Origin of the sequence: Enterobacter sp. LU1, assembly GCF_008271405.2 — a bacterium.
In the GTDB taxonomy this organism is placed as follows: domain Bacteria; phylum Pseudomonadota; class Gammaproteobacteria; order Enterobacterales; family Enterobacteriaceae; genus Enterobacter; species Enterobacter hormaechei_C.
Genome location: NZ_CP043438.2, coordinates 56,081 through 112,817, shown reverse-complemented (window position 1 = coordinate 112,817; position 56,737 = coordinate 56,081). Strand labels below are relative to the sequence as shown.

Here is a 56,737-nt window from a genome sequence, read left to right as displayed (position 1 = left end):
CCGTCTGGCCGTTGCGCACCAGCGCGGTAAAGCGCTCGCCCAGACCGTAGACCGTTTCGCCCACGCCCAGATCCAGACGTTCGAACACGTAATTGCGGTCGGTATTGCTGTCCTGCACGTAGCCGTTGTTTTTCAGCTGGCTGCCGGTAATGCGCTGGCCGTTACGCAGGAAATCCAGCGCCCAGAACTCGCCTTTGGTGACGCGCACGCTGACGCTGCCGCTTTTCAGCTCGGCAAATTTGGCGTTGTTTTCAATCTCAACTTTTACATCCTTCAGAACGTTCAGCGGATAGTGCGGACCGTTATTCAGCGCACCCTGGAAGTGCTCAATGCGCACCCCGACAATCCCTTCCTGCGGGGCAAACAGGCGCACCGTGAACATCAACGTGTCGAGCTGCCAGGTGCGTTCGCGCACGTCACGCGGCGCCACATACACCACCAGGTCATTGCCCTGCTGCTCCACGTCGAACACCTGCACCGGATAGGTCACATTCAGGCCCGGTTGAATAAGCCAGTTTCCATCACTGATTTTCATGCTTACGTCCTCTTAGTTCTGCAATTCTTTGCTGACCGGCAGGTTTTCAAACTCCTGCTGATTGCGGCGCGCGCCCTGCGCCAGCTCGCGCAGAATTTTGGTCAGGAAAGGGGTTTTCAGCGTGTAGTAGCGCCTGGCGATAATGGCGCTCAGCACGTAGCAGACCGCCGGGGCCAGGGTAAACAGGCCGATAATGATGCTGATGGTCGCGCTGTTCTGGGTTTTGGCTGCCGCGTCGTAGCCGCCGCCTGCCAGCATCCAGCCGATCATCGCCCCGCCCAGCGCCAGGCCAAGCTTCAGCACGAACAGCGTGCCCGCAAAGCTGATGCCGGTCAGTCGTTTGCCGTTGGTCCATTCGCCGTAGTCGACGGTATCGGACATCATTACCCACTGAATCGGCGTCACCAGCTGGTGCAGCACGCCGATAACGAAGATGAAGCCGAACATCAGCACGGTGGCATGCATCGGCACGAAGAACATCGCCACGCTGACCACCGCCAGCGCGGCGTTGGTCCACCAGAAGATGCTGACCTTGCACTTCCAGTCGGTGAGCGGTTTTGCCAGCGCGGAGCCAATCAGGTTGCCGACGCAGTAGGTGGTGAGGAAGGCGACGAACACCTCCGGCGAGCCCATGATCCAGGTGCAGTAGTACATCATCGCGCCGCCGCGCACGCAGACGGCAAGGATGTTGAGGATGGTGAGCACGCCGACGATACGCCATTGGTCGTTTTGCCAGATGTCGCGCAGATCTTCACGCATAGAGGTGGTGCTCGGCGGCACCTGGATGCGCTCTTTGGTGGTGAAGAAGCAGAACGCCAGCATCAGGAACGCGACCACCGACAGCACGGCGATCCCGCCCTGAAAGCCGAATGCCTTATCGTCGCCGCCAATCAGGTTCACCAGCGGCATCATCAGCACCGTGGAGAGCATGCCGCCCGCCGTCGCCAGCACAAAGCGCCAGGACTGGAGGGAGATACGCTGCGTCGGGTCGTTGGTGATCACGCCGCCCAGCGCGCAGTACGGGATATTGACCACGGTATAGAGCAGGGTCAGCAGCGTGTATGTGATGGCGGCGTAAACCATTTTTCCGTTAAGGCTGAGGTCCGGCGTGGTGTAGGCCAGCACGCAGACGATGCCGAACGGAATGGCGCCGAACAAAATCCACGGACGGAACTTGCCCCAGCGGCTGCGGGTGCGGTCGGCAATCAGGCCCATGCACGGGTCGGAGATCGCATCCAGCGCGCGGGCCAGCAGGAACATGGTGCCGACAAACCCGGCGGGAATACCAAAAATATCGGTGTAGAAAAACATCATATAAAGCATGACGTTATCAAAAATGATATGGCTGGCGGCGTCTCCCATGCCGTAGCCAATCTTCTCTTTTACTGACAGTACTTCGCTCATATTTTTATCCTTCACGCTGTAGGGGGCGCTGAGACCGGTTACCGTTTTTTAAACCATTGTTTCAGGAGCGGGTATTGCGTTTTCTGGTTAAGAGATTACGTTTCTTGTTTTTTGTGATCGGGATAAAAGTTGATGAGCACGAAATGCTAACCTGAGGATTTTCTTAGGAATTAACTGAAACAGGGGTGTACAGGTCAAAAGAGAGGTGAAAAAAGTGGTGTGGGGTATGTGGTAAATGTCTGAAAGTAGCTATAATGCGCCCCGCCTCCATGTAGCAATCGAGGCGCGGAAGATCGTCATCTCCGGTGAGGTGGCTGGACTTCAAATCCAGTTGGGGACGCCAGCGTTCCCGGGCAGGTTCGACTCCTGTGATCTTCCGCCAAAAATGCTTTTATTTCATCATAATTCTACTTATCACCAACTCTCCACTAGGTTGGATATCAAACGGTTTTGATCTACTATATTCACTATAAATGCACGTTACATTATCGAAAAATAAACCTGCCAATGTGGATGAAATAATATGGGGTTTTGGCCCAAACTGAATAATTGTAATATTATATTCATTTTTTAAAGGTTGGATTATTTGGCATAAATGTTCAAACGTAATTGATAAACTTGCAATAGGTAGTTTTAAAAGATTACGACCTCCGGACAGTTGATGCTCAATAAAATCTTTATTTATTAACATAGCCTGTGTTTCATAATCTGGTAAAGACCCAGGGGAAGCAATTACGCCAAAAGTTAAATCTGGCTCAAGAAGATTGAAGAAACTTTGTGGCCCTATTTTATCAAATCCTAACATAAAGATAGCACATTTTTTCTTCTTAGTAATTGAAGAACCCTCACAACCAGGCAATATTTTTACATCACCTAATTCAAAATTTAAGAAGTCGTCATTTTTTGGATATTCAGCAGTAGCATAAACCAAATCAATAGTAAGCTTTTTAGAACAAACTTTTAAACAGTAATTTAATATCGCAGCATACCAATTCCTTGACATTGAACTGTAATCAACAATTATTCTAATTTCATTTTTTGTTATTTCCGATATTTTTTTATTTAGAATAGCATAAACTTGTTGAGTATGTGAGTGTTCAAGGTTTACAACAGTTGTTTTAGAGCCCCATTTTTTTTGCAATTTTTCATAGCTTTGTATCCGGCTTCTATTTTGTGAACTTTCATTAAAAGAAAGAATCACAACATCCGCAATTTTCTTTACATTAAGCAACTTTGAAATATAGGTGCAGCGAGGTTCATAACCCAATCCTAGAAATGCAACATCATATTGCGAATCCAGCATCTCGGCTCTCGATAAATCAAGTAATTTAATCTTCATCTTTGAACAACTCCATTTGATCTTCTTCACTCAACAGAGCGTTAGAATTAAAAATATTATGTAATTGGATGGGACGACCTACACGTGGGAACAGATTAAAGTTCGGAGTAAGGCAATTGGCTATTACAAATCGGCCTTCTTTTGATGGGAATAGGGACTTTGCATTTCTATCTTTTTTTACATAAGGATATAGTAACCCTAGATCTACTGCTGTTTTAATACACCCCCATTGTTCTTCCGATATAGAGTTATCTATCCTAAAAGACTGTGGTGTATCACTGCCAAGCTTCTCAACCAAACTTTTTTCTTTAAAATAACCCCCTATTTTATTAATAAACTCAAAAGCTTTAATCCCATCTTTTTCAAATTTAACAACCTCAAGCTCTCTATAGGAGTAACTTTTGATACGTTCGCTTTGGCTTGCATCAGGAATTCTCGTAGACTGATTCTTTAGATTTCCAAGCAAATGATTAAACAGTCTAAAGAGGCGCCTTGGATTACCGTCTGAACAGCGTGATATAATAGCAACTCCAGAATATAATGTTGAGGCAGAGTTGCCTGACTTATTATTATATTCTTCACGCAGGAGAAGCATCCCTCGCAACTTCCTAACTATAGCATCATCAAACTTACCGGGATCGCTAGCTAGTAAAGACTTAGCACGACTGATTGTGTCAGCATTGCAATGTTTTTCAATTAATTGAATGACATATTCGTTTTCGACGATATCAGGTGTTGACTGCGTTAGGATAGATTTTCCAACTAACTGTTCAAGCGTCAAAAAATTTTTATGATGGTATTTCAGCCGATTAACAAATAATTTTTCAGCGAAATCCTGAATGATTTTATCTGAAGCTTGCTGGTTAAGGTGAGATGTACCTAGTTTATCTATATATATATACTCAAGATCGTGTCCTATATTAATATTTGCGGCCACATTTGTATCTAGAGTATGATGTCTATAAGGCATAGTTGTTATTTTAAAGACCAAATCACTCGCTGATCGCATAAATGTGTTAAGCGTTTGATGATGATTTTTTGTTAGAAACTCAGCCTCATCAATGCATACAACCCAACGATTATTCTCTGGTAAAGATAATTTCCTTTTGATTATCCTAGATGCAAATTCAAAAGGTTTAAATAAAGTTGTGTGGAATACTTCGCCTATTCTGGTTTCCTCCACCGTCAAAGCGATTCCCATAGCCTCTTTATTAAATACTAAGTTTTTTCTAAACTCCACTTTCTCGAGTTCGTTTCTAATAAGATTCAAATTATTTAAAGAGTTATTTTCATCTGTAAACCAAGCTTCAGAAATAGCTAGACAAATATCTCGCTCTACAAATAATTGTTCTATCTCATCTTCAATATAAGAGTCGATACAACTCCTGATAGTGTCAAGAAGTTTAGCACATAATGAAAGGTTAAGGCTCCAAATAAAATACTCTTCTTTTTTTAATTCATAGTTATTTAATGAGTTAACCCATTCAACTCTTAATGGAACATAAGTAGCTATGAAATTTTTCTCATCGATAATAGCTTTCGCTTTTGGATAAAAAGAGGCTAGTTTACTTAAATTTTCATGTGCTAACATTTTAACTAGCGCAGTTTTTCCAGATCCTCTGGAACCAAGTATTACTTGATTCTGACTAGTAAAAAGTGCTTCGAATGATTCTGTCCAAATAAATTCATTTGCAAGCTGGTTGGTATTTAAGCCTCTTGCATTTGAATTTTCAAATAATGTACTTAGCTCACTGAAATTCATATTAATTCTCCGCCCATAATAAAACGAAGCTATCATTTTTACTTGGCATTACCTCATACTTTAATTCACTAGAAAGATCATCAACAGCATGAGACAATAACTGTTTATTACAATATCTTAGATTCGGTTCTATTTTTACTAAATCGTGCCACTTAGCGTAATTACTTTTTTCTCTGCAACTTTGTATTATATGGCGAAGTTTAATCTTCAGTTGATTCCTTGAAACCATATAACCGTAATACTCTTCATGGCTAATATGGTCTCTGTCGAAAAGAGAACGCGTCCATTTATGGTTTGTAAAATATGACCAAGAAATTACTTTCCCCCTCGAAAAATTATTCTCGGGACAAAAATCGTGATGTTCAATTAAATGAAAAAAGTTGGCAACTCCATTATGCCAGTCTTTTAACTGAGCAGCAAAACTACCAGCACTTAAAATATTTACAAAAAAACCCTCTGAATCCATTTGAAAGTTATATCGTGGTATATGTTTATGACCATGAACAATGAAGTCGAATTCGTTGTGGCTTGCAAAACGCATAAAATCTTCCGCATTTTTCATTTGACTTAGATCAGGATCTGGAAATGTAGTATCTGTATAATTTTTGGGATGGTGATGTGTTAGTAAAATCCTAAACTTACGTTTATCTTTCGTCCTTAACTCATCCAATTTTGATTGTAACGTTGATAAACATCTAAGGTCTACCTCCCCAAATTTTACTTCTTTATCACAGCTGTCTAGCGCAGAAGAGTTAACACCAACGACGATTAAATCCTCATGTTCCCAAATAGCCGAATATGGATCAGAATAATAGGATGAAAAGGTTGAATTATATAATAAAGAGGAAAAAAAATCATTACTCCGAATATTAGCGTATTTTGCTAAGATGATTTTACTTTTATCAGAATATCTTTCGCTTGCATCTTTTTCCTGTTGCCAATTTCCATCATGATTGCCAGGGACGAAGAAAATATTGTTATCACTTATGTTTAATATATTCTTTATCTCTTTAATCCTTTCAGCTGCAATTTCAAACTCATATGATTCTGCGCGATTTGTGATATCTCCAGCAATTAAAAGATGCGTTGCTGTGATTTTCTCAGCGGTTACTAAGTCTTTAAAGTCCTGTATGAAATTTTCAGTAATAGCTGATGTCCCACTTACTTCAGTACAAAAATCTTTTGCTCTCGCTGTAGTACCCACATGTAGATCACTAATTACCAGTATTTTCATAATTAAACCATCTTCATATATTATACTGTTCAAGTTATTATATATTTATACGTTCATCATTAACCTTTAGGTATTTTACCCCGCAATAATAATTCTTTTCTTGCTAGCTCCTTCAACCAACTTGCGAGGCTCACCCCTTCCTCAGCCGCCACAGCATCCAACTGTTCCTTCAATGCCGGATCAATACGCATCTTAAACTGCGGAGACTGCCCGCCGCCTTTTGGTTTTTTTTCGCGCGATATGATTGACATGAGGCCACCTATCCATCTACTCTGATACATATAGGAGGCCACCTAAACCTCCTGTATTTCAACGCCCCGATGTGCGGGAACACAACCGGAGCGTCTAACCTCACCAACTATCAAGGAGTTGATTATGGCTGATTCGCATTCTACCCCAGACACCGACCAATCCGGAACCGAGCGTTCGTTAATTGTGGGATACCGCCCGAATGTTTTCGACAAATCCACGCCGAAAATCATCCTTTCCGGCAAGTGGCTGCGCGCGGCAGGTTTTGATACAGGACAGCAGGTCACAGTAAAGGTCATGAAAGGATGCATCGTTCTGGTGGCGTATAACGAGCAGGAGCAGCGTTTGCAGGATGATTATAAACGGACGAAAGCAAAGCTTATTGAGATAGAGGACGCGCTTGCAGCGATCCAAATTCCACATGCTGGAAAGCGCCTCGCAAAATCAAATACAAACCACCTGGCTTAACGGCTGTTTCTGGCATACTACCTGCCAGGTGCATTAGATGTGGAGGCGACATGGCAGATAAAGACGTAATCCAATCCCCGACAGGCGAATTTGTTATGTTTGCCAGTGATGATGGAACGGTTCGCATCACATGTCGCTTTGAACATGAAACACTCTGGCTGTCGCAAGCAGCCATTGCGTCTCTTTATCAGGTCACTCCTCAAGCTATTACTCAGCATATTAAAGCTATTTACGAAGAAGGTGAGCTTGAACAAAAAGCAACTTGTAAGGCTTACTTACAAGTTCAGCAAGAAGGTCAGCGCAAGGTCAATCGCAACACACTTCACTATAGCCTGCCCGTCATTCTCGCCATCGGCTATCGTGTCCGGTCCACGCGAGGCACACAGTTCCGCCAGTGGGCCACCCAAACGCTCCAGGAATACCTGGTTAAAGGCTTCGTTATGGACGACGAGCGCCTGAAAAATCCGCCTGTAGGATCTTCCGCCGTCCCTGACTATTTCGATGAAATGCTGGAACGCATTCGCGATATACGTGCCAGCGAACGCCGGGTCTATCTTCGCGTGAGGGAGATTTTCGCATTAGCTGCTGACTATCAGCCGTCGCTCAAAGAAACCACGCAATTCTTTCAGACCATCCAGAATAAACTGCATTTTGCCTGCACTGGGCACACCGCTGCTGAGTTGATTCACCAACGTGCGGACGCCACTCAACCGCATATGGGGCTGACCAGCTATAAAGGCGAAGAAGTCCGTAAAAGCGATGTCACCACCGCAAAAAATTATCTGTCTCAGGATGAGGTGAGCGAGCTTAATCGCGTCGTTAATATGTGGCTCGATTTTGCCGAAGATCAGGCCAAACGCCGCAAGCAGGTATTTTTACGAGACTGGCAAACCAAGCTCGATCAGTTCCTGCAATTCAACGACCGGGACGTTTTAGAAGGCGCAGGAAAAATCAGCAAGAAAGCGGCTGATGAAAAGGCGTGCTCAGAATACATCGAATATGAAAAAAAGCAGCGCCTGCTGAAAGAGGCCGAAGGTGAGAAAGATATTGTCGGCTTATTAAAATGGGATAAGCGGGCTAAGCGCTAATCCCGGTATTTCTGCTCAGCTTCATATGCAACAGCGGAAACGGATTCCCCTGCCCATCCAGTTCTGAACGCCCGACCTGCTCAAACCCCATATGGCGATAAAACGCCACCCCCTGCGGATTCTGCTCGTTCACATCCACTTCATTTACGCCGAATTCTGCAATGGCATATTGCAGCAGCATTTTCCCGATACCCTTCCCCCGGCTCGCATCATCCACAAACAGCATTTCAATGCGATTTTTATCCACGCCCAAAAAGCCGTGAATAATACCCACGTCATCCCGGGCAATCACAACCCTGAGATTAGGCAAATATGCGTTGAGCAATAACGGACGCAGCGCCGCGATATCGCTTTCCTGCAAAAAGCGGTGCGTGGCGCGAACGGACGACTCCCAGACTGCGACGAGGCGTTCAAATTGTGAGGGGTGTGCGGCTTCTATTTTCATGATGATATTCCGGTTGAGTAAAGTTTCAGGGCAGCAATGTAATGATATTCAGCTCTGCGACGTGCGCCACACGCCAGGCGTACAACCATACTCCGTCTGAAAATGACGAATAAAGTGCGCGCAGTCGCTGAACCCCATCCGCTGCGCAATATCCGTCACGCTTTGCTGTGAGTTCTTCAGCAGCCAGCAAGCATAGCGCAGTCTGGCACTGCGGATAAATTCGCGGGCCGTTTTGCCGAATTCTGCGTGGAACAGACGGTTGAGCTGGCGTTCACTCAATGCCACTTCTCGCGCAAGCCCGGCGGTGGTGAGCGGCCGGGTCAGGAACTGTTCTATCAGCATGACGGCGCGGCGCAACCGCGAGTCAGGGATAAGCGCAAAATTCGCCGGACGCGGGGTGGCAATTTCATGCGGAACGAGCGACAAACGCTGACAGGTGGTGCTGGCGATATCATCCCCGGCATGGTCGCGGATAAGCTCAGTTGCCAGCGTCAGGGTGGAAATACCGCCCGGGCAGGTCAGCACATCGCCATCGTCGATGAAATCATACCCTTGCTCAGCATAAACCAGCGGGAAAGCCTGCCGAAATGCATCAAGGTGGAAAGGATGGATGGACGCTCGTCGTTCATTCAGCAATCCTTCCTGTGCGAGGACAAAACTGCCGGTGCCAATGCCAATGAGCGGAACCCCGGCATGGTGGGCATGTGCCAGATACGCTTTATCCCCCTGATACCCTAAGTCCAGATACTGCAATTCACCGCCGATAACAGCAAGGTAGTTAAAACTGTCCGGCGGCGCATGGGGAGAATCCGGTCTCATGATAATCCCCGCATTGCTGATAATCGGGATATCAGGAAATTCACTTATCAGGCTGATTTTAAATGCTAATTTATCCTGAGCTTTCGCTGCATAACGCAGCGCCTCCAGCAACCCGGAGACGGCCAGGAGTGAATAACGGGGCCATAATATCAACCCAATATGCAGACACTTTTCCGGTACTGATTTCCCCCCATCGGAGGAGTCAAATACACTTTTCATTTACTTGCCAAATTTAAAATTAATTACATTATCGCAACATGATCTGTCGCACTTTTTATTTCTAAGGTAATCCTGATATTTTAAATCAAGCATAAATGAGACGGGAGGAAAATATAATGTTTTTCTCGTTTATATCATTCTTTTTTTGAGCCACGACACACATATGTCGGTAATGTTCCTAAGGTAAAGATATAGTTACCATTATGTTGTTCATTGATCCGCATATAAATACTCTTGCCCGGATAGACAAAGAATTGCGGTTCATATTTTTCCAGCCAGCTGTCGTCGACATTATCGTCCGGGAACGTCATATTTTTTTCTGACGTCAGCAAATAGAGATGATCCTGTCTATCCACCCGAAAGGAAATTTTCCTGTCGATGGTTTTACCCGGATCGCTCTTTGCCCGGCCATTCATGCTCAGGGTGCCGAATTTCCCGTCGAAGGTGTAATTCAGCCAGACCGTCAGCGTCTCATCCGGATGGTGCTGGACCAGATTAGCCTGGCATGAAAAAGGCTGAACGTAAGTTCGGTGCCACAGGTAATAGCCCGTCAGCACGCCTGCCGTGACGAGGCCCGTCACGATGATATACAGCATCTGCCGAAAACGAGTCATGCTAGCTATCCTTCAGGAAATAATCAGATATACAGCGGTTCGGCTCTTTCATTGGCCGGTCGCAGCGAATAACCGACGCACGAGGAAGCAGAGCGTACCAGCTGATGTAAACCCAGGGATATTGCGCGCATTCAGCCTTGAATTGTTCCACATAGGTCAGCGCGGAAGCGCGTTCAGCGTGAGTCTGAATGTCGTTCGCAAGATAAACGCGACAGGCTCCGACGGATGCCGCAAAACGGTAATCCTCAACAAAACGGTTTTCTGTGGCGTTCATATATCCCGTCACGCCTGCCCCGGCCAGGACGATCAATAGACCCATGACAACAGCCAGCCAGCGCGTGGGCTTCCTGGCAACAGGCGTTGCTGGCTCGGAGGGTGCAGAGACCTCCTCGATCGCTGGCGCCTCCACACATTGTCCCTCTGCGGGTTGAGGCGCGACGGGTGAAGACTCTCTGACGGTTATTTGCGTGTCGCTTGCCAGCGTCAACCCAATCCGCGGAATGGTAACGATAGGGTCAGTTTCAAAGCCAATCTTTTTGAGCCCTTTGCGCAGGATGGAGATGTTCTGGTAATAGGTATTGGAGGAGACAAGCATGCCGCGGCTTTGCCAGACAATATCAAGGAACTCTTGCTGAGTGACAATCGACCCCGCTCTGTCGATTAATAACAACAGGCATCGGCCTGCTGGCGAATTTAACACAACCACACGGTCAGGATTGTTGATATCACGTAACGTGCTGGCCGCAGGATGAAATTCGACGATATTATTTATAATGTAATGCTTATGCATAGGGGCAGTATGAATTCTCCGGTTAACAGATGTTGAACCTGGGTCACCGCATGTATGGGATGACATTCACGTCGGGATTAATGTGACTGATTAACGTCATGCTGTATATCTTCGCCATTGGCGAAAAATCTTAATTTATATTTCATCCCTTAAGCTTCACTGAACCTGCATAAGAACTCAACCCTTGTAGAATGCGGCTTGCAGAGCCGCTTCATCCGCGATCATCCTCATTATGATGTTTTGTGAAGTGAATTTCCGCTCCACAGAAGTATCTGACTACCGGCAGCATCTCATTTATCAGGGCCTCATCTTTTGGCGCACTCCTCGCCTCTTGACATTGACAAATATCTACATAAAAAAACATTGTACGCCACGGACATGCGTGTCTGAAATATTCAGCACCCTTAAGCCTTAATTTTTCTCAACCTGACCAATATCAATAACTTACATGGTTTTTGTATGCTTTTAAGCCACCTTTCTATCAGTTTTTATCGATGATAACATTCGTAAATTGTTATTCCCCGTCAGCAACTTCACACCCGCACTGACACCAAAAGACAAACTCCTTACAAAACATTTATCAAAGCTAAATTTTCATTAAAAATAGCGGCTATCATAATTTACAGAAAGCGAAGCGGAATAAGACCAATCAGAGGGAAGCGTCGTAACCGGTCTCGATCTTAGTAATTAATACAATTTTAGATTAATTCAGATTACCTCTTTATTGGCCGACGTATAGTAGGCCTACAGTATGCAATACGTCATTGCTTCGAGAATACTGGCGATAACCTTATAAATAATTCGCCTGATTACTATTATAAATCGAGGAATAACATGACGAACAATAGCCAAATAACACAGCATATAACTGTTGCACTGATGGGCGGCGATCATTATGCAAGAAACGGCATTAAAACGTTATTAAGCAGCATCCGCGACGACCTTCACATCATTATCATCGAAGGAGGTTATCAGGAACTGGATAAGGCGCTGTCGTCGATTCGTATCGATATCTTATTTATATCCGGCGCAGAGAAATACCATACAGGGTATGACTCACTGAAATATTTAAAAAAAATCAAAGTCACGCAGCCTGAAGTGATTATCTGCCTGTACTCAACCTCTGCCCATTCCCTGTTATGGGTCCGGGAAGATATTGATGCCTATATCTCGCTACAGAACACGGTTTATCAGTGGCGGATAAAGCTAGCAAAAATGGTCGATAGCCATTATCGGCCCCAAAAGCAGCCAGCGGCGTTATCGCTGACGCCTGGAGAAAGGAGGGTATTAAAAGAACTCAGGAACGGACTGGATATACGTTACATCGCAGAACTGGAGAAACTTTCTTATCGCCGCGTGAGCGCCTTAAAAAGCTCAGCGATAAGGAAACTCGGGCTCAGGAATAAGACAGATTTGCTGGTCTTTTTAACCAGTTAGACCTGCCGCTTTCAGAGCAAATCTCGTAATAAAAAAATCAAGGAACTATGAAATGAAAGCACGCCTTACTTGCCATTCTCTGCTGGCATTAAGCATTGCCGCCCTGCTGCCAGCGGGCTCAGCACTGGCCGCCACCACCAGCGGCGGCACGGTTAACTTCAGCGGTAAAGTGGTGACCTCCGCCTGTGCCATCAGCGCCGGTAGCGCCAATATCGACGTCGACATGGGTGAAGTGCGTACCGCCACGCTGGCTGCCGCAGGCAGTGAAGCCAGTACCGCAAAAGCCTTCTCCATCACCCTGGAAGATTGCGAAATCGCCGATACCTCGGCGTCCACGGAAGATAACCCTATTGCCGCAACGACCGTGGCTATCACCTTCACCGGTACACCGGACAGTACCGATGTGAATAGCCTGGCCGCGGGAGTAAACGGCGGCGCGGGCTCGGCGCAGCATGTCGCTATCCGTCTTTATGACGAACAGGGCAACGTCGTCAGGCTGGGTGAGCCGGCAGCAGCGATCCCCCTGCGTGCGGGGGCGAACACCCTGAACTTCAGCGCGAAATATTACTCCCCACTGGGTAACGCCACGGCGGGTGATGCCAGCGCGGTCGCCACCTACACCGTGACCTATTCGTAATCTTCAGGCCCGGTCTGCTGGCCGGGTCTGACTCAGCTTTCAGGAGACGCACTATGCGCGTAAACACATGGATTTGTCTGGCTGGCACGTTATGTTCATCCGCCGTGTACGCAGGCGGCGTGGGGTTAGGCGCAACGCGGCTGATCTACACCGGCGCGGCTACGCAGACGATGATGCAGGTAAGAAATACCCACCCTGATGCCACGTTTCTGATCCAGTCCTGGATGGAAGACGAGAAAGGGAGCCGTACCAACGACTTCGTCATCACGCCGCCGCTGTACGTCATGAAGCCCGCCAGCGAAAGCGCGGTGAAAATCATGTTCAGCGGCGACGCCCTGCCAGCCGATCGCGAGACGCTGTACTGGATGACGGTCAAAGCTATCCCACAGCAGGTTAAAAACGGTTCCGGCAATTCGCTGCAATTCGCCTCTGCCAACCGCATCAAGGTCTTTTATCGCCCGGAGCGGCTCAGGGAAGGTGCAGGGGAGGCATGGAAAAACCTTGCCGGCGCCTACCGCGCGGGCAAGGTCACGCTGACCAACCCAACGCCGTATTACCTCACCACCATTAACGTGAAAATTGATGGCAGGCCGGTGTCGCCCGTCATGGTGCCGCCGAAATCCAGCGTGACGCTGGCAGACACCTTCAGCCATGCGAGCAGCTTAAGCTACCAGACGATTAACGATTATGGCGCCTGGACGCCCGTCACCCGCACGTCATTGTCCCCATAATAAAAACAGTAAGGCGTGACCACATGAAAATTAAAATCCTGTGCGCCACGGCGATCGCCCTGGTGATTCGGCAAGCCGTGGCTGCCGAAAGCGAGCTGCAATTTAATCCTGCGTTTCTCAACGGCGAGCGCGCCAACAGCGCCGATCTCGCCTGGGTCAACGCCGGGAGCGCATTGCCGCCGGGCGAGTACAATCTTAACGTGTATATCAACACCCAGTTCGCGTTCACAGGTAACGTCACGTTTCGCGTCGCTGAAAACACCGCCGGTGAAGCCCTGCCGTGCCTTACGCCTGCGCAATTCGCCGCACTTGGCATCGACAGCCGTCAGGCTAAAGGGGGTGAGCTGCCGCCTGCGCAGCGCTGCGTTTTTTTAACCCGGTCATTCGCCGATACCCGGTTTGATTTTGACCAGAGGACGCTTACCCTCAACTTCACCGTACCGCAAAGCGCGATGCGCGCTCTGCCGCGCGGGTACGTCAGCCCGGAGAGCTGGGAGTCCGGCATCCCTGCCGCGTGGCTGAACTATGTGGTCAATGGCGCGAATAATGACTACCGGGGCGAGACGCGCACGCGGGAACAACAGCTGTTTGTGAGCCTCAACAGCGGCGCCAACCTGGGCGCATGGCGGCTGCGTGATTTCACCACGTGGACCAAAGAGAGTAACGAGCTCACCCACGTCCAGACCTGGCTACAGCGGGATATCCGCGCCCTGCGTGCCCAGGTTTATGCCGGTGAAACGTTCACCTCATCGCAGGTGTTTGACGCCGTTGGCCTGCGTGGGGTTGCCCTGAAGACCGATGACAATATGTTGCCCGCCAGCCTGAGCGGTTACGCGCCCGAAGTGCGTGGCATCGCGCGCAGCAATGCCACGGTGACGGTTCGCCAGAACGGTAACGTCATCTATCAAACCTCCGTTCCGCCGGGGGCGTTTGTGCTGAAAGATCTCTATCCGACCTCTTCCGGCGGCGATCTCGCGGTCACCATTCAGGAGAGCGACGGTAGCCAGACGCAATACACCCTGCCCTTTGCCAGCGTGCCGAATCTGGTGCGTAACGGTCAGGTCAAATATGCTCTGGGGGCGGGGAAATACCGCCCTGCGGGCAATCAGATCTCGCCCTCCTTCGCGCAGGGCGAGCTGTTCCTGGGCTGGAGATACGGCCTCACGTTTTATGGCGGGGCGCAGTTTTCCGATCGCTACAACGGCCTGGCCTTCGGTATCGGGCAGAATCTCGGCCGCTTTGGCGCCTACTCCCTCGATTTCACCCATGCCCGCAGCCAGCTGGCTGATAACCAGCACTACACCGGTGATTCGGTGCGCCTGCGGTACAGCAAACTGCTGAACGATATCGGTACGCGAGTCAATTTCTTCTCGCTGCGTTACTCAACGGCAGGGTTTTATACCCTCAGCGATACCACTTACAAAGGCATGGCGGGCGGAGCGCCAAAACAGACCGTGGAAGACGATGGCACCGTCACCACTCACTACGACACGGTTTACAACCTGCATATGTCGCGTAAGGCAAAAAATCAGCTGCTGTTGTCGCAGCCGATGGGCGAATACGGCGCGCTGTCGCTGTCCTGGGATCAACAAACCTACTGGAATACGTCAAAAACCACGCAAAGTTTGCAGTTCGCGTGGAACGCGACGTTTCGTAACCTGTCGCTTGGCATCAGCGCCCAGCGTAGCTCTGGCCTGTACGACAACAAGAAAGACAATATCCTCGCGTTGTCCCTGTCGGTGCCGCTGGGTAACCCGGCGCTGTCGACCCGTCTCCGTTTTACCGCTACCCATGCGGATCCCGCTGGCACCACCGCCAGTACCGGTGTCAGTGGTTATCTGCCGGGGCAGGAGAATCTTTTCTATAGCGTCAACCAGCGCTACAGCGCGCAGCAGCACTACGGCGGCGATGCCGCGCTGCAATACGAGGGCGCGTGGGGAGACTATAACCTGGGCTACAGCTACGCCGGTGACTCCCGCAACCTCAGTTACGGGATGAGCGGCGGTGCGGTGCTGCATGAGGATGGTCTGACGCTGAGCCAGCCGCTCGGGAACACCAATATTCTGGTGAAAGCCCCGGGCGCCAGCCATGTCGCCGTGCTCAACCACAAAGGCATCAAAACCGACAGCCGGGGCTATGCGGTGATCCCGTACGCCACGCCGTATCGCGTTAATCAGGTTGCGCTGGATGTCACCACCGTGGGCAATGACGTGGAACTTGAGAACGCCATCGCCAATAAAATCCCCACCGACGGGGCACTGGTTCGCGCCACCCTCACCACGCGTCAGGGGGCAAAAGCGATGTTTATCGTACGTCACGCTAAAGACGTGCTCCCCTTCGGTACGCTGGTCTCGTCAGAGGATGACAAAGCCAGCGGTATCGTCGGCGACGGCGGCAGCGTGTATCTGACCGGCCTGTCAGCGGAGGGAACCTTGCATGCCGTATGGGGGCGCGACAGCGCCCAGCGCTGCACGATCCGCTATGCGTTGAACCCGCAGAATTATCACGCCCGCACCGGGCTTTATTCCCAGGAGGTCATATGTCAGTAACCATCCGGTTCCTCCCCCTGATCCTGCTGATGTTCATCACCGTTCCCGCGCGCGGCTATGACGTGCTGGTTTCCGTGACCGGCAACGTGATCGGCAATACCTGCATTGTCTCGGAAGATTCGAAGGAGCAAAACGTGCCGCTGGGCACCCTCGGCGTGAAGCAATTTAGCGAGGCGGGCGCGGTCAGCAATATCAAAACGCCCTTCACGCTCACCCTTGAAGCGTGCGGCCCCACCTTTGCTGGCGTGAAAATCCGCTTCAGCGGTACGCCGGATGACGAGAACCCGCAGCTTCTGAAAGTCGCTGACGGCGGCGCGACCGGCGTGGCGGTGCAGATTCTGGATAAAGACAGCGTACTTATCCCGCTGGACACCCAAACCGCTGCTTACGGCGCGGCGGGGGATGACAGCGTAAAAATGACCTTCTATGCGCGACTGGCCGCCACGGGTGCGCCGGTCAATGCCGGAGACGTTTCGGCAGTGGCGACCTGGACGACGGAGTATCAATAATGCGTTTACTGTTTTTAGCCCTGTTTTTCATGTCCTCTCAGGCACTTGCCCTCTCCTGGACATCGGATATCACCCTTTCGCCAACGCCTATGTCGTGGTCCGGCCCGGCAGACTCCATCGTGCCTGGAAAGACGATCGGCTCTGAATGGAGCGCCTCTGCGAGCGTCTCGGAAGTGTTCTGGTGCGGCCTGGTATTTACCTGCTCCAAAGGGACGCTGGAGCCGAGCAGCAGTATAACCGCCACCGGCATCACGGTTATTCTTGATGGCGCAAATTACATGGTATTTGAAACGGGCGTGCCCGGCATCGGCTTCATTCTTGGGCTTAAAGATTATAACGGCACCACCTATGTCCCGATGCAGACGGGCATTACGCAGAGCTATCCGGCCGATGGGACTAACGGTTACGCCACCGCACTGGGCTGGTCGGCAAAAGTGACGTTTATCAAGACCGGCGTTCCGCTGAAATCCGGCGTATACCAGACCCCGACCATTAACGCGGCGATCCTGACGGCCTATAACAACGAAGTGAAAACCGCGCAGGTGATCATCAACCCCACCACCATCACGGTGACGGCAAGCGGCTGCACGGTAGGCACGAAAAGCGCCAACGTCGACCTGGGCACCATTGATGTTCACACGCTGCCCAGCGTAGGCAGCACCTCGCCGTCGGGGGAGTTTAACGTCAGCCTGACCTGCGATGAGAACGTGGCGGTTAACGCAGTGATGACCGATCAGACCACACCGTCAAATACCTCGTCGGTCGTGACGCTGACCGGGGACTCCACGGCCTCCGGCATTGGCGTACAGTTTTTCTATAACGGTACCGGGCCGCTTATGATGGGGCCGGACAGCTCGTCCGCAGGTACGACGGGACAGTTTTTCATCCAGACCACCAGCTCGGCACAAACGCTGTCCCTGCCGTTCCAGGCGCAGTACATCCGAACCGGTGAACTGGTCCCCGGCTCGGCCAACGCCCTGGCAAGCATCACCTTTTCGTATCAGTAGGTTAGTGCTTCACCCACACCAGCTGATCGACCCGGAAGCCCAGCTCGCGTGCGGTGTTCAGGTAGTCCTGTTTTACCGCATCCGGAATGGTCGGGGTGCGCGATAAAATCCACAGATAGTCGCGGTTCGGGCCGCTGACCAGCGCGTACTGGTACTTATCATCCAGCTTGATCACGTTATAGCCGCCGTAGAACGGGCCGAAGAACGATACCTTCAGCGCAGCCGTGGTCGGTTCGCCGGTAAAGTACGCCTTTCCTTCGCTCTCATTCCATTTTTTCTTCACCGGATCGTAGCCGCGGTTCAGTACGCTGATACCGCCATCGCTGCGATTGCCGTACGTCGCGGTGACCTGTTCCAGACCGCGCTCGAAGCGATTTTCCAGTCGGGCGACTTCATACCATTTGCCGAGATAGCGGCTGGCATCAAAGCCGGTAATGGGCTGCACGCCTTTCGGCGGCGTGGGAGATTTACAGGCAACCAGCGTCAGCGCAATGGCGACACCGGTAACGACAGGCCATAGCCTCATGAGAACTCCTTTCATTTACGCGGTTGGACGTTAAGTGTAGCGCACCCGTGCGGCGCTTCATCCCGTCGGGGAATATTCGTAGTATATTGAGACAACTCCTTCTCTTCGGATGCAGACATGGCTTACTCCATCGGCGAATTCGCCAGACTCAGCGGCATCACCGCCACCACGCTGCGGGCGTGGCAGCGACGCTATGGCTTGCTCAAACCCGAGCGTACGGACGGCGGCCACCGCCTGTACAGCGATGAGGACGTTCAGCAGGCGCTGAAAATCCTCGACTGGGTAAAAAAAGGCGTACCCATCGGTCAGGTAAAATCACTGCTGGAACGCCCTGCGCCGCGCCGCGCCAATAACTGGCAAACCCTGCAACAGGCCATGCTGCAAAAGTTGCAGGAGGGGAAAATTGAGTCCCTGCGTCAGATGATTTACGACGCCGGACGCGAATACCCAAGGCAAGAGCTGGTCACTAACGTGCTGCGTCCGTTGCGCAGCCAGATATCGGCCAACGTCGCCGCCGCCATGACGCTGCGTGAGATCCTCGACGGCATCCTCATCGCCTATACCTCGTTTTGCCTTGAGGGCGATAAAAAAGCGCCGGGCGATAACATCCTCATCAGCGGCTGGCATCTGAACGACCCCTGTGAGATCTGGCTAGAAGCTCTGACGCGCACCGGCCAGGGCCACCGCATCGACATACTGCCGGTTCCCCCTGCCGCGCTGGCCCCGGAAATTTTCCCGGACCGCAAATGGCTGCTGGTCACCAGCGGTAAACTTACCGCCGTGCGGAAAAAGCAGGTTGCGCAGTGGCAGCAGCAGGTTTCCCTTGAGGTGATTATCCTCTGATTATTTTCTGCTGAGGCAATCTTCACGAAAAGTTGAATATTTTTTCGCACAGCGAGTGCTAACGTTTTCCTGTCACCGACAACTCAACAGGAAAACACGATGAAAAAGACACTCCCTCTGATGATGCTGGCTACAATGGCTTTCGCGCCTGCCGCGTTCAGCGCCCCGGCAGGCACCCTGAGCGTCCACGTTCTGGACCAGCAAACCGGTATGCCGCCAGCGGATGTGGCCGTCACGCTGGAGAAGCAGGAGCAGGACAAGTGGACCCCGATTGCCAGCGGTAAAACCGACCACGACGGGCGCATCAAATCGCTCTATCCGCAGGATCAGGATATGGCGCCTGGCGTGTATAAAGTGACCTTCAAAACCGCCGATTACTTCCACGGTAAAAAGCTGGACTCCTTCTTCCCGGAAGTGCCGGTGCTGTTCACCGTCACCCGCACCAATGAAAAACTGCACATCCCGCTTCTGCTCAGCCAGTACGGTTACTCAACCTACAAGGGCAGCTGATTGCTCTTGATTTTAAAGACGATTTAAAAATAATCCCGCCAATACTTGGACAAATACGCAATGTTGTGTAACTTTTAGGTATGAGATCGGGAGGTGCACACCATGACAACAAAACCTGTGCTGGGTATTAGCGGATGTTTGACCGGTTCCGCCGTTCGCTTTGACGGCGGGCATAAGCGTATGGGCTTTGTGATGGATGAGCTGGCGCAGTGGGTCGCTTTCCGTCCGGTATGCCCTGAAATGGCTATCGGCCTGCCCACGCCTCGTCCGGCGCTGCGTCTGGTGATGACCACCGGCTGCGAGACAGAAATGCGGTTCAGCAAAGCGCCGCACGATGACGTCACGCAGAAGATGGCCGCATTTACGGCAGATTATCTGCCGAAAATCGGCGATCTGGCGGGTTTTATCGTCTGTGCAAAATCGCCCAGCTGCGGCATGGAGCGCGTGCGGCTGTACGACGAAAACGGCAACCGGGGCCGCAAGGAGGGTGTCGGGCTGTTCACCGCCGCCCTCCTTGAAACTTTCCCCTGGCTGCCCGTCGAAGAAGACGGTCGCCTGCACGATCCGGTACTGCGGGAAAACTTTGTTGAGCGCGTTTTCGCTCTCCACGAACTGAACATAATGCGTAAAAATGGCCTGACGCGCCGTGCCCTGCTGGACTTTCACAGCCGCTATAAGCTTCAGCTTCTGGCGCACCATCAGGCAGGCTACCGTGAAATTGGTCCGTTCGTGGCATCACTGCACGAGTGGGACGATCTGGACACGTTTTTCGTGACCTATCGCGACAAGCTGATGACCATCCTGAAAAAACCCGCTTCGCGGAAGAATCACACTAACGTGCTGATGCACATTCAGGGCTATTTCCGTAACCAGCTGAACAGCCGCCAGCGTGGAGAACTGCGGGATGTGATCCTGCATTACCGGGACGGGCTGCTGCCGATCCTCGCGCCGCTGACGCTGCTGAAGCATTATCTGGCTGAATACCCTGACCGGTATCTGATGACGCAAAACTACTTTGATCCCTATCCTGATGATTTGGGTCTGCGTCTGGCCGTTACCTGATAAGAAAGAAGCGAAGGCCCTGTTGACCCACAGAGGCCCAAAGCAGTACCCCGTTTAGACGACACCCTCACTGTCGTCTTTTTTTTGCGCTCAGCGTAGAATACTGTAATTCTGTACAGGTTAAGCGTGCGCAGCGGAGTACCCCGATGATCAAAAATTTGCATATTCAGAACTACCGCTCAATTCGCGATATGTCGCTTGAGCTGGAACAGCTCAATATCGTGTTCGGCCCCAACGGCACCGGAAAATCCAATATTTATAAAGCGATTTATCTGATGCACAGCGCGGCGCAGGGGCAATTCTCCCAGGCGCTGGCGAACGAGGGGGGAATTTTGAAAGTGTTCTGGGCGGGCAAAACCCGCAGCGACCAGCTGCGACGCATGAACCTGGCGGTGGAAACGGAAACCTATGAATATGAGCTTCAGGTCGGGTTCGTGGAAAAGCTGCCCTACCCCTCACAGTTTCAGCTCGATCCGGTGATCAAAGAGGAATCTATCTGGCTCGGCGGACAGCACCGTCGCCCGTCGTCACAGCTGATGAAGCGTAAGAATCAGGCGGTATTCCTGAACAACGTGCATCACGAAAAAGTGACCCACAGCGGTACGCTGTATGAGAACGAGTCGGTGTTCGGTCAGCTCGGTGAACCGCACCTCTACCCCGAAGTGTCGCAGATGCGCGAGTCCCTGCGTAACTGGCGATTTTATCACGAGTTTTCCGTCTCATCCGGCTCGGCGATCCGTGCCCCGCAGGTGGGCTTTCGTTCCCCGGTGCTGGCCAGCGACGGCGCGAACCTGGCCGCCGCGTTTCAGACCATTGTCGAAATTGGCGACGAGCTGCTGCTGATGCGCATTCTCGACCAGGCCTTCCCCGGCTGCGTGTTTTACAGCGACAACACCGGCGGGCGCTTCCGCATGATGATGCAGCGCGAGGGGCTGAGCAGACCGCTGGAACCGGCAGAGTTCTCCGACGGCACGCTGCGTTTTTTGTGCCTGGCGGTGGCGCTGTTAAGCCCGCGCCCTCCCGCATTCATCGCCCTCAACGAACCGGAAAACAGCCTGCATCCGCAGATGCTGCCCGCCCTGGCAAGCCTCATTGCCGAGGCCAGCCGCTATTCGCAGATCTGGCTCACCAGCCATTCGCCGGAGCTGGCGCATTTGATTGAGAAGCACCGATCGTTTTCGCTGTATCAGCTGTCGATGGCGGAGGGGGAGACGAGGATGGAGAGGCTGGGGTAATTGCCAGGTGGCGCTACGCTTACCTGGCCTACTGGCGAGTACGAAACGTCTTGCGCCACTCCGCCGGGCTGACGCCAAAGCGCGCCTTAAACTGCTGCCGATACGTCACCGCTGATAAAAACCCCACCTGCCCGGCGACGTTTTCGATTGGCAGGTTGCCGGACTCCAGCAGGATCTGGCTGCGCCGCAGGCGCTCGGCGGTAAGCCAGTCGGCAACGCTCATGCCCGTCGCCTTGATAAAATGGCGGGTCAGCGTGCGCCGGCTCATCGACACCACTTCCGCAAGAGAGTCCAGGTTATGCGGTTCGGAAATATGCTGCTGAAGGTAGTCAATCAGACAGTTAATCCGCCCATCACGGGTATCTTTCGGCACAGGTTGCGCAATAAACTGCGCCTGCCCGCCCTCTCGGTGCGGCGGGACGATCATCCGGCGGGCAATCTGATTGGCGACGACGCTGCCAAAGCGCTGGCGGATGATATACAAACAGCAGTCGAGCGCGGCGGCGGTACCCGCCGAGGTAATCATATTACCGTCATCCACGTAGAGGGCGTTGATATCCAGTCGGACGTCCGGAAATAGCGACTGGAACTGGCGTTCAAACTCCCAGTGAGTGGCGGCCCGTTTGCCGCTGAGTATGCCCGCATAGCCCAGCACAAACGATCCCAGACACAGCCCAACAATTTCCGCCCCGTTGTCTCTGGCCTGAACCAGGCTGTCGAGCAGCGTCTGAGGCGGGCGCTCCAGAACGTGCTGCCAGTAGGGTACAACCACAATTTCAGCCGATGCGATCGCGGAAAAATCCTGCGTCGCATGCAGGGCAAAACCGTCTTTCGAGTTCAGGAATCCCGGTTTTTCAGCGCAGATCGTGACGTTAAAGCGCTTTTCCCCGGATACCGTGTCGCCAAACAGGATGCAGGGGACGGAGTAGTGGAACGGGCTAAACCCGTCCACCGCGACAATGGCAACGTTAATAAGCGGCATCTGTCTCTCCTGTCCCCTTTAACAGTCAGAATATAACGGTTTCGCCGTCCTGGGGAATGCTCACCGCGTCACCTGCCTCGTTGGCATCAACATACTCGCGCAGCGCGCGGCGGGTCAGCAGGCAGTGGTTGAGAGCTTCCATATGGGTCGCCACGATTTTCGCCTGCGGCAGCAGGAAATGCACGTTAAGCAGATCTTCTTCCCCCATGATAATCGGCCCAAACCCAATGACATGAGCGTAACCGGCGTTGAGCACTACGATATCCGGCTGGTGCTTTTGCAGATCGGCCGCCACCGCATCGCGCCAGATGGTATCCCCTGCGATATAAAGCGTCTTCTCATCGGGATGACGGAACACCACGCCGCAGGCTTCCCCCAGAAACTCTGCCAGCTCCGGCACGGCGTAAGCGCGGTCAGTACCGTGCTGGCCGCCGTGGGTTTTCACTATCCGGATATCGCCGTACGTTGTTTCCCCGGTCATGATCGTCAGGTTGGTAAATCCCTGGCTGCGCAGCAGCGCGGCATCACTATCATTTTGCACGTAGATCGGCTTGCCTTTGGCGATCAGCTCAACGGCGTACTGATCCCAGTGATCGGCATGGGTATGGGTGACGATCACCGCGTCAGCATCCAGAAGCGTTTGAACGTCAACGGGAAGATCGACCATCGGGTTGCGAATATCAGCCCGCGCCGTGCCGGGAAAACCCGGATAAGTGCCTTTTGGCGCCAGCATTGGGTCGATTAAAAAGCGTTTTCCCGCGTAAGTGATCAGCTGGGTGGCATTGCGAATTTGCGTAATGTTCATGGGCTATCCTCCGGTTGGTATGAGAAGGAGAATAGCCCCAGGGTGCCGTTAAGAATGTGGGCTAAAGGGCGATGATCGATGAAATCGGGTCAATCGATAAACCGCTTGCGTACCCTTTCCAGCGGCGCAATCAGCAGATTGATAAGCGGCTTACGATCGATAACGATATCGGCGTTCACCGTCATTCCGCCCATCAGCATGCGCTTTTTCTTGTCCGGGTCGGTAAACCAGGAGGGGACGCGCACTTTAGCCAGGTAGTAGTTCTGCCCCTCCTGGAGCGGGATCAGCGCCGAATGGGCATCAATGTTTACCTCATAGAAATCGGACAGCGTCGCCTCCACGGAACCGTATTTGTCTACGGGCCAGGAGTCGAAGCGCAGCTTGACCTTATCGCCTTTCGCCACGCGCCCCACCCCCGTTGCCGGAACATACAGGTACCCCTCCATCGTCGCCGCGGTATTTTTACGGATCACCACCACCACCTCGCTATTTTGCGTAATGGCCCGGCCAGGCGGGAAGTTAATCGCCACCACGTAACCGTCGGAAGGGGCCAGCATCGCCATGGTGGAACTTCCCCGGCTGGACAGGTTGCGGTCAATTTCGCTGATGCGGTTTTTCACATACAGCTGCTCTTCGCTCAGAGAGTCAATTTGCGACTGGGTGCTGTCGGTCAGGCTGGTTTTTCGTGCCTCAAGCTCAAGAATAGTGCTCTCCTCCAGCGTCAGGTTGAGCTGCGCATTGAGCACATCGTTGTGGCTTTTATCGAGATCCACTTTGGAGACATAGCCCTTCCCGGAGACGGATTTCCACGCCTCGTAGGTGTCGGTGCTGTTTTTTAACAACGCGCGCAGCTTCTTCACCTTATCGCGGGAAACGGCGATCTGCTTGTCAGTGAGAGCCAGCTGCTGCGCCAGATTTTTGCGATACGACGCAATCGAGTCCTCAATGGCCTGGATGCGCTGCTCGCTGCGCTTCTTCTCCGCTTCCATCTGCTGGCGGTCAAACTGCACCACCGAGCCCTGCTTGCCGCCATAGTCCTGTGACACGGTGAACAGCGGATCGTTTTCCTTCACGTACTGACCTGGCCGTACGGCAAAATCCACAAGCGTACCGGACTCTCTGGCGCGGACTTCCACATCGCCCTGCGCCGGGATCAGCACCCCGCGTGCCAGCGTGGTTTCCGAAAAGTTAAAGACAATCGCAAAGACCAGCAGGCAGAGAAAAAAGGTGATGAACAAGGTCAGCACGGCTTTCAGCCGTGGCGCGTTGATGTGATAGCTTTTTGAGAAATGATGCGGGATCAGCGCCCGCCGCTGTCGGCTTCGGTTTTTTAATTTCACGATATGTCATCCATGATAAATCACTGAAAGATCGTCCCATGCACTCCAGAGCGTGGGGGTTTTACGCAGCGCGTTCAGCGTGTCGGCGGCGGCCTGACGGTAATCCTCTGGCGCATACGCCTGACTCTCCAGCCCAAACTCTGCCGCGTGCAGCGAACAGATCGGCAGCAGCGTTCGGACGCTGTAGCCATAGCGCGATAAAAACCGCGTTGAGACATCCGTTAACCACGCCTTTTGATCCCCTGCCTGGGTGGAGAACAGCGGCGCATCCGGCAGGCGTTCGTCCATCAGCAGCACCGTCACCAGGCGGTGAGGGGCGAAAAACGAGCTGGCGCGTCGGCCTTCGTGCGCGGCCATCAGCTTATGCAGCGCAGGGTGACGGGTAATAAACTGAAAGCGCACATCGGCTGGCGCGGTGGCGAGCAGCGCATCCACGATCAGACCAAAGCCCGCCCAGCGCATTCCCAGAAGCAGGGTGCGAGATGAACTGTAAAACGCCTGCTCCTGCGTCCACTGCGCCACGTACGCGTGCAGATCGAAGCGGACGTTGCGCTCCCAAAGCGCGGGCGGGAAGATCTGCTCCACGAAGTTAAACCCGCTCAGCTCATGGGCGTTCTGATGCAGAAAATCAGCCGGGACATCGGTCTCCGGGCAGCGCATAAACTGGCTGTAGTTTTGCGTGATCCGGTTTGCCAGCAGCGTGCGCCCGGCCTGGCGCGCGCAGAGGCGCGCATAGAGACGCGGCAGAAACATCATTGCTCACTCTCCCGCAGGGTGCCGTTTTCCATGGTATAGAGACGCCCCTGGCAGCCCACCACGTCCGGCGAGTGGGTAACAAAAACCAGGCCAATTCCCAGGCTACGCAGGTTCGCCAGCACTTTCTGCGCGGTCGTTTTATCCAGGTTCGCCGTCACTTCGTCACAGAGCAGAAGCTTAGGCTGGCTGTACAGGGCGCGCGCCAGAACCAGACGCTGCATCTCCCCGGCAGAGAAAAAGGTGTTCCCCGGCAGCATCTCCGTTTCGTAGCCGTGCGGCAGCCTGGCGACGACGTGGTCCACCTCCGCCAGCCGACACGCGGCAATGACCTGCTCTTTATCCGGTGCACTGTCAAAGCAGGCGATGTTGTCCAGAATCGAGCCGGTGAAGAGAATATCGTCCGCATGGACGATGCGGATGTGCTGACGCAGCGAGGAAAGATCGCACTCCTCAATGGGGATCTTATTGATCCGCAGCGTGCCAGACGATGCCAGCAGCATGCCGGAGATCAGACGCAGCAGCGTGGTTTTTCCCGACCCGCTCTGGCCCACAATCACCGCTTCTTCGCCCTGCTTCAGGGTCATATTGATATGCTGTAGCGTGGCCTCCCGGCCAGGATAGGCAAATGAGACATCCTCAAATTGCAGACAGACCGGCGAGGTGACAATCCGCTTCCCAAACTGGCTGGTTTCAGAGGGGGCAAACAGCAGGTCGCCCACGCGATCCAGCGGCCCCTTGAGGGCATTTTTGTCCAGCAGCTTCTGCGCCACCTGCACCATGGCATCGGAAAAATAGCGCTTATAGCTGATATAGGCGTAAAGCATCCCGATGCTCATCTGCCCTTCCAGGATCAGCCACGCGCCAAAGCAGACCACCAGCAGCTGCTCGGCATTGATCACCAGCAGCGAAGCCACGTCAAAGCGGGCCAGCAGCCGCTCTTTACGCATCAGCCCGGCGATGTGTTCGCGCTGGGATTTATCCATCACCGCATCCCGGGCCTGCTCCATATTGTTCGCTTTGAGCGTAATGATCCCTTTCTGCGTCTCCACCAGCAGGGATTCATACTGGGCGGTGCGCTCGATGGAGTCATCCACCGCGCGTTGATAGGGGCCGATCAGCGAAAAGCGGATCAGGAAAAACACGCCCATCAGCAGCATCGTCAGCAGCGCAATTTTGACGTTATACAGCAGCATAAACAGCAGGCTGGTGACGGCGATCAGGCTGGAAAAGAGAATTTGCACGTAACCATTGCTGATGAACTCCGCGCAGGCGTGGAGCGATTTTTCAATGGCCAGCACGATGCCCGGCGGGCGCGAGCGGAACCAGCTGGTCTGGGTGCGCAGCATGTAGTGGCGCACGGACTGGCTTAAATCGTCATAGGCAATGTTACGCATCAGGATCTCAAGCAGCTGCTTGAGGAATTTACCGATGACTTCAAAGATAAAGACAATAGCGAAGATCGCGGTGAGCAGGATCACCAGATCGCTGTCGCTGCGGGAAATGGCCTCATCCATAATCAGCTGCACGTAGGTGGGGCTTGCCAGCATGGTGATGAGGGTAAAAATACAGAGCACAAACAGCAGCAGCTGGCGCTGGAACAGGCTCGGGGATTTATTGGCTAACCGGCCAAGCGTGAGCTTTTCATCCGGGGATTTCTTTTCGAAGCACGGCGTGGGCTTAAGCTCAAGAACATAGCCGGAAAAGAGTTTTTCCGCCTCTTTCAGACGGTAACGACGCACGCCGCTGGCCGGGTCGTGAACGGTCACGCTGCGGCTGTCGATCTTCACGATGACCACGAAATGGTTGCCGCGCCAGAAGGCGATGAGCGGCAGCTCAGACGTTTCTATTTCAGTGATTTCGCCTTTAAGCACCCGGCCAGACATATTTTTATCGCTGGCAAGGGTCATCAATTCCGCCATTGAGGTTCCCGCATCGGCGGAAACGGAAATCTCCCGGCGCAGCTGGCTGACAGAGACATGGTGGTCGTAGTGCCCCAACACCATCGCCAGGCAGGCCAGTCCACATTCGGTAAATTCATGCTGGCGAATAACAGGGGTCTTACCCTGTTTTTTATACTGAAAGAGCGAAAACATAATGATCCGTGGCTGAAATAAAAAAATGGCCCGGCAATGCGGGCCATGCGTACAACGTGCTTCTCGCTTAGGCGCTGAAGAAACCGCCGATGAAGCCGCCCACCAGGCCGAACACGCCGCCGATGGTGCCGCCCAGCGCGCCTAACATCTGGCTGCCCGCGTTATAGCCCGCGCTTGCGCCCTGAATAGCGGCAGCAAACGGATCCCAACCACCGATGATGGCCTGTGCTTTTTTGAAATCAATAACTTGCATGAGTCTTTTCCTGTTAACGTGAATTAGTTGTAGCTACCAACCAGCGCACCCAGGAAGCCCATTGCGCCACCCAGAATTCCGCCAACCACACCGCCAACCATGCCCATGATGCTTGCGCCGGTGTCGTAACCCAGCTGTGCACCTTTAACCAGACCAGCGAACGGGTTTAACGCGCCACCGATAATGTCTTTCGCTTCTACGAATGAAATCGCTTTCATTTTTATCTCCTGTAGTGATGGATCTTTAGCATGATGCTAAAGGCTAATTTCCTTTTATGAAGGAAAGCGGTTGCTACGGGCAGGTGGTAAGCGGAATGATTTTATTGCCATAAATAATCATCCGCCTTGCAGCCTGCCCGGCATTATCTATTTCCAGCCGTTGCCCCGGCGGAATATATTTTGAATTGTTGTATTGCGTACTGCACCCGACCGAGGAAACATATTTAAAATAGGTATTCCCTGTATTACTCACCACCCCGTTGCTAAACGCATAATCAAAATGTCGTGTCCATGGACGGACAATCAAAATAGCCTCAAGCGAGACCACCACATCCGACTGGATGCGCTGGCCTTTGCGCGTGATAACCTTTGCCTGGAGCGGCGTCTCGGTGAATTTTACGCGATAGTATCGCTCTTTGTTGTCATGCGGGCCGGTATAATAAAATTTAAAACCCGCGCGTTCACCGCTCCCCAGCGTTAATTGCTTAGGCGAATACATGACTTCGCCGTCTTTTATTTCGGTTTCTTTTCCCTTCTCTTTAGGAACGTCTACCTGAATAAGCGAAACGGTATAATTCTGACGCTCGCTGGTATCGTTTTTTATCGGCTGAAAAACAACTTCTCTTTCGGGAAGAAAATCAATATTCAGACTTTCGATAATTAAAGCATTTGCCCCTGTGGAAATGAAGCAATTTATTGCAAAAATAGCCAGGAATTTTCCAGTCATGGTTGATTAATTCCAGGATGCGCTAACATCTATTCTTCCCTGCGCGGTCACTTCGCCAAACCAGCTATTTCCGTCATAGGTGGTTTTCGATACCGGATTATCCATAACGAACTGGAGGACCAGCGGTGTTTTCCAGAGCCACATATCGGTCACGCCGGAACTCATTTTGTCCCACTCTTCCGCATGGGTGGCCGGCGCCGGGATCGACAGTACTTCGCCTTTACAGTTGTGCGCCATCAGCGTCTGGCTTTTCCCCACCAGCACGTTGCCCGGAATGGGAACCGTGAAGCCGTTGCCGCTAAAGGCGCAGTAGTCCACCCCATTAAGGCTTTGGGTAGGCCCGGTTACTTTTACCGTGACCGCAATCGCCGCATCTTTTTGCGCCCCGCTGTAGGTGATGGTGTAGGGGATCTCAATGGGCGCTTCGCCGATAATACCTTTCCCGGAGCCGCCCAGACCGTCAGGATCGAGGGTGTAATCCGGGTTGTCTGGCACAATCTCCAGCCCGGGCTCGATAGGGTTAATCACCAGGCCGCCCCCCGGCTGGAAGCAGAAATCCGCCGCCAGCGAGCTGTTGCCGGGCGTCAGACACAGGCTGACGATATTGCCAATGTTGCTGCCGTCCCCCGCCTGCGCCACGCTCAGAATTAACGCTTTCGGCAAAAAGATTTTAAGGGACGCTTTGCCGCCGTTTTTCTGCGGCGCTGCAAGGAAGGTGTTCGCCAGGACACGCGTATCGCTCAGGATACCGCCGGAGATACTGTACCAGGTGTTTTCATCGAAGGTCAGCTCGGCGGCAAGCCCGGTGCCGCCGCTCATGTGCGATTGCAGCACGCTGTTGACGCGGGAAGAGGTGAGCGCCAGCCCCCCGTTGTAACCGGAGATATCCTCCCCAACAAACGTGTATTCGAGCAGGTCGCACAGGACGCCAGAGACCGTGTTGCGGGTGTATTTGGTGCAGGTGGCCCCCGTTGATCCATCGACAATCGTCACCTCACCGCTGATCGGGTCAATCCCCAGGTTAAGCGCCCTGGCGTTGGTCATGGTCAGCGTGCCCACCTTGTGAAGCGTATTGGTGGTGGTCACTTTGTTGATGGAGCTGATTTGCGGCGTGGAGGTGATGGTCACTTCATCCCCTGGCGCGGCGTTGAGCAGATAGTTAAAGAACGGATCGCCCAGTACCCAGCGCCCGTATGACGTGCCGGGCTCCATCACCGGCGGCTTAACCACCATCGACGTGTCGGTATAGCTGGTCGTCGGGGTGTACCCCGTGTTGCCGCAGGACGAGGAACACGCCGTCCCTTTGAAGAACGGAGAGGCGCTGGAACCGGTCACCGAAAAGTCGATGGTCAGCGCGCTGCCTGCCGGACCGCTGTAGCTGTTGTCCGGGATGTAAGTGGCGATACCGTTATTCGTTTTCGCACTCAGGGTCGGCCACTCGCGCGAACCGTGTAAAAACGCGGTCGACGTGCTGTTCAGACTAAACAGCCCCGCGCTGTTTCCCGTCCCGTTATTGTCCGGGTTATTAATGGCGAAATAGGGCAGCTCCTGCGCCTGGGCCGCCGCGCTCATCAGCAGTAAATTAAGAGCGAATATCTTTTTCATCGTCACGTTCCTGCGTTCCTTTTGCTTCCTGCCAGACAAAATCGCCTTTGTCGCAGGAGATGTCCCCGAGCCACAGCGCACCGCGGTTAGACTCGATGTCCAGGCGCACTTCGCAGACGCTGTCGTCCGGCGTGGCGATACTCAGGACAGGGTTGTTCTTATCAACGTCGATCACGAAGCGTCCGTCGTTTTCCGTCCGGGTCAGCCCAACGTGGTTTTTGATCTGCATGGCGCCAACCGGGGCCCCGTTTGCATCCACAAGACGACCAAACAGGGTGACGATTTTCTTCACCTGCGGCTTCATCACCACGGTATTACCCGGATAAACCGTGATATGGCGACGCGCATTCGCGCCAATCTCATAGCTTTCCGTACCGGTTTCACTGTTCATCACTTCCAGGTCATAAGCCTGGTATGCCGGCAGCGACAGCCAGGTCTTATCCCCTTTGATGCGTTCTGCCCGGCCGTTAAGCTTCAGGGTCAGCGCTTCATCAGATTTGAGACCGGTACTGACAATCACCCCTGCGCTTTCGGTGCCTTTCCCGGCGGCGATGGCCTCTTTGGACCAGCCCACGCTGCCGTCACTGGTCAGCGTGGAGTTCCAGCCTTTACTCATGCCGCTCTGGACGCTGAGGATGTTGCTGTTCCACGGCGTGTCGAAGTTCACGCTGCCGCCGCCGCTTACGCTGCGATCCTGGCGGCTGTTAAACGCTTTCGAGACGTTGGCGGTAGCCGATTTCAGGTAATCGCCCTCAAACTGGCGGCTGGCGCTGACGTTCAGCGCCGTGCCGGTATCGCGATTGTGGGAAACGCCAACCGACACGGTATTGCCGAGCGGTATGGCGAAATCGAGCATTACGTAACGATCTTTCTCTTCGTAATACCCGTCGTATTTGTTGCGCGACATCCCCACCCGCAGGCGCGCCGTACCGTAGCGACCGGCGTATAACCCCTGGGAGTAGTCCAGCTGATAGCGTTTATAGCGATAGAGGTCGTCTTCCTGACGCATCAGGCTCAGGTTGCCTGCCGAGGGCAGGCCGAATGACGGCAGGCTAAAGGAGGCGCCCCAGGTGTTGCCCTTGCTCTCATAGATATCCAGGAACTTGCCGCTGGAGAGCTGTTCATGGGAGTACCACACCGAGCCGATCTGCCACGGCAGGCTGAGATTCGCCCCATAGTTGGCGCGATACGTTCCGTCGGAGGCGGCCATGGTCTGGGTATTCACCGAGAAATAGCCCGTCAGGTTCAGGGAGGCCCACAGCTCGCTGACGATGTGTTCCCGCATCATGTAGGTAGAGGCGTTCCAGTCGACCATCCCGCTGCGCTTGCTGAACGAGGCTCCCACCAGCGACATGGTGTCTTTATGTTTGGTGTCGTAATCGTAGTAGTAGGTGTTATCCTGCTCGTTTTTGCGTTTCGCGTATTTTTTATAATTGACGACGGATTTATCGCGGCTATACATCCCGCCCCACATCTGCCAGCGCAGCGTTTCCGACACGTTGCTGGAGAACGGTTTATTTACGGTGTACATGCTGCGCGACACGGTGCGGCTTCCGCTCACCACTTCAACTTCGACGCTGTAGATCCCGTAGGGCAGGCTGCTGGTGTCAATTTCATGGTTGCCGACGTCAAAGCGCTGAATGCCGATAAGCTGCCCGTCACGACGAATACGGGCCTCGCCCGCCGTGGGAAAATAGACCACCACCGGCGTCAGAGAGAGCGTGTTATCGCGCTTGCGGGAGTTGGCCTGGTTGCCCATGGAAACGCCGTAGACTTCACCGCCGGAAATCCCGCTGACGCTCGCCAGAGACTGCATCGCCCAGCCGTTCAGCATGCCCGCGGCGTAGCGCATCCCCTGATAGTCGCGCTCCCACATAACCGCGTTCATCTGGGTATCGCTGCTGTTCTCGTTGACGTAGCCAGAGCCGTCGATCAGCACATGATCGACGCCCATTGAGATCCAGTTTCTCGCGTTCAGATAGCCCGACGACCAGCTGTCACCGTAGCCGCTCTCGGTGTGATACGCTCCGAGGTTGTAGGAGAACGTGCCGCTCAGGTCGTCAGACTCCGGCGCATCAATGTCCACCTCACGCGGGCGAATATTCACCCCGTAGTCGCTCTGCGACAGATTCAGCAACAGGCGCATTTTTTTCTGATCCAGTTCGAACGCCGAACCCGCGCTAACCGGAATACGCATCTGGTCATCAAACTGCTTATCGTTAATGCTTTGCAGTAACGCCCGCATCTCTTTTGACAGACGGATGCCGTTATCAGACTCCTGGACCTGAACATCCCTCAGCCCCAGCTTCAGATCTTTTGCAAAGAGCGTCACGTCACCGATACGAACATATTCGCTCGCCGTGCCTTCGTGGTTCCCTTGTTGTGCTGAGTGTGGACGCGTATTCACCAGATAGACGGGAATTTTGATCCCCTGCTCCAGCAGTGCATAAAGCGAGTCGGGAAAACGGTAATTAGCGATAACCACGGAGCTTGAGGCTGCATGCGCAAGCGCGGGCAGCGTGCCGGATGCGCAAGCCATCATCACCGGCAACACTAATTTATTTTTCACCATGCATCCTTACTTAACAGGAATGAACTGTTTCAGGTCCCATATTCCGAGATGAAAATGGTTATCCGTAACGTTGATATCCTCGATAGCGCGCGAGGTCTCTGGCATCAGGTAGAAGTTTTTGCTACACGGCGTGCCGGGGGATTCCGGATTCGGCTTCAGGCAGGTCCCGGTCGCATTGACGCGAAACGAGGTGTTCCCTTTATTGGTTATTTTTCCCGCCACATAGACGAAATCAATCTTCTTATCCCGGGGCTGAACCACCAGAATGGTGCTCACCACCGCACGCGTCATCCCGGTGCCGTTTTTTGGCGAACCGCTGTCCACCTCTTCGCTTACCCCTTCATCCGTGAAGGTAATGCGGTAGTAACGCTCTTTGTTATCGGCGTTCCCGTGATAGTAAAATTTGACGATATTGCTGGTACCGGCGGGCATTACCATGCGCGTGGGCGTCAGCAACAGTTCGTCCACTTTCTCCGGATTAATGACGATCCCTTCATCCATTGGGCTGCTGATCCGCTGTGCGCGAACAGAAACAATACGCACGCTGTCTGCTTCGTTTTTTATTTCCTTGGCGGTGGAGTCAGCATCCGCAGAAATAATGGTGGTGACTTTTCCCACATTAATGGCCAGCGCGGAGGAAGAGATAAATAATAAAAATAAGAAGGTGGATTTGAGGTTAAACATGCTATTTCCCTAAACAGGGGCTTGCGCCCCTGGATCGATCAGGCCTTAGCCCCAGGTTGCGCGGAACGCAACAGACACGGTCCCTTCCCACAGGCTGTTGGTCAGGTCTTTGAACTCTTTCGCAGTACCCGCGTTGTCCTGAGCGGAGTCAACGTAGAAGACGAATTTGTCCTGGCCGGTAATTTCGGTATCTGCCGCCGCGCCTGCGCTGGTGGTCAGGTTCCACAGGCCAGAAGAGACGCCGGTGTTAGAAGAAGAATCAACCAGCGTGGTCCATGCGGTCGATTTCGCCCCCACGGTGCCACCGATAGAGCCCAGGTCGTTACCGCCCCAACGCGCACCCACTTTCAGCTTGGTCGCTTCACCACCCACGCTGAACAGCGTGTTGTTTGAATCGTCGAGGATAGCTTCGAGTTTGAAGCTGGTCGCCGTAGAGTGATCGCCACGGATAGCCACATCAAACAGACCGGTATCGGTGTTGAAAGATTTGGTATTGGCGCTGTAAACGAAGTTCAAAGCACGCGTTGGCGTAACAACCAGATCGGATTCGCTGTCTTTGGTCGCGGTTGCCTGCCAGGTGGCAGAAGCCGTCGTTTCAGCTGCATTAACTGCGCTCAGGGCAGAAACAGACAGCAGGGAGCCCAGAACGATAGCGTTCAGTTTGTTCATTTATTTAGTCCTTCAAAAAAGAATCCACGTGTATAAAAAGGGGAGCCCCTTTTTCGAGGCGGAGTATAGACAGCCGCAAAATAACGAGGCAATACAGAAAAATTCACTCGACGGATAGCAACAATAAAAATATAAATAAATTTCTCGTATCTTATTGTTACGTATTGAGTAAATTACTCAATTTCCCGAGTAATAGATAAATATCGATTTTTCAATAAAGAGAAATATCAGGACGTCGGGACAGCTACACACATCATTACAGGCAACACCAGCCCCTTAATTAACCACGCATGTTTTTTTACGCTGGTAATATAGAAGAAGTTGATATTATCAAGTAACATTTCGTTTACAACGCCATCCGGCGCCGCATCATCTTCAGATTTATTCAGCTTTTTATCCTTAATATAAAAGATATTGCTGCCGTCGACCTTTTCCACGCTGAGCGTGTAATTTCTGTCAATCAGGTAGCTTTTGCCCTCTTTCTTGAGTACGCCTTTATGAATAACCGTCACAACATCTTTGTTGTTAAACAGGAAAAGCGTGGTTAGCGACATATCGGTTGACTCACCCGTGGAATAGGTTTTCCAGGAAATGGTATCTGACTGGCAGCCAAACCCCTCATCCTGCGTTCTGGTAAAATAGACCCATAACAACGCGATGACAGACAGCGCCAGTACGATACTGAACAGTACACTCATTTTAGTCCTTGACATATTTTAACTCCCGGTCAGGCTTCTGTAAGAAATGCAGTTCTTATAATCGTCGATACTGTCCTGCTGATAACAGATGGCCAGGAAATAATTTTCTATCTGCGACTTTTTAAACCTGGAATAGTAAGCATCTGCAACCTGATGTTGACAGTCGATATGTTGACTGGCGATGACCTCTTTTACGTGATTAAAGTAGTGCTGTCGCGGCTGATACATATTCTTATCGATCAGGTATATCGTACACCTGTCCACTTTACCGAGCAGATGCATATCAGAATCTTTCAGGCTCTCGGCATAGGAATCCCGCTGGTGCAACAGTAAAACAGCGGTGCCGGTAACAATAATCAGTAATAACGTGCAGAGAGAAATAAAGAGTCTGTGCAGCGATATTATTTGTTTAGGCGGATCGGCATCTTTCTTATGCGCTAGCGTATCGAATGCTTCAGAGGCAGATTCTTCGCTAAGCGTTGAAATAACCGGCGGCCTGACCGTGTGGTGTTCAATATGCGCGGCAAGGCTAAATCCCTTGCCACGTATCGTTTTTATCAGTAAAGGGTCGCAGCCTAATGTACGAAATGCTTTTCTGATTTCACTTATGGCAACATTCAGACTCACCGAAGAACCAGAGAAACCATGATCCTCCCAGACCTTCTTTATCAGGTCGTCTCTGTCGAGTGTTTTACCATTATTGATGATAAGTTCATAAAGCAGACGACCCGCCTGGTTAGATAACTTAATGGATGACTCTTCCTCTCCATTAATCATGATCATACCGGTGTCGACTTCATAAAGCATTGTAAGATCAATGAGATACTTCATATTATTATTACGCCATTGTTAAATTTTTGTGCATTTGCCAGGCAATAATAAGTCTAAAGTTTGTGTGGTCAAGTCGCGTGATATTAATTGAGAGATGAATTCATAAAGCTTCATTAATTAACGATTATTAAAGCATTAATAAAAATCTTCGAACCAACGCATTTAGGTTAAAACATTAAAAAAAACATACTGACAAGATTATAATCTTAAACTTTAGAAGTTGTTGGAATAATGTTTTGTTATGTACTTTTTTAGTGCAACATAATATCGTCAAAGCATTCTCCCGAGTCGCCATGCGTCTAGCCGGTACATCAGGGACATGTGTAGCCGATTAACATTCATTTTAAATAACACAAATCTTCATGGAGTTTATCATGTTCAAATCGATCATGACCGTATCACTGCTGGCCGCCGCTATTGCCTCTACCAGCGCAGTGGCCGCAGACAATTCGGCGGGTGGTATCATTAACTTTACCGGCGCTATTACCGATACAACCTGTACCATTAACGGCGGTAAAAGCGCGGACTTTACCGTTGCGCTTTCCCCTATTTCGGTAAAAGATGCGGGCACCACGGTTGGCCTGATCACCCGAAATAAAAAATCTATTGCGCTGACGTTCTCTGGTTGCTCACCAGCAGCCGGAACGACCGGTACCCCGCTGAAAGTTTATTTCTCCAGCGCGGATAATATTTCCACTGACGGTAAATACCTGCTGAATAACAGCGTGAACGAAAGCGATGCCAGCGTGGCACGTAATGTCGGCTTTGCGTTAGTGGAGCCAGGTTCGTCTACGCCTATTACCCTGAACCAGCCTTACACGACAAATATTATGGGTACAGCGACCGCGCCAGATTCCGAAACGCTGACGCTGGACGTTTATTACTATAAAACAAACGCCGCTGCCGCCACCGTGGGCGAGTTAACCTCCAACGTAACGTATACCATTTCCTACCTGTAATAGTGATTATTCAGGCTCTGTTTTCGCAGAGCCTGTATTTAAGGTTGCAATCATGCGCAAGGCAATTTTGCTGGCAGGCTTACTGCTAAGCACGGGTCACTCATGGGCCAATATTGTCATTAATGGCACCCGTGTCCTTTATCCTGAAAATAACAAAGAGGTGATCGTCCAGTTAATGAATACGGGCGATGCGCCGGCTCTGGTACAATCCTGGATAGATGACGGTGATATTAATTCCACGCCGGAAACAGCCAATGTGCCGTTTCTGTTGTCGCCGCCGGTGATAAAGGTTAACGAACATAATGGTCAACAGCTTCGTATTAAAAAGCTGCCGTCCAGCTTGCCTGCGGATCGCGAATCCGTCTTTTTCCTGAATGTCCTCGACATTCCGCCCAGACCTGAAAATCTGCAAAACCAGAATACCGTTCAGCTGGCGATTAAATCCCGTATCAAACTTTTTTATCGGCCCGCTGCGCTGAAAGGCACGCTGGATGACGCGGTGGCGAAACTGACGCTCGCCGCCGACGGCGATCGCTTTCGCATTACAAATAACAGTCCGTTCCATATTACGGTCGCCAATATTTCGCTGGGTAAAACGAAATTGCTCCAGGAGTCCCCGATGGTTTCCCCGTTTGGGCAGCTGACGGTCGCCGCCAAAAATACGGTTAAGCGCGGACAGACCTTCCAGCTGATGTATGTGGACGATCTTGGCGCGTATAAAACCCGCACTTTCACCAGTCAGTGATCGGAAAGACTCACCATGAAAATGAAACAAAACAGACTCTGTCTGCTGGCAGTCTGCACGCTTCTGCTTTCGCATAAATCAGGGGCCGTCTCGTTTGATCCCTCCCTGCTTGCTGGCGCATCCGGTGAGTCCGATCTGTCTCGCTTTTCCGAAAACAACGCCATGCCTGCCGGCAGTCAGGAGATGGATATCTACGTAAACGGCAGCTGGAAGGGACGTTATACCGTCATCTACGGCGAGCAGCGTGACGACATCCGCCTTGCCTGGAAAGATGCCCGGTCGCTGGGCATCAACACCACGTCCGTGCCTGCGCCCGCCATTGCGCACGGGCAGGTCCAGCTGCGCGATCTGGTTCAGGGCGGTGAAGTCAAAACCGATACCAGCACCCTGAGTCTGGCGCTTACCGTTCCGCAGGCGGCCGTGCAGCGTACTGAAGAAGGTTACATTGCCCCCCAGTTCTGGGACGAGGGGATCCCGGCGCTGATGCTCTCGTGGAACACGACCTGGTACAACACCCGCGCGAAAGGCACTGCGAAAGACACAAATGATGATTTTTATGCCGGGCTGGATTCCGGCGCCAACCTGTTCGGCTGGCAGTTTCGCGACAGCAGCGCCTGGCGGAAAACCGCCAGCGGAGAGAGTAGCTGGCAGAATAATACCCGCTACCTGCGCCGTCCCCTGGCCTCGCTGAAATCCAACCTGACGCTGGGTGACTTTTATATTCCTGGCGATCTGTTTGATTCCCTGCGCGTGCGCGGCGTGTCGCTGGCGTCGGATATGAAGATGCGCCCAAATTCACAGCAGGGTTTTTCACCGGTGGTTCACGGCGTGGCACGGACGAACGCCCTGGTGAAAGTTATCCAGAATGGCAACGTGATCTATCAGGAGAACGTGCCGCCGGGCCAGTTTACCCTCGACAGCATTCAGCCTACCGGCTCCGCGGGCGATTTGCTGGTGGTGGTGCGTGAGGCGGACGGTTCACAGCAGTCCTTCACGGTGCCGTTTTCCGCCGTGCCCGGGATGCTAAAAGAAGGGGTGAGTCAGTACAGCGTGGTGGCGGGTAAAGTGCACCAGAACACGCTCGATGCCGAACCCGCATTCATGCAGGCCACGCTGCGCTACGGGTTTAATAACCTCATCACCGGGTATACCGGGACGATTATTAGCGATAACTACCAGGCCGGGCTTGTCGGTACCGGGTGGAACCTTCCCTTTGGCGCGGTCTCGTTTGATGTCACCCACGCCAAAACCACCCTACAGGATCGCACCAGCAGCGGTCAGAGTTATCGCGTGTCGTACAGCAAATTTATCGATACCACTGCCACCAACTTCACTCTGGCGGCCTATCGCTATTCCACTAAAGGCTATTACAGCTTCAGCGACGCGCTCTATTCGCGCGAAGGGTATCAGCGCCTGAGAGCGCAGTACGACGACTATGAAGATCGGTTTGGCGTTGCGCCCGACATGTCGCTAAGCACCTGGGACGCCCTGCGCGCGGCGCAGCCCAAGAATACCTTTACGCTTAACCTTAATCAGCGCCTGCTCAATAACTGGGGCACGGTGTTTGTCTCCGGCACACAGCGCGATTACTGGAACTCACAGCAAACCACGCGCGAATATCAGATGGGCTATTCCAACGCCATCGGCCGCGCCAGCTATACCCTGTCGGCCAGCCGGGTACGGAACAGGGACAGTGAAGAAGAGACGCGCCTTTACCTCTCCCTCAGCCTGCCGTTCTCGCTGTTTGATAATAATGCGTGGATCACCTCCAGCCTGACGGCCAGCGATTCGCATTACGAGCAGAGCAATATCAGCATGAGCGGGAACGCGCTGGCGTCGAACCGCCTGAGCTATACCCTCTCCGGCAGTAATGCGCGTGGGGGTAAAAATGCGGCAAGCGTTAACGCCGCGTACCGTTCGAACTTCGCGACACTCGGTGGCTCTTACAGCGAATCCTCCGACTACCGCCAGACCGGGCTCAGCGGACGCGGAAGCCTGGTGGCCTACCCGTGGCACGTTCTCGCCTCAAACGAAACCGGCACAACCATGACTATCGTCGATGCGCCAAAGGCGGAGGGGCTGATGGTGAACGGCGATGAAAGCATTATGACGAACCGCGATGGCGTAGCGCTGGTGCCTTACGCCACCCCGTATCGCAAAAACGCCATTACGTTAACTGAAACGGAAAACAGCGCTGGCGCGGAGGTGATCGGCAATATGGCTAACGTGGCGCCTTATGACGGGGCGGTGAGTTATATCCGCTTCGAAACCGATAAGCGCCAGTCATGGGTACTTCATGCGACGCGCACCGACGGCAAACCGCTGCCGTTTGGCACCGAAGTGCTGGATGAACACGGTGGATCTGTCGGGTATGTCGGCCAGGCCAGCGTACTGTATATCCGTGCTGAACAGCCGCCACGCACGCTCAACGTGCATCTCCGCGGCGGAAAGTGCGAAATCTCCTCCCCGGCCTGGGGGCTGAACAGCTCCTCATCGGTTTGCCATTAATTACGGATTATCAAAATGTTACGATCATTCATGTTCCTGCTCCTCACCAGCATTAGCGGGATGAGCTATGCCACCTGCTCCGGCAGCAGCATCGTTTATGGCACACCGATTACCATTGATTTATCGGATAAGCTGAGCCCGGCCACGCCCACATGGACCGGCAGCTTCACCACCCAGTACAGCGGCTCGTTCAACTGTACGACGGGTAACAGTGAATTTTCTTACACGCCGATCCTGTCGACCGACAGCAAATACGCGACCATCCTCGGGTTCAGCAACAACAAGTATATGGTGCGGGCGGAGATCACCAATCCCCCGGCCAATAAAACCCTGTCAGCCAGCGGTAGCCATACGGCGTCTGAGCTGAACACACCGTTTACGGTTCGCTTCACCCTCGTTAACCAGAGCGGTACCACCCTGACGGGGGATACGGCGAACATGAGCGACGTTCTGTTCGTCAGCGACATGAGCGGGTTATCCATCTGGGAAATCATCACCTGGCCAATCAATCAGGTCATCAAGATAGCGCAGTGGTTATTCAGCGGGTTCAAGTGGCCTTACGACAACCGAGATATGTTTGGTCAACCGATGATCATCAAATACGCGCCGAAACTGACTACCTGTTCCTTTGATAATGCGGGGCTGACCGTGGCGCTGCCGACGCTCGGCATTCCCCAGCTCAGTGCATCCTCACAGCCGGGGCTGACGCCTTTTTCACTGAACATGAGCTGTCAGAACGTCGGGGTTAACGGCAATTCCGATCGGTCAATTGAGATGTTTCTGTCCAGCACGCAGCTGCTCTCAACCGACAGCTCGGTGCTGATCGACAGCAGCAGTAGCGCGGCGCAGGGCGTGGGGCTCCGCCTGATAAAACGTGACGCCCCGCAAACGCCGGTGACCTTCTCTACCTCAACCACCAGCCGTGGCAACGCCACGATGATTTTCAGCGTGGCGGCTGGCGCGGCGCTGGACGAACATTTCACCCTTCCGATGGCGGCGTACTATTACGTGTGGGCGCCCGCCCAGGTGAGCCAGGGTAAGATCAATACATCGGCTACGCTGAATATCATCTATCCCTGATGTGAACTATTCCTCCATCTTTCCAACCGCTTGCACATACTTAATCAGTTCGCTGTGGTTGGAAAGATTCAGCTTTTTCATTGCATTGTGTTTCTGTGTCGCAATGGTACTGACCGAACGGTTTCGATGACGGGCAATCTCCGTCGTTGAAAATCCTTCCACGATAAGATGAAGCACCTCCCACTCTCTGGCCGAGAGGATGGAACGCGCCCGGGAGCCGGACCGCATTACCCGCCTGAGCCACGAAGAGATCGACGGTTTTTGCCCGTCCGCCATGAGCAACGCGGGTAATTCCTTTTTCAGTTCAGTCAATTCATCCTGCTGACTGATGGTTAATTCAAATTTCATCTCCAGAACTTTTTTTAACAGCCCGTAAGGCAGCTCGGGCACCAACAGAACACGCCTGACGTGATGGGTTTTACATAAAGATGTAAAACGGCTGCTGACCTCCGCACTCCACTCTTTATGATTAAGCAGATAATTAAATTCAGTGAAGAAAACATCCACGTTATTATCCGCCACCGCCGCCAGCGCCTGTTCTGTGGAATCGACCTGAGTAATGTTCAGTATGTAATCGGGTAAAAGATCCTGGAGCGCCCGGAATATTATCTCTTTAAATATATTTATTTTGTAAAACACCATTACCCTTACGATACGTTCAGTATTATTCATGTCTTTTCTAAATTCTCGTGACCGGAGGAAAATGATAATAGTTTATGTACTCACCACTCACAACCTCTTCGCGCCAGGATTTTATCCTTCTCAGGCCTAAAAATCTGAACAAGGACATTAAATTCATAGAAAAAATTCTATTTTATTCTGCACGCCGTTTCCCCTCGCAGATAAAGCCCTGTCGATAATCCTGCCACGATCACAATTTTTCTTACAGAAATAGCAGTAAATCACTGAAAAGGCGGTGGATTAACCCCATTAATCAACCTTCTGATGCTTATTATCCGCTCATTTACAGAATAAAAATCTGGCATGAATATTATTAGAAGATTAAAACAATTGCATATACCATTAAAACCATTTTTCAATTTTATCTTCCGCTAATAATTGGCTTCAGCTTTACTCGACGGTTTGTATTGGCTTACATTGATGCCATCGCATCGCGTTATTTAAAAAGTGCTCGCTATTCTTTTAATAAGAGAGTGCGAACCGCCATTTTCTCTTATATGGACTGTTTACTCAGCGAAAGGAGAATGCCAATGCAAAATAAAAAAACAATTCACGTTGCCGTTGTTGACAGCTGCGAATTCACGATGATTGGCCTGCAATCGCTTGGAAAGCGTGAGCCTGATGAAAAACACGACGTTATTTTCCATGGATTTACCCATATCGAAGAACTTGCTATGAGTGAACAACTCTTTGATATCATCATTTATGATCCGTTGAATACGCGTCATTTCCGGGTGACGACGAATGACGACATTCTCTGTATTAAACAGAAACAAATGACAGCGAAGATCTATATCTATTCGTTATCCGCCGGCTATTTGAAATTCAAACATGTTGATGGAGTCATCAGCAAAAGAGTCTCCCTGGGGGATATCAAAGCGCTGTGGCAAATACTGATGAGCCAGACGCCGCAAGAGTCTGGCCGTTACAACGTAGGCATGACGACCCGCTTACGCACCCCGGCGAGGCTGTCCAGCGAGGAGGCAAGCGTATTGCGCGGCTATTCCTGTAATCTCAAAACCAAGCAAATCGCCCGTCAGCTGGGGTGTAACGTCAGGCTGGTTTACTTTTATAAGAACAACGCCATGAACAAGCTTAAGGCCGTGCGTGGCCCCTCGTTTTACCAGAGCATTCGCTGGATCCTGAATTAAAAATTTGACCGTGTGTCGTTTGCCTTTTGTTCCCGTGTCCGCGGGAACCTTTTTTCATTTCCTGAAGGCTGTTCCATGTATACCGTTCTTCCCTCTCCCCTGTTGCAACGTATCTCAGGGCTGCGATTCCAGCCTCTTGTCGATCTTCATTCGGGCCAGGTGTTCGCGCATGAAGTTCTCGTGGAGATCCATAACGTCAATCTTGAGGTGCTGTTTGCCTCGCTGCCCTCGCGCAGCGCGCTGCAAATCTTCTTCTGGCAGGCCAACACCCTGTTACAGATACCCGCCCGGGACGCTTACTGGCTAAACCTTCAGGCAGAACACCTTCTCAACGAACGCGCTATCCGGTTGTTGCTGGCATTACGCCATCAGCAGCGGTTAACGATTGAAATTCAGGATCCCCTCACCATCACACGGCTGAGCGAGGATGAGCAACGTCGCCTTCATGCCACGCTTGTTCGGTTAAAAGAGGCGGGATGGCAAATCTGGCTGGACGATTTAACCCGGGAGTTGGCGGAGGCGTTCGCGCGGCTTGCGCTGCCGCTGGATGGAGTGAAAATTGACCGCTCAGCGCTGCGCGAGCGCGCGCCGCTTGCCCCGTTTGTACAGGAGGTCAGGGCAGGTATCGCGCAATCAATTCTTATAGAAGGCATCGAAAACTCGCGGGATCTGGCGCGCGCCCGCGCGTCCGGCGCACAGTCTGGTCAGGGTTTTCTGTGGCCCGAAAGCCGAACCGATGCCCGCGTAACGCTTTGACGGCCAGCGGAGCGCTGGCCTTTTTACCGGGGCTTACCAGCCCGGCACCGCGCCACCGTTAAAAAGGGTCTCCGCCGCTTTCGCCACTTCCGGCGACTGATAGGACTGGATAAATTCCTTCACGTTTTCGGCGTCTTTGTTCTCTTCACGCGTGACCACAATATTCACGTAGGGTGAGTTTTTGTCTTCGATAAAGACGCTGTCGTGTACCGGAGAAAGCCCCGTTTGCTGGAGATAGGTGGTACTGATGATGGCCACATCCACTTTCGGATCGTCCAGCACGCGCGGCAGCTGCGCCCCTTCCAGCTCCATAATCTGTAAGTTTTTCGGGTTCGCGGTAATATCCAGCGCCGTTGGCAGCAGGCCAACATCCGGTTTAAGGGTAATCAGCTTCTCTTTTTGCAGCAGCAACAGCGCGCGGCCAAGGTTGGTGGGATCGTTTGGAATCGCAATGGTTGCGCCGTCCTTCAGCTCAGAGACCGATTTAATCTTTCGGGAGTAACCCGCCATCGGGAAGACGAAGGTATTGGCCACGGCGACCAGCTTGTAATTGTGCGCCTTGTTATCTTCTGCGAGGAACGGGCGATGCTGGAAGACGTTGGCGTCCAGTTCGCCCTGGTTGGTGGCATCGTTGGGTAGCAGCGAGCCGCTAAAACCCACCAGCTCAACATCCAGACCGTATTTCTCCTTTGCCACCTTTTTGGCGACTTCCGCCACGTCCTGCTCAGCGCCATTGATCACGCCGACTTTAATGTGTCTGGCATCATTGCCGCCCTGATCACAGCCCGCGAGCAGCAGGCCAGTCAGGAGAAGCGCACCCAATCGAAGTTTCACGAGACAGTTCCTTTTGATAGACGTTTTGAAGACTATATCGACAACGAGACGGCAGGCTAAAAAACGAAAAGGAATCAGTAAGACGGTTAAGTTATATGCGGCCTGTTGCCGGGTGGCGCTGCGCTTACCCGGCCTACGTAACGGGCGAAGTGTAGGCCCGGTAAGCGTAGCGCCACGGGCGATGGGCATCAGGCTACGGTAGTCCAGGCGCAAGCAGAACCGCTTCCCTCACGCCTGCCGACGCAGCGGCGCTTCGCGCAAAAACCACGACAGCACAAACGCCAGCACCATAATCCCCGCCGCCAGCATGAATACCGCATGGATCGCCGAGCCGAACGCATCCAGATAGTCCAGACGCAGGGCATCAGGCAGATGGTGTATGGCAACGGGATTAAGTTCGCGCGGCAGTTCCGCCCCTTCCGGCAGCCTGTCGATCAGGCCTGATTGCAGAATATGGGTGAACACCGCGCCAAACAGCGCAACGCCAATCGCCCCGCCAATGGAACGGAACAGCGTCACCCCAGACGTCGCGACGCCGTATTGATCGGCTGACACGCTGTTCTGCACCGCCAGCACCAGCACCTGCATCACCAGTCCCAGCCCCATGCCCAGCACGCCGGTAAACAGGTACAGCTGCCAGGTTGGGGAGGTGATTGAAATGCGCGTCAGTAACACCATCCCCACCACGCCGAGCAGCGTGCCGAGGATCGGGAACAGACGATATTTCCCGGTACGGCTGATGATGCGCCCGCTGATAATGGAGGTGAGCAACAGCCCCCCCATCAGGGGGATCAGCTGCAAACCGGCCTGCGTCGGCGTGGCGTCTTTTACCACCTGTAAATAGAGCGGCAGGAAAGTGACGGAGCCAAACAGCGACATGCCGATAATAAAACCGATCAGGCTACAGAGCAGGAAGCTGCGGTCGCGGAAGAGCGACAGCGGGATAATCGGCTCCCACGCCAGCCGCTCTTCGTAGATAAACCCGGCGATCCCCGTCAGGCCGAAGGCCAGAATGCACCACAGCTGCGGGTCGCTCCATTGGCGGATCGTCCCGCCCTCGGTGGTAAACAGAATGATGCACAGCAACGCCATGCTGAGGTAAATCGCCCCCAGGTAGTCAATCTCATGCTTGCTGCGCCGCGCGCTGCCGTGGAAAACCGCGCCAATCACCAGCAGGGCAAACAGCCCCAGCGGCAGGTTGATGTAGAAAATCCAGCGCCAGGATGCGTGCTGAACGATAAACCCGCCGATCAGCGGCCCTATCACCGTCGCCAGGCCAAACACGCCGCCAAACAACCCCTGATAGCGACCCCGATCGGCAGGCGGGATCACGTCCGCCACGGCAGCCATGCTGATCACCATCAGACCGCCGCCCCCCAGCCCTTGCAGGGCGCGCATCAGCACCAGCTGGGTCATGTTCTGCGCCAGACCGCACAGCGCGGACCCTACAAGAAACAGCACAATCGCGATTTGCAGAACGATTTTTCGGCCAAACAGATCGCCGAATTTGCCATACAGCGGCACCACGATGGTCGAACTGAGGATATAGGCCGTTACCACCCACGAGAGCTTATCCAGCCCGCCCAGCTCACCGACGATGGTCGGCAGCGCGGTGGAGACAATGGTCTGATCCAGCGCCGAGAGCAGCATCACCAGCAGGAGTGCGCTGAACAGCAGCTTAATCGACGGCGCCTTTTTCGCAGGTTGAGTCATTACGTCGGACTCCATAAGACATCACTTGAAATTAATTAATCGTATAATTAATATTTGTGGAAGTGATGAATAAGATCAAGAGATACGGTGACCATGCCAGCACAAAAGGACAATTCTGAACCCCGCCGCCCCGGTCGGCCACGCGGCGGCAAGCGCGTTACCGCCAGCCGTGAACAGCTGCTGGACATCGCCCTGAACCTCTTTTCCCGCCAGGGGATCGCCAATACGTCGTTGAACGCTATTGCCCGCGAAGCAGGCGTGACGCCCGCCATGCTGCACTACTACTTCAACTCCAGAGAACAGTTACTGGATGCGATGATTGAGGAGCGCTTCCTGCCGTTACGCGAGCGGATCGGGGCGATTTTCGCCGACAACCGGGATTCGCCGGTGGATGCCCTGACGGAAATGGTCAGGGTGCTGGCCGAACTGGCGGAAAAGTATCGCTGGTTTGCCCCGCTGTGGATGCAGGAGGTGATTGGCGAGATGCCGGTACTGCGCACCCATTTGCAGGCACGCTTTGGCGATGAGAAATATCACACCACGCTGGCAACCATCAAAGGCTGGCAGCAGGAAGGAAAGCTGAATCCGGCGCTGGCCCCCGAACTGCTGTTCACTACGCTGCTGAGCCTGGTGCTGGTGCCGTTCTCCCGCATGCGCAATGACGAGAGGCTTAGCGCCCTCTCGCCGGAGATCGTGGTGCGCCACGTGTTAGCCGTGATAGGCACCGGGATCGGCGGTTAAAGATGTTTGGTCAGATAGTGTCTCTGCATTCCCTGATAAGGGTAATCCTGCAAGGACATCTGCACCTGATAACCCTGTTTTTCATAAAACGGGCGCGCCTGGAAGCTGACCGTATCCACCAGCGCGTGACGACAGCCTTTGCGACGGGCCTCCTCTTCAGCCGTTTTGATAAGCTGGCTTCCCACGCCCGTTCCCCGCACGCTGTCGCTGACCCACAGATAGTCGATGTTCAGCCAGTCGCCTTTCCGTACGCCGATTAACCCGCCCAGCATGACGCCATTGTCGTCTCGCATATATACGCCAATATCGCCGCCAAACGTCGCCAGATCTAAAAACTGCGCGTTATAGGCTCTTAGCCCCGTTAATAATTCTTCTTTTTCTTCGGCTGTGACATTATCTGTAATGCTCAGATGCATAATTCTCTCCTTATTTTCAGCGCAATCTGAATATCTCACAGCTTAACCTTCATAAAAACTCCTTATTTTCTCCATTGTTTATACCTGGAAATATTCATTCAATATGTAAATAAAAAAAGCCTTTCCAATAGTCTCCGAAAACGTATAATGAGAACGATCATTCTCACTTTTCACGGTAGCCGACAATGAGTACAAAGCTGGAAGAACGACAAAAACTGCGGCAGGACGAAATCATTACCGCCGCGCGCCGCTGCTTTCGCGCCAGTGGATTTCACGCTGCCAGCATGTCGCAGATCGCCAGCGAAGCCAGGCTCAGCGTCGGACAAATCTATCGCTATTTCAGTAACAAAGACGCGATTATTGAAGAGATGATCCGGCGCATTATCGACTCACGTATTGAAGAGATGCAGGGCAAAACCCTGGTTGAAGGGATGCCGCAGGCGCTTGCCTGGCGCCAGACGCTTAACGAAGACGATGACGCGCTGATGCTCGAAATGTCCGCAGAGGCCACGCGCAATCCGCTGGTGGCAAACATGCTGATCGAAGCCGAAGCACGCATGTTCGCCAATGCCTGTGAGCACCTGAAAAAGCAGTTCCCTCACCTGAGCGATGAGCATATTCGCTGCTGCGTGGAGATTACCGCCGTGATGATCGAAGGCACGATTTACCGTCGACTCACGCCTTTAAAAGTACCATCAGAACAATTAGAGCCTATATACCAGAATATTTTAAATATGATTTTCTCTGCGAAGTAATCGCATGTGAATAATTAGCGGAAATAAGTAATTTCCCTTTTTTCATTTCTGGCTCAGCCAGAGATGCGGGATCGCTGTGCTTTTAATTAGCCCTCCTCCCTGTTAAGCGATTAACAGGGCAGGCTTCGTTCACCCTGGAAAAAGATTATGAAAACCATAACAACCTCCATCGCGGCATTACTCCTCCTGACAGGGTGCGATAATGCGCAAACATCTGCTCCTCAACGTCCTCTTCCGGAAGTGGGGATTGTCACCCTCATGAGCCAGCCGGTGTCCGTCGTCAGCGAGCTGACCGGCCGCACCGCCGCCGCAATGAGCGCCGAAGTGCGCCCCCAGGTAGGTGGCATTATCCAGAAGCGCCTGTTCACCGAAGGCGATACGGTCAAGGCCGGGCAGGCGCTGTATCAGATCGATCCTTCCAGCTACCGCGCCGCGTATGATGAAGCCGCCGCCGCACTGAAACAGGCGCAGGCGCTGGTGCAGGCCGACTGCCAGAAAGCCCGGCGTTATGCGCAGCTGGTGAAGGACGACGGCGTATCACGTCAGGATGCGGAAGACGCGAAGTCCACCTGCGCGCAGGACAAGGCCAGCGTCGAGTCAAAGAAAGCCGCGCTGGAAAGCGCCCGCATTAACCTCAACTGGACCACCGTCACCGCGCCGATTGCCGGACGTATCGGCATCTCCTCTGTGACCCCCGGCGCGCTGGTGACCGCCCAGCAGGATACCGCGCTGGCCACCATTCGCGGGCTGGACAGTATGTACGTCGATTTAACCCGTTCCAGCGCCGATCTGCTGCGTTTACGCAAGCAAACCCTCGCCAGCAACAGCGATACGCTGAACGTGTCGTTGATTCTCGAAGACGGCAGCAGCTACAGCGAAAAAGGCCGCCTGGCGCTGACCGAAGTGGCGGTGGATGAGTCTACCGGCTCAGTTACCCTGCGCGCCGTCTTCCCGAACCCGCAGCATCAGCTTCTGCCGGGCATGTTCGTTCGCGCCAGAGTGGATGAAGGCATCATGAATGACGCGATCCTCGCCCCGCAGCAGGGCATCACCCGCGACGCCAAAGGCACCGCCACCGCGCTGGTGGTGAACGCCAGCAACAAGGTGGAGCAGCGTCAGCTCGAAACGGGCGACACCTACGGCGACAAATGGCTGGTGCTGAGCGGTTTGAAGGCGGGCGATAAGCTGATTGTGGAAGGCACCGATAAAGTCACCGCCGGGCAGGAAGTGAAAGCTGAAGAGATGAAAACCAACGGAGGAAACGCCTGATGTTTTCCCGTTTCTTCGTGCGTCGCCCGGTCTTTGCCTGGGTTATCGCCATTCTCATCATGCTCGCCGGAATGCTGGCGATCCGCACGCTGCCCGTTGCGCAGTACCCGGACGTGGCTCCGCCGTCGATCAAAATCTCCGCCACCTATACCGGTGCCTCCGCACAGACGCTGGAAAACAGCGTGACGCAGGTGATCGAGCAGCAGCTCACCGGGCTGGATAACCTGCTCTACTTCACCTCCACCAGCAGCTCGGACGGGTCGGTGAGTATTAACGTCACGTTTGAACAGGGAACCGATCCGGACACCGCTCAGGTACAGGTGCAGAACAAAGTCCAGCAGGCGGAATCGCGCCTGCCGACCGAGGTGCAGCAGTCCGGGATCACCGTCGAAAAATCCCAGAGCAACTTCCTGCTGATCATGGGCGTATATGACAAAACCGACACCGCCAGCAGCTCGGATATCGCCGACTGGCTGGTGAGTAATATGCAGGATCCGCTGGCGCGTGTGGATGGCGTCGGTAGCCTACAGGTGTTCGGTGCAGAATACGCGATGCGCATCTGGCTCGACCCGGCGAAGCTGGCATCGTACTCGCTGATGCCCTCCGACGTGCAGAGCGCGATTGAAGCGCAGAACGTGCAGGTTTCCGCCGGTAAAATCGGCGCGCTGCCCTCGTCGAACGCCCAACAGCTGACCGCCACCGTCCGCGCTCAGTCGCGTCTGCAAACGGTCGATGAGTTCAAAAAGATCATCGTCAAGAGCCAGTCCAACGGTGCGGTGGTGCGCATCAGCGATGTCGCGCGCGTGGAGATGGGCAGCGAAGATTACACCGCCACCGCGAAGCTGAACGGCCACCCGGCGGCGGGTATGGCGGTGATGCTCTCACCGGGCGCCAACGCGCTTAACACCGCCACAGCGGTAAAAGATAAGATCGCCGAGTTCAAAAAGTCGATGCCGGAAGGCTACGATGTGGCCTACCCGAAAGACAGCACCGAGTTCATCAAGATCTCCGTTGAGGACGTGATTCAGACGCTGTTCGAAGCCATTATCCTCGTGGTGGTGGTGATGTACCTGTTCCTGCAAAACATCCGCGCGACGCTGATCCCGGCGCTGGCGGTGCCGGTGGTGCTGCTGGGCACCTTCGGCGTGCTGGCGCTGTTCGGTTACTCCATCAACACCCTGACGCTGTTTGCGATGGTGCTGGCGATAGGGCTTTTGGTGGATGACGCCATCGTAGTGGTGGAAAACGTCGAGCGTATTATGCGCGACGAAGGGCTGCCCGCCCGGGAAGCGACCGAAAAATCGATGGGCGAAATTTCCGGCGCGCTGATCGCCATTGCGCTGGTGCTCTCTGCGGTATTCCTGCCGATGGCCTTCTTCGGCGGCTCTACCGGGGTCATTTACCGCCAGTTCTCGGTCACCATTATTTCGGCGATGTTCCTCTCCGTGGTGGTGGCGCTGACCCTGACGCCCGCGCTGTGCGGCTCGATCCTGAATCACACCGCTCCGCACAAAAAGGGCTTCTTCGGCGCGTTTAACCGCTTCTACAGTAAGACCGAGCACGGCTATCAGAACAAGGTGCTGCGCGCCCTGCGCCGTTCCGGTGGCATGCTGGTGATCTACGCCCTGCTCTGCGGCGCGATGGGGTTCGCCATGCTAAAACTGCCGGGCAGCTTCCTGCCAACCGAAGACCAGGGTGAAATCATGGTGCAGTACACCCTGCCTGCCGGCGCAACCGCGGTGCGTACCGCCGAGGTAAGCCGCCAGGTACGCGAGTGGTTCCTCACCAAAGAGAAAGCCAATACCGACGTGATCTTTACCGTTGAAGGCTTCAGCTTCAGTGGCAGCGGCCAGAACGCCGGGATGGCGTTCGTCTCCCTGAAAAACTGGTCAGAGCGCAAAGGCGAGGAAAACACCGCCCAGGCCATTGCCCTGCGCGCCACGCAGGAGCTGAGCACCATTCGGGATGCCACAATTTTCGCCATGACGCCCCCGGCGGTGGATGGTTTAGGCCAGAGCAACGGCTTTACCTTTGAGCTGATGGCCAGCGGCGGCACCGACCGCGACGCGCTGCTGAAACTGCGTAACCAGCTGATTGGCGAAGCCAACCAGGACAACTCGCTGCACGCCGTGCGCGCCAACGATCTGCCGCAGATGCCGCAGCTTCAGGTGGATATCGATAACAACAAAGCCGTGTCGCTGGGGCTCTCCCTGAGCGATGTTACCGACACCCTCTCCAGCGCCTGGGGCGGCACCTACGTGAACGACTTCATTGACCGTGGCCGCGTGAAAAAGGTCTACATCCAGGGCGACAGTGACTATCGCGCGGTGCCGTCGGATCTTAACAAATGGTATGTGCGCGGCAGCGACAGCACCATGACCCCGTTCTCCGCCTTCGCCACCACCCGCTGGGAGTATGGCCCGGAAAGCCTGGTGCGCTACAACGGCTCGGCGGCGTATGAGATTCAGGGCGAAAACGCCAGCGGCGCCAGCTCCGGTACGGCGATGAGCAAAATGGAGCAGCTGGCGAATAACCTGCCGTCCGGCAGCACCTGGGCATGGAGCGGTTTGTCGTTGCAGGAAAAACTGGCGAGCGGTCAGGCAATGAGCCTCTATGCCCTCTCGATCCTGGTGGTGTTCCTGTGCCTGGCGGCGCTGTATGAGAGCTGGTCGGTGCCCATTTCGGTCATCATGGTGATCCCGCTAGGGGTGCTTGGCGCAGCGGTTGCCGCCTCCCTGCGCGGCCTGAACAACGACGTCTATTTCCAGGTGGCGCTGCTGACCACCATCGGTCTGTCGTCGAAGAACGCCATTCTGATTGTCGAGTTTGCCGAAGCCAAAGTGGCCGAAGGCTACTCCCTGACGCGCGCCGCCCTGCGGGCCGCCCAGACGCGTCTGCGTCCGATCATCATGACCTCGCTGGCGTTTATCGCAGGCGTGACGCCGCTGGCGATTGCCACCGGCGCCGGGGCCAACAGCCGCGTGGCGATCGGTACCGGTATTATCGGCGGGACGCTGGCCGCGACGCTGCTGGCCATCTTCTTTGTTCCTTTATTCTTTGTACTGGTGAAACGTCTGTTCTCCGGTAAGCACGCAAACCGGAGGTCATAATGTTTCGTGTAACCGTATTAACGTTAGCGCTGCTGAGCGCGGGCTGTGTGTCATTAGATCCCACGTATCAGCGCCCGGACGCCCCCGTCCCGGCGACGTTGCCGGGCGCCCATGGCGAAGCCAACGCCGTGGTGAGCCAGTGGCAGCAGGTGATGAATGATGCGCGGTTGAAAAGCGTGGTGACGATGGCGCTCAACAGCAACCGCGACGTGCAAAAAGCGATTGCGGATATCGACGCCGCCCGTGCCCAGTATGGCGAAACGCGCTCGTCCCTGTTCCCGACGGTGGACGCGGAATTGAGCCACACCCGCAGCCGCACGCTGGCGAGCGGCGTCGCGACAAGTGACGAAGCCAACGGCGCGGTCTCCAGTTTCGAACTGGATCTGTTTGGCCGCAACCAGAGCCTGTCGCGTGCCGCGCGTGAAACCTGGCTTGCCAGCGAATTCACCGCGCAGAACACGCGCCTGACGATGGTCAGCGAGCTGACCACGGCGTGGGTGACGCTGGCGGCGGATAACAGCAATCTGGCGCTGGCGAAGTCCACCCTGGAGAGCGCCGCAAACTCGCTCAAGATTGTGAAGCGCCAGCAGGAAGTGGGCGTGGCAGCGGCAACGGACGTCAGTGAAGCGATGGCGGTTTACCAGCAGGCGCGCGCCAGCGTGGCGAGCTACCAGACGCTGGTGATGCAGGACAAAAACGCTCTCAACCTGCTGGCGGGCGATACGGTGCCCGAGAACCTGCTACCCGGCACGCTGGAGAGCCTGAGCGACAACGCCATCACGCTGATCCCGGCGGGCGTCAGCTCCAGCGCGCTGCTGCGTCGTCCGGACATTCAGGAGGCGGAACATAACCTGCTGAGCGCCAACGCCAACATCGGCGCGGCGCGCGCCAACTTCTTCCCGACCATCTCGCTCACCGCCAGCGCGGGCGTCGGCAGCGATTCGCTGTCGTCCCTGTTCAGCCACGGGATGAAGGTCTGGTCGTTTGCACCTTCCATCACCCTGCCGCTGTTCAGCGGCGGCAACAATATGGCGCAGCTGCGCTATGCGGAAGCCGAGAAAAAAGGGTTAATTGCGACCTATGAGAAAACCATCCAGAGCGCGTTCAAGGACGTGGCCGACGCGCTGGCCCGGCGCGAAACGTTGAGTGAACAGCTTGATGCCCAGCGTGAATACGTGGCGGCGGAGCAAAAAACGCTGGATGTGGCGACGCGCAGTTACAAGGCTGGCGCGGGCGATTATCTGACGGTGCTCACCGCGCAGCGGTCGCTGTGGTCGGCGCAGGAATCACTGATTGCCTTGCAGCAAACCGACCTGGAAAACCGCATCACGCTGTGGCAGTCGCTGGGCGGCGGGATTCAGTAACATCACTGCCGGGCGGCGCAACGCTGCCCGGCCATCAGAGTAAATACCTATGGCAAAACTCTCTTTTTCTTTCGCGGCCATCCTTGGCCTGCTGACGGCGATCGGGCCGCTGTGTTCCGATTTTTATCTTCCGGCGCTGCCGGAGATCGCCACCCAGCTCAACACCTCCACAACGCTGACGCAGCTTTCTCTTACCTCGGCGCTGATTGGCCTGGGGCTGGGACAACTCTTTTTCGGCCCGCTAAGCGATCGCATCGGACGTAAAACGCCGCTGCTGTTCTCACTTTTGCTGTTTGTACTGGCTTCAGTGCTTTGTGCCAGCACGCAGAATATTTACGCCCTGATCGGCTGGCGATTTGTGCAGGGCGTTGCCGGGGCGGGCGGCTCCGTACTTGCCCGCTCCATCGCCCGTGATAACTATCATGGCACGATGCTAACGCAGTTTTTTGCCCTACTGATGACGGTCAACGGCATCGCGCCCGTGGTGTCCCCGGTACTCGGTGGCTATATCGCGTCGCATTTCGACTGGCGGATGCTGTTCTGGGTAATGGCAGGGGCGGGTCTGGCGCTGCTGATCGCCAGCCAGCTTTTTATCCGCGAGTCCCTCACAGAGAAACAGGGCGGGGGATCGCTGACGCAAACCGCCAGGACGGTACTTAAAAATCGTCGCTTTATGCGCTACTGCCTGATCCAGGCCTTCATGCTGGCGGGGCTGTTCGCCTATATCGGGGCATCCTCCTTTGTGATGCAAAACGAGTATGGCCTGAGCGCCATGCAGTTCAGCCTGCTGTTCGGTGTGAACGGTATCGGCCTGATCGTCTCAGCGCTGATTTTCTCCCGTCTGGCACGCCGACACCCGGCGGAAGGGTTAATGCAAATAGGTCTGGTTTTGGCCTTAACCTGCGCGGGGCTGACGTTGCTCTTTGCGTGGATGCAGCTTTCCGTTCCGGCACTGATTGCACTCTTTTTCACCGTCGCATTTAACAGCGGGATCAGCACCATTGCGGGTTCAGAAGCGATGAGCGCAGTCGACGCGAAGGAGTCCGGCACAGCGTCAGCCATTCTGGGCATGCTGATGTTTTTATTCGGCGGGATCGCAGCGCCTCTCGCCGGTATCGGCGGAGAAACGATGCTGAAAATGAGTCTCGCGGTGTTAGTAAGCTATGGCATTGCACTGGCGATCGGATCTCGCACGCAGAATGCGTAAATTCATACTTTTGGCTTGAATCGCGTTGATGAATGTAACGATATATTTCAGGGGAAGCATGTGACTTTCAAAGGAGGTTTCGATGAAATCTGCACACCTGGTTTGCCTGCTCGTTTGCCTGATTTTCGCTGCGTTTGTTCACGCGCAGGAGAAGAGCGCTCCGGAGAAAGAGGCCCAGATAAAACAGCAGGTCCTGAAAGATGTTAAGAAAACCTGTACCCCGCAGAAAAAGCAGAGCGATAAGGCCTGGCAGGCGATGATTTTGTCGTCTGAGGCCAATCAGCTGCTGATCAAAAACGCCATCACCGCCGTGAAGCGTGACAACCTGGACGCCTACTGGGATGCAGTAAGTCAGGTGGATTGTATGGAAGATTACTGAGGGTTGAGCGCCGGGTGGCGCTGCGCTTACCCGGCCTACATCACACGTTTAACGCTTCCGCACATCCGGAATAATCAAATCACCGCGCAGAACGTAGGACCCGAGCATCTGCGTTTTCTCTGTCAGCCAGCTCACGATGCGCGCCGCCATGGCGTCCATGGAATACTCAATGGCCGGGATCACCGGAATACCCGGCAGATGCAGCGAACCGCCGAGGCTGAAAACCATGATGTCTTCCGGTACCGATTTATTAAACGCCTGTAACTGCGGGATCACCCGCTGGGCTTCCTGCTCATCCGCCACCAGCAGCGCGTTGAAGTTCAGCGTGGACGCGTTGTTGAGTAATTCCTGAAGCGCAACGGACGATGAAGTCGCGTCCATAAACACGAGGTTGCGATTAAAGGGCAGGAAGTTTTTCTCCAGCGCGTGTTTGTAGCCCAGCAGCACCTGATCGGCAAAGCCGCTGCCGTGCGGGTGGATCAGCGCTATCTGGCGACGCCCCTGGCTGGTGAGATAGTTACAGGCCGTTTCGGCCGCGAACGCGTGATCGAACTGAATGCTGTTGGCGTTATCGGCTTCCATACAGTCGACCAGAATCACGTTGTCCATGTCCACGTCCAGCGGGAAACGCGCGCCAATCACCAGAATGTCATCACATAAGCCGCAGGAGAGTTCTTCAAGGGCGTTCATCACTTCTGTTTTTGTGTGTGCAAAACGCAGCAGCAGATGTTTTTGATGCTGGCTGAGGTGTTTTTCCAGCGCGTACAGGTAACCGGTGGTCTGGTTAATGTTTTCCTGCGCGCAAATCACCCCAATGCAGCCCG

At 53.6% G+C, this 56,737-nt stretch carries 55 protein-coding genes and 1 tRNA gene (2 of these 56 cut by a window edge); 26 read left to right on the top strand and 30 right to left on the bottom strand.

The genetic code is table 11. The features are described from left to right. Positions 1 to 535, bottom strand: the start of a protein-coding gene (yicI, locus tag FZF21_RS00550; protein WP_149121128.1) for an alpha-xylosidase. 1,784 nt of this gene lie to the left of the window's left edge; the window shows 535 of its 2,319 coding nt (coding positions 1-535); the start codon lies at positions 533 to 535; its stop codon lies beyond the left edge, outside the window. A gap of 12 nt (positions 536 to 547) precedes the next feature. Beyond that, a complete protein-coding gene (locus FZF21_RS00545; RefSeq protein ID WP_149121129.1) occupies positions 548 to 1,939 on the bottom strand; it encodes a glycoside-pentoside-hexuronide family transporter in 1,392 nt (463 codons plus the stop codon). 287 nt (positions 1,940 to 2,226) lie between these two features. On the opposite strand from FZF21_RS00545, the gene FZF21_RS00540 reads away from it, so the two are divergent. Then, positions 2,227 to 2,321, top strand: a tRNA-Sec gene (locus tag FZF21_RS00540). 9 nt (positions 2,322 to 2,330) lie between these two features. Here the strand turns inward: FZF21_RS00540 and FZF21_RS00535 are convergent. Genes FZF21_RS00535 through FZF21_RS00520 form a run of 4 tightly spaced genes read right to left on the bottom strand, consistent with a single transcriptional unit; the run spans position 2,331 to position 6,525 of the window. Further along, positions 2,331 to 3,278 (bottom strand): hypothetical protein, encoded by a 948-nt coding sequence (locus tag FZF21_RS00535; RefSeq protein ID WP_063136742.1) that lies wholly within the window; start codon positions 3,276 to 3,278, stop codon positions 2,331 to 2,333. Then, on the bottom strand, positions 3,268 to 5,040 hold the full coding sequence (locus tag FZF21_RS00530; RefSeq protein ID WP_149121130.1) for a hypothetical protein: 1,773 nt from the start codon (positions 5,038 to 5,040) through the stop codon (positions 3,268 to 3,270). The genes FZF21_RS00535 and FZF21_RS00530 overlap by 11 nt, the downstream gene beginning before the upstream one ends. A 1-nt stretch (position 5,041) precedes the next feature. Continuing rightward, positions 5,042 to 6,274 carry a metallophosphoesterase gene (locus FZF21_RS00525; protein ID WP_063136744.1) on the bottom strand — a complete coding sequence of 411 codons (1,233 nt, stop codon included), beginning with the start codon at positions 6,272 to 6,274 and terminating at the stop codon, positions 5,042 to 5,044. 59 nt (positions 6,275 to 6,333) lie between these two features. Then, positions 6,334 to 6,525 carry a toxin-antitoxin system HicB family antitoxin gene (locus tag FZF21_RS00520; protein WP_063136779.1) on the bottom strand — a complete coding sequence of 64 codons (192 nt, stop codon included), beginning with the start codon at positions 6,523 to 6,525 and terminating at the stop codon, positions 6,334 to 6,336. A gap of 124 nt (positions 6,526 to 6,649) precedes the next feature. On the opposite strand from FZF21_RS00520, the gene FZF21_RS00515 reads away from it, so the two are divergent. Both FZF21_RS00515 and rhuM read left to right on the top strand, forming a co-directional pair. Continuing rightward, on the top strand, positions 6,650 to 6,991 hold the full coding sequence (locus FZF21_RS00515; RefSeq protein WP_023302861.1) for a SymE family type I addiction module toxin: 342 nt from the start codon (positions 6,650 to 6,652) through the stop codon (positions 6,989 to 6,991). A 50-nt stretch (positions 6,992 to 7,041) separates the two neighbouring features. Further along, on the top strand, positions 7,042 to 8,079 hold the full coding sequence (gene rhuM, locus FZF21_RS00510; RefSeq protein ID WP_063136745.1) for a RhuM family protein: 1,038 nt from the start codon (positions 7,042 to 7,044) through the stop codon (positions 8,077 to 8,079). Here the strand turns inward: rhuM and FZF21_RS00505 are convergent. From FZF21_RS00505 to FZF21_RS00490, 4 genes are all read right to left on the bottom strand, one after another. Then, positions 8,069 to 8,524 (bottom strand): GNAT family N-acetyltransferase, encoded by a 456-nt coding sequence (locus FZF21_RS00505; RefSeq protein WP_015570066.1) that lies wholly within the window; start codon positions 8,522 to 8,524, stop codon positions 8,069 to 8,071. The genes rhuM and FZF21_RS00505 overlap by 11 nt on opposite strands. Positions 8,525 to 8,572: 48 nt before the next feature. Further along, positions 8,573 to 9,343: a helix-turn-helix domain-containing protein gene (locus tag FZF21_RS00500; protein WP_225986307.1), complete on the bottom strand. Its 771-nt coding sequence runs from the start codon at positions 9,341 to 9,343 to the stop codon at positions 8,573 to 8,575. A gap of 353 nt (positions 9,344 to 9,696) precedes the next feature. Further along, positions 9,697 to 10,176: a hypothetical protein gene (locus tag FZF21_RS00495; RefSeq protein ID WP_023302856.1), complete on the bottom strand. Its 480-nt coding sequence runs from the start codon at positions 10,174 to 10,176 to the stop codon at positions 9,697 to 9,699. A 1-nt stretch (position 10,177) separates the two neighbouring features. Further along, a complete protein-coding gene (locus FZF21_RS00490; RefSeq protein ID WP_023295687.1) occupies positions 10,178 to 10,966 on the bottom strand; it encodes a transcriptional regulator in 789 nt (262 codons plus the stop codon). A gap of 834 nt (positions 10,967 to 11,800) precedes the next feature. On the opposite strand from FZF21_RS00490, the gene FZF21_RS00485 reads away from it, so the two are divergent. Genes FZF21_RS00485 through FZF21_RS00460 form a run of 6 tightly spaced genes read left to right on the top strand, consistent with a single transcriptional unit; the run spans position 11,801 to position 17,836 of the window. Next, positions 11,801 to 12,403, top strand: coding sequence for a LuxR C-terminal-related transcriptional regulator (locus tag FZF21_RS00485; protein WP_015570068.1), 603 nt, complete (start codon positions 11,801 to 11,803; stop codon positions 12,401 to 12,403). A gap of 52 nt (positions 12,404 to 12,455) precedes the next feature. Then, positions 12,456 to 13,040 carry a fimbrial protein gene (locus FZF21_RS00480; RefSeq protein WP_023299002.1) on the top strand — a complete coding sequence of 195 codons (585 nt, stop codon included), beginning with the start codon at positions 12,456 to 12,458 and terminating at the stop codon, positions 13,038 to 13,040. A 53-nt stretch (positions 13,041 to 13,093) separates the two neighbouring features. Then, positions 13,094 to 13,771 carry a fimbria/pilus periplasmic chaperone gene (locus FZF21_RS00475; RefSeq protein WP_045349567.1) on the top strand — a complete coding sequence of 226 codons (678 nt, stop codon included), beginning with the start codon at positions 13,094 to 13,096 and terminating at the stop codon, positions 13,769 to 13,771. A 23-nt stretch (positions 13,772 to 13,794) separates the two neighbouring features. Beyond that, positions 13,795 to 16,320 (top strand): fimbria/pilus outer membrane usher protein, encoded by a 2,526-nt coding sequence (locus tag FZF21_RS00470; protein ID WP_045349568.1) that lies wholly within the window; start codon positions 13,795 to 13,797, stop codon positions 16,318 to 16,320. Further along, the gene (locus FZF21_RS00465) at positions 16,311 to 16,829 is read left to right on the top strand and encodes a fimbrial protein (protein WP_015570071.1); all 519 of its coding nucleotides are present in this window, start codon (positions 16,311 to 16,313) and stop codon (positions 16,827 to 16,829) included. The genes FZF21_RS00470 and FZF21_RS00465 overlap by 10 nt, the downstream gene beginning before the upstream one ends. After that, a complete protein-coding gene (locus FZF21_RS00460; RefSeq protein ID WP_032104015.1) occupies positions 16,829 to 17,836 on the top strand; it encodes a fimbrial protein in 1,008 nt (335 codons plus the stop codon). Before FZF21_RS00465 ends, FZF21_RS00460 begins: the two co-directional genes overlap by 1 nt. 1 nt (position 17,837) lies before the next feature. Here FZF21_RS00460 and FZF21_RS00455 read toward each other — a convergent pair whose 3' ends face one another. Continuing rightward, positions 17,838 to 18,362: a lipocalin family protein gene (locus FZF21_RS00455; RefSeq protein WP_032652079.1), complete on the bottom strand. Its 525-nt coding sequence runs from the start codon at positions 18,360 to 18,362 to the stop codon at positions 17,838 to 17,840. 117 nt (positions 18,363 to 18,479) lie between these two features. Here FZF21_RS00455 and FZF21_RS00450 point away from each other — a divergent pair, with 117 nt between their 5' ends. The 4 genes from FZF21_RS00450 to FZF21_RS00435 all read left to right on the top strand — a co-directional run bounded on the left by FZF21_RS00450 (position 18,480) and on the right by FZF21_RS00435 (position 22,012). After that, positions 18,480 to 19,205, top strand: coding sequence for a MerR family transcriptional regulator (locus FZF21_RS00450; protein ID WP_045333526.1), 726 nt, complete (start codon positions 18,480 to 18,482; stop codon positions 19,203 to 19,205). 99 nt (positions 19,206 to 19,304) lie between these two features. Beyond that, positions 19,305 to 19,715, top strand: a complete 411-nt coding sequence (gene uraH, locus FZF21_RS00445) for a hydroxyisourate hydrolase (protein ID WP_017383647.1) — start codon at positions 19,305 to 19,307, stop codon at positions 19,713 to 19,715. Positions 19,716 to 19,817: 102 nt separating this feature from the next. Beyond that, positions 19,818 to 20,777 carry a DUF523 and DUF1722 domain-containing protein gene (locus FZF21_RS00440; protein ID WP_047737279.1) on the top strand — a complete coding sequence of 320 codons (960 nt, stop codon included), beginning with the start codon at positions 19,818 to 19,820 and terminating at the stop codon, positions 20,775 to 20,777. Positions 20,778 to 20,923: 146 nt separating this feature from the next. Further along, on the top strand, positions 20,924 to 22,012 hold the full coding sequence (locus tag FZF21_RS00435; RefSeq protein ID WP_023295682.1) for an AAA family ATPase: 1,089 nt from the start codon (positions 20,924 to 20,926) through the stop codon (positions 22,010 to 22,012). A gap of 28 nt (positions 22,013 to 22,040) precedes the next feature. Here FZF21_RS00435 and FZF21_RS00430 read toward each other — a convergent pair whose 3' ends face one another. The 14 genes from FZF21_RS00430 to FZF21_RS00365 all read right to left on the bottom strand — a co-directional run bounded on the left by FZF21_RS00430 (position 22,041) and on the right by FZF21_RS00365 (position 36,245). Next, positions 22,041 to 22,994, bottom strand: coding sequence for a helix-turn-helix domain-containing protein (locus tag FZF21_RS00430; RefSeq protein WP_017383650.1), 954 nt, complete (start codon positions 22,992 to 22,994; stop codon positions 22,041 to 22,043). Between the two features lie 25 nt (positions 22,995 to 23,019). Further along, the gene (locus tag FZF21_RS00425; RefSeq protein WP_017693987.1) at positions 23,020 to 23,799 is read right to left on the bottom strand and encodes an MBL fold metallo-hydrolase; all 780 of its coding nucleotides are present in this window, start codon (positions 23,797 to 23,799) and stop codon (positions 23,020 to 23,022) included. A gap of 89 nt (positions 23,800 to 23,888) precedes the next feature. Continuing rightward, positions 23,889 to 25,139, bottom strand: coding sequence for an HlyD family efflux transporter periplasmic adaptor subunit (locus tag FZF21_RS00420; protein WP_017693988.1), 1,251 nt, complete (start codon positions 25,137 to 25,139; stop codon positions 23,889 to 23,891). Between the two features lie 6 nt (positions 25,140 to 25,145). Further along, positions 25,146 to 25,895: a hypothetical protein gene (locus FZF21_RS00415; RefSeq protein ID WP_149121131.1), complete on the bottom strand. Its 750-nt coding sequence runs from the start codon at positions 25,893 to 25,895 to the stop codon at positions 25,146 to 25,148. After that, positions 25,892 to 27,988, bottom strand: coding sequence for a peptidase domain-containing ABC transporter (locus FZF21_RS00410; protein ID WP_017383654.1), 2,097 nt, complete (start codon positions 27,986 to 27,988; stop codon positions 25,892 to 25,894). The genes FZF21_RS00415 and FZF21_RS00410 overlap by 4 nt, the downstream gene beginning before the upstream one ends. A gap of 67 nt (positions 27,989 to 28,055) precedes the next feature. After that, positions 28,056 to 28,241, bottom strand: coding sequence for a hypothetical protein (locus tag FZF21_RS00405; protein WP_001196016.1), 186 nt, complete (start codon positions 28,239 to 28,241; stop codon positions 28,056 to 28,058). 23 nt (positions 28,242 to 28,264) lie between these two features. Next, positions 28,265 to 28,459, bottom strand: coding sequence for a hypothetical protein (locus FZF21_RS00400; protein ID WP_013094846.1), 195 nt, complete (start codon positions 28,457 to 28,459; stop codon positions 28,265 to 28,267). A 73-nt stretch (positions 28,460 to 28,532) separates the two neighbouring features. Then, on the bottom strand, positions 28,533 to 29,186 hold the full coding sequence (locus FZF21_RS00395) for a hypothetical protein (protein ID WP_006812468.1): 654 nt from the start codon (positions 29,184 to 29,186) through the stop codon (positions 28,533 to 28,535). A gap of 6 nt (positions 29,187 to 29,192) precedes the next feature. Further along, positions 29,193 to 30,791: a hypothetical protein gene (locus tag FZF21_RS00390; protein ID WP_023295679.1), complete on the bottom strand. Its 1,599-nt coding sequence runs from the start codon at positions 30,789 to 30,791 to the stop codon at positions 29,193 to 29,195. Further along, entirely contained in the window at positions 30,769 to 33,363 is a 2,595-nt protein-coding gene (locus tag FZF21_RS00385; RefSeq protein ID WP_040117024.1) for a CS1-pili formation C-terminal domain-containing protein, read from the bottom strand. Before FZF21_RS00385 ends, FZF21_RS00390 begins: the two co-directional genes overlap by 23 nt. Positions 33,364 to 33,369: 6 nt before the next feature. Further along, a complete protein-coding gene (locus FZF21_RS00380) occupies positions 33,370 to 34,047 on the bottom strand; it encodes a pilus assembly protein (protein ID WP_015570085.1) in 678 nt (225 codons plus the stop codon). Between the two features lie 45 nt (positions 34,048 to 34,092). Further along, a complete protein-coding gene (locus tag FZF21_RS00375; protein WP_003860995.1) occupies positions 34,093 to 34,716 on the bottom strand; it encodes a common pilus major fimbrillin subunit EcpA in 624 nt (207 codons plus the stop codon). A 227-nt stretch (positions 34,717 to 34,943) separates the two neighbouring features. Beyond that, positions 34,944 to 35,414, bottom strand: coding sequence for a hypothetical protein (locus tag FZF21_RS00370; RefSeq protein WP_017383656.1), 471 nt, complete (start codon positions 35,412 to 35,414; stop codon positions 34,944 to 34,946). A gap of 18 nt (positions 35,415 to 35,432) precedes the next feature. Next, positions 35,433 to 36,245 carry a winged helix-turn-helix domain-containing protein gene (locus FZF21_RS00365; RefSeq protein ID WP_015570087.1) on the bottom strand — a complete coding sequence of 271 codons (813 nt, stop codon included), beginning with the start codon at positions 36,243 to 36,245 and terminating at the stop codon, positions 35,433 to 35,435. Between the two features lie 374 nt (positions 36,246 to 36,619). Here FZF21_RS00365 and FZF21_RS00360 point away from each other — a divergent pair, with 374 nt between their 5' ends. From FZF21_RS00360 to FZF21_RS00345, 4 genes are read left to right on the top strand one after another with little or no spacing between them, the layout of a single operon-like run. Beyond that, entirely contained in the window at positions 36,620 to 37,204 is a 585-nt protein-coding gene (locus tag FZF21_RS00360) for a fimbrial protein (RefSeq protein WP_149121132.1), read from the top strand. 52 nt (positions 37,205 to 37,256) lie between these two features. Continuing rightward, on the top strand, positions 37,257 to 37,949 hold the full coding sequence (locus tag FZF21_RS00355) for a molecular chaperone (protein ID WP_015570089.1): 693 nt from the start codon (positions 37,257 to 37,259) through the stop codon (positions 37,947 to 37,949). 15 nt (positions 37,950 to 37,964) lie between these two features. Then, on the top strand, positions 37,965 to 40,457 hold the full coding sequence (locus FZF21_RS00350) for a fimbria/pilus outer membrane usher protein (protein ID WP_023295675.1): 2,493 nt from the start codon (positions 37,965 to 37,967) through the stop codon (positions 40,455 to 40,457). Between the two features lie 15 nt (positions 40,458 to 40,472). Next, the gene (locus FZF21_RS00345) at positions 40,473 to 41,537 is read left to right on the top strand and encodes a fimbrial protein (RefSeq protein ID WP_048246618.1); all 1,065 of its coding nucleotides are present in this window, start codon (positions 40,473 to 40,475) and stop codon (positions 41,535 to 41,537) included. A gap of 6 nt (positions 41,538 to 41,543) precedes the next feature. On the opposite strand, the gene FZF21_RS00340 is transcribed toward FZF21_RS00345, so the two are convergent. Beyond that, on the bottom strand, positions 41,544 to 42,179 hold the full coding sequence (locus FZF21_RS00340) for a LuxR C-terminal-related transcriptional regulator (protein WP_045356877.1): 636 nt from the start codon (positions 42,177 to 42,179) through the stop codon (positions 41,544 to 41,546). A 569-nt stretch (positions 42,180 to 42,748) separates the two neighbouring features. On the opposite strand from FZF21_RS00340, the gene FZF21_RS00335 reads away from it, so the two are divergent. Both FZF21_RS00335 and FZF21_RS00330 read left to right on the top strand, forming a co-directional pair. Next, complete coding sequence (locus tag FZF21_RS00335) at positions 42,749 to 43,369, top strand: LuxR C-terminal-related transcriptional regulator (protein WP_045910980.1); 621 nt, start codon at positions 42,749 to 42,751, stop codon at positions 43,367 to 43,369. A 75-nt stretch (positions 43,370 to 43,444) separates the two neighbouring features. After that, positions 43,445 to 44,125, top strand: coding sequence for an EAL domain-containing protein (locus FZF21_RS00330; RefSeq protein WP_023302840.1), 681 nt, complete (start codon positions 43,445 to 43,447; stop codon positions 44,123 to 44,125). Between the two features lie 33 nt (positions 44,126 to 44,158). Here FZF21_RS00330 and nlpA read toward each other — a convergent pair whose 3' ends face one another. Both nlpA and FZF21_RS00320 read right to left on the bottom strand, forming a co-directional pair. Then, complete coding sequence (gene nlpA, locus FZF21_RS00325; protein WP_023302839.1) at positions 44,159 to 44,959, bottom strand: lipoprotein NlpA; 801 nt, start codon at positions 44,957 to 44,959, stop codon at positions 44,159 to 44,161. A 228-nt stretch (positions 44,960 to 45,187) separates the two neighbouring features. After that, positions 45,188 to 46,672 (bottom strand): MDR family MFS transporter, encoded by a 1,485-nt coding sequence (locus FZF21_RS00320; protein ID WP_017693997.1) that lies wholly within the window; start codon positions 46,670 to 46,672, stop codon positions 45,188 to 45,190. Positions 46,673 to 46,765: 93 nt separating this feature from the next. Here FZF21_RS00320 and FZF21_RS00315 point away from each other — a divergent pair, with 93 nt between their 5' ends. Continuing rightward, positions 46,766 to 47,413, top strand: coding sequence for a TetR/AcrR family transcriptional regulator (locus FZF21_RS00315; RefSeq protein ID WP_017383663.1), 648 nt, complete (start codon positions 46,766 to 46,768; stop codon positions 47,411 to 47,413). On the opposite strand, the gene FZF21_RS00310 is transcribed toward FZF21_RS00315, so the two are convergent. Next, positions 47,410 to 47,829 carry a GNAT family N-acetyltransferase gene (locus FZF21_RS00310; protein ID WP_015570097.1) on the bottom strand — a complete coding sequence of 140 codons (420 nt, stop codon included), beginning with the start codon at positions 47,827 to 47,829 and terminating at the stop codon, positions 47,410 to 47,412. The two genes, FZF21_RS00315 and FZF21_RS00310, sit on opposite strands and share 4 nt — an antisense overlap. Before the next feature lie 185 nt (positions 47,830 to 48,014). Between FZF21_RS00310 and FZF21_RS00305 the strand changes: the two genes are divergently transcribed. The 6 genes from FZF21_RS00305 (at position 48,015) to FZF21_RS00280 (ending at position 55,913) form a co-directional block, all read left to right on the top strand. Further along, positions 48,015 to 48,584 carry a TetR/AcrR family transcriptional regulator gene (locus FZF21_RS00305; RefSeq protein ID WP_000104919.1) on the top strand — a complete coding sequence of 190 codons (570 nt, stop codon included), beginning with the start codon at positions 48,015 to 48,017 and terminating at the stop codon, positions 48,582 to 48,584. Positions 48,585 to 48,731: 147 nt separating this feature from the next. Beyond that, positions 48,732 to 49,853 carry an efflux RND transporter periplasmic adaptor subunit gene (locus tag FZF21_RS00300; RefSeq protein WP_017383665.1) on the top strand — a complete coding sequence of 374 codons (1,122 nt, stop codon included), beginning with the start codon at positions 48,732 to 48,734 and terminating at the stop codon, positions 49,851 to 49,853. Next, complete coding sequence (locus FZF21_RS00295) at positions 49,853 to 52,963, top strand: efflux RND transporter permease subunit (RefSeq protein WP_047729040.1); 3,111 nt, start codon at positions 49,853 to 49,855, stop codon at positions 52,961 to 52,963. Before FZF21_RS00300 ends, FZF21_RS00295 begins: the two co-directional genes overlap by 1 nt. Beyond that, on the top strand, positions 52,963 to 54,327 hold the full coding sequence (locus FZF21_RS00290; protein ID WP_017694001.1) for a TolC family protein: 1,365 nt from the start codon (positions 52,963 to 52,965) through the stop codon (positions 54,325 to 54,327). The genes FZF21_RS00295 and FZF21_RS00290 overlap by 1 nt, the downstream gene beginning before the upstream one ends. Before the next feature lie 49 nt (positions 54,328 to 54,376). Then, positions 54,377 to 55,534: a multidrug effflux MFS transporter gene (locus FZF21_RS00285; protein ID WP_017383668.1), complete on the top strand. Its 1,158-nt coding sequence runs from the start codon at positions 54,377 to 54,379 to the stop codon at positions 55,532 to 55,534. Between the two features lie 82 nt (positions 55,535 to 55,616). Continuing rightward, positions 55,617 to 55,913 carry a YicS family protein gene (locus FZF21_RS00280; protein ID WP_003861030.1) on the top strand — a complete coding sequence of 99 codons (297 nt, stop codon included), beginning with the start codon at positions 55,617 to 55,619 and terminating at the stop codon, positions 55,911 to 55,913. A gap of 48 nt (positions 55,914 to 55,961) precedes the next feature. On the opposite strand, the gene FZF21_RS00275 is transcribed toward FZF21_RS00280, so the two are convergent. After that, positions 55,962 to 56,737, bottom strand: partial view of a LacI family DNA-binding transcriptional regulator gene (locus FZF21_RS00275; protein WP_003861033.1) — the 3' portion only. It continues 175 nt past the right edge of the window; 776 of the gene's 951 nt are visible here — the last part of the coding sequence; its start codon lies off the right edge, out of view; its stop codon occupies positions 55,962 to 55,964.

Bases quoted from the DNA above. Each gene is read 5' to 3' on its own strand.
- FZF21_RS00385 (WP_040117024.1), bottom strand. From the start codon at position 33,363: ATGGTGAAAAATAAATTAGTGTTGCCGGTGATGATGGCTTGCGCATCC.
- FZF21_RS00490 (WP_023295687.1), bottom strand. From the start codon at position 10,966: ATGCATAAGCATTACATTATAAATAATATCGTCGAATTTCATCCTGCG.
- FZF21_RS00365 (WP_015570087.1), bottom strand. From the start codon at position 36,245: ATGAAGTATCTCATTGATCTTACAATGCTTTATGAAGTCGACACCGGT.
- FZF21_RS00545 (WP_149121129.1), bottom strand. From the start codon at position 1,939: ATGAGCGAAGTACTGTCAGTAAAAGAGAAGATTGGCTACGGCATGGGA.
- FZF21_RS00480 (WP_023299002.1), top strand. From the start codon at position 12,456: ATGAAAGCACGCCTTACTTGCCATTCTCTGCTGGCATTAAGCATTGCC.
- FZF21_RS00355 (WP_015570089.1), top strand. From the start codon at position 37,257: ATGCGCAAGGCAATTTTGCTGGCAGGCTTACTGCTAAGCACGGGTCAC.
- FZF21_RS00525 (WP_063136744.1), bottom strand. From the start codon at position 6,274: ATGAAAATACTGGTAATTAGTGATCTACATGTGGGTACTACAGCGAGA.
- FZF21_RS00400 (WP_013094846.1), bottom strand. From the start codon at position 28,459: ATGAAAGCGATTTCATTCGTAGAAGCGAAAGACATTATCGGTGGCGCG.
- FZF21_RS00455 (WP_032652079.1), bottom strand. From the start codon at position 18,362: ATGAGGCTATGGCCTGTCGTTACCGGTGTCGCCATTGCGCTGACGCTG.
- FZF21_RS00380 (WP_015570085.1), bottom strand. From the start codon at position 34,047: ATGTTTAACCTCAAATCCACCTTCTTATTTTTATTATTTATCTCTTCC.
- FZF21_RS00435 (WP_023295682.1), top strand. From the start codon at position 20,924: ATGATCAAAAATTTGCATATTCAGAACTACCGCTCAATTCGCGATATG.
- FZF21_RS00465 (WP_015570071.1), top strand. From the start codon at position 16,311: ATGTCAGTAACCATCCGGTTCCTCCCCCTGATCCTGCTGATGTTCATC.
- FZF21_RS00410 (WP_017383654.1), bottom strand. From the start codon at position 27,988: ATGTTTTCGCTCTTTCAGTATAAAAAACAGGGTAAGACCCCTGTTATT.
- FZF21_RS00425 (WP_017693987.1), bottom strand. From the start codon at position 23,799: ATGAACATTACGCAAATTCGCAATGCCACCCAGCTGATCACTTACGCG.
- FZF21_RS00450 (WP_045333526.1), top strand. From the start codon at position 18,480: ATGGCTTACTCCATCGGCGAATTCGCCAGACTCAGCGGCATCACCGCC.
- FZF21_RS00430 (WP_017383650.1), bottom strand. From the start codon at position 22,994: ATGCCGCTTATTAACGTTGCCATTGTCGCGGTGGACGGGTTTAGCCCG.
- FZF21_RS00280 (WP_003861030.1), top strand. From the start codon at position 55,617: ATGAAATCTGCACACCTGGTTTGCCTGCTCGTTTGCCTGATTTTCGCT.
- FZF21_RS00360 (WP_149121132.1), top strand. From the start codon at position 36,620: ATGTTCAAATCGATCATGACCGTATCACTGCTGGCCGCCGCTATTGCC.
- FZF21_RS00470 (WP_045349568.1), top strand. From the start codon at position 13,795: ATGAAAATTAAAATCCTGTGCGCCACGGCGATCGCCCTGGTGATTCGG.
- FZF21_RS00415 (WP_149121131.1), bottom strand. From the start codon at position 25,895: ATGATGTTTCTGCCGCGTCTCTATGCGCGCCTCTGCGCGCGCCAGGCC.
- FZF21_RS00475 (WP_045349567.1), top strand. From the start codon at position 13,094: ATGCGCGTAAACACATGGATTTGTCTGGCTGGCACGTTATGTTCATCC.
- FZF21_RS00285 (WP_017383668.1), top strand. From the start codon at position 54,377: ATGGCAAAACTCTCTTTTTCTTTCGCGGCCATCCTTGGCCTGCTGACG.
- FZF21_RS00460 (WP_032104015.1), top strand. From the start codon at position 16,829: ATGCGTTTACTGTTTTTAGCCCTGTTTTTCATGTCCTCTCAGGCACTT.
- FZF21_RS00500 (WP_225986307.1), bottom strand. From the start codon at position 9,343: ATGAGACCGGATTCTCCCCATGCGCCGCCGGACAGTTTTAACTACCTT.
- rhuM (WP_063136745.1), top strand. From the start codon at position 7,042: ATGGCAGATAAAGACGTAATCCAATCCCCGACAGGCGAATTTGTTATG.
- FZF21_RS00405 (WP_001196016.1), bottom strand. From the start codon at position 28,241: ATGCAAGTTATTGATTTCAAAAAAGCACAGGCCATCATCGGTGGTTGG.
- FZF21_RS00335 (WP_045910980.1), top strand. From the start codon at position 42,749: ATGCAAAATAAAAAAACAATTCACGTTGCCGTTGTTGACAGCTGCGAA.
- FZF21_RS00375 (WP_003860995.1), bottom strand. From the start codon at position 34,716: ATGAACAAACTGAACGCTATCGTTCTGGGCTCCCTGCTGTCTGTTTCT.
- FZF21_RS00370 (WP_017383656.1), bottom strand. From the start codon at position 35,414: ATGAGTGTACTGTTCAGTATCGTACTGGCGCTGTCTGTCATCGCGTTG.
- FZF21_RS00515 (WP_023302861.1), top strand. From the start codon at position 6,650: ATGGCTGATTCGCATTCTACCCCAGACACCGACCAATCCGGAACCGAG.
- FZF21_RS00520 (WP_063136779.1), bottom strand. From the start codon at position 6,525: ATGTCAATCATATCGCGCGAAAAAAAACCAAAAGGCGGCGGGCAGTCT.
- FZF21_RS00295 (WP_047729040.1), top strand. From the start codon at position 49,853: ATGTTTTCCCGTTTCTTCGTGCGTCGCCCGGTCTTTGCCTGGGTTATC.
- FZF21_RS00345 (WP_048246618.1), top strand. From the start codon at position 40,473: ATGTTACGATCATTCATGTTCCTGCTCCTCACCAGCATTAGCGGGATG.
- FZF21_RS00300 (WP_017383665.1), top strand. From the start codon at position 48,732: ATGAAAACCATAACAACCTCCATCGCGGCATTACTCCTCCTGACAGGG.
- FZF21_RS00340 (WP_045356877.1), bottom strand. From the start codon at position 42,179: ATGGTGTTTTACAAAATAAATATATTTAAAGAGATAATATTCCGGGCG.
- FZF21_RS00305 (WP_000104919.1), top strand. From the start codon at position 48,015: ATGAGTACAAAGCTGGAAGAACGACAAAAACTGCGGCAGGACGAAATC.
- FZF21_RS00310 (WP_015570097.1), bottom strand. From the start codon at position 47,829: ATGCATCTGAGCATTACAGATAATGTCACAGCCGAAGAAAAAGAAGAA.
- FZF21_RS00395 (WP_006812468.1), bottom strand. From the start codon at position 29,186: ATGACTGGAAAATTCCTGGCTATTTTTGCAATAAATTGCTTCATTTCC.
- FZF21_RS00505 (WP_015570066.1), bottom strand. From the start codon at position 8,524: ATGAAAATAGAAGCCGCACACCCCTCACAATTTGAACGCCTCGTCGCA.
- FZF21_RS00495 (WP_023302856.1), bottom strand. From the start codon at position 10,176: ATGACTCGTTTTCGGCAGATGCTGTATATCATCGTGACGGGCCTCGTC.
- FZF21_RS00290 (WP_017694001.1), top strand. From the start codon at position 52,963: ATGTTTCGTGTAACCGTATTAACGTTAGCGCTGCTGAGCGCGGGCTGT.
- FZF21_RS00320 (WP_017693997.1), bottom strand. From the start codon at position 46,672: ATGACTCAACCTGCGAAAAAGGCGCCGTCGATTAAGCTGCTGTTCAGC.
- FZF21_RS00535 (WP_063136742.1), bottom strand. From the start codon at position 3,278: ATGAAGATTAAATTACTTGATTTATCGAGAGCCGAGATGCTGGATTCG.
- FZF21_RS00315 (WP_017383663.1), top strand. From the start codon at position 46,766: ATGCCAGCACAAAAGGACAATTCTGAACCCCGCCGCCCCGGTCGGCCA.
- FZF21_RS00350 (WP_023295675.1), top strand. From the start codon at position 37,965: ATGAAAATGAAACAAAACAGACTCTGTCTGCTGGCAGTCTGCACGCTT.
- FZF21_RS00440 (WP_047737279.1), top strand. From the start codon at position 19,818: ATGACAACAAAACCTGTGCTGGGTATTAGCGGATGTTTGACCGGTTCC.
- uraH (WP_017383647.1), top strand. From the start codon at position 19,305: ATGAAAAAGACACTCCCTCTGATGATGCTGGCTACAATGGCTTTCGCG.
- FZF21_RS00330 (WP_023302840.1), top strand. From the start codon at position 43,445: ATGTATACCGTTCTTCCCTCTCCCCTGTTGCAACGTATCTCAGGGCTG.
- FZF21_RS00485 (WP_015570068.1), top strand. From the start codon at position 11,801: ATGACGAACAATAGCCAAATAACACAGCATATAACTGTTGCACTGATG.
- FZF21_RS00390 (WP_023295679.1), bottom strand. From the start codon at position 30,791: ATGAAAAAGATATTCGCTCTTAATTTACTGCTGATGAGCGCGGCGGCC.
- FZF21_RS00530 (WP_149121130.1), bottom strand. From the start codon at position 5,040: ATGAATTTCAGTGAGCTAAGTACATTATTTGAAAATTCAAATGCAAGA.